The organism is Pseudoalteromonas sp. SR44-2, assembly GCF_014163745.1.
Taxonomy (GTDB): Bacteria; Pseudomonadota; Gammaproteobacteria; order Enterobacterales; family Alteromonadaceae; genus Pseudoalteromonas; species Pseudoalteromonas distincta.
Map to the genome: position 1 here is coordinate 115343 of NZ_JACJDW010000003.1, position 57671 is coordinate 173013.

The 57671-nt window shown below is 38.4% G+C and carries 47 protein-coding genes and 2 tRNA genes (1 of these 49 cut by a window edge); 39 read left to right on the plus strand and 10 right to left on the minus strand.

Features of this window, described 5'->3' with window-relative positions; genetic code table 11:
* The first annotated feature begins 34 nt into the window (after positions 1-34).
* The 21 genes from H5115_RS02940 (at position 35) to H5115_RS03040 (ending at position 29087) form a co-directional block, all read left to right on the plus strand.
* Positions 35-125, plus strand: a tRNA-Ser gene (locus tag H5115_RS02940).
* Between the two features lie 81 nt (positions 126-206).
* Positions 207-297: transfer RNA gene (locus H5115_RS02945), tRNA-Ser, on the plus strand.
* Between the two features lie 177 nt (positions 298-474).
* Complete coding sequence (locus H5115_RS02950; RefSeq protein ID WP_182671580.1) at positions 475-855, plus strand: hypothetical protein; 381 nt, start codon at positions 475-477, stop codon at positions 853-855.
* Between the two features lie 128 nt (positions 856-983).
* Complete coding sequence (locus H5115_RS02955; RefSeq protein ID WP_182753559.1) at positions 984-1442, plus strand: GAF domain-containing protein; 459 nt, start codon at positions 984-986, stop codon at positions 1440-1442.
* Complete coding sequence (locus tag H5115_RS02960) at positions 1442-1720, plus strand: hypothetical protein (protein WP_149592688.1); 279 nt, start codon at positions 1442-1444, stop codon at positions 1718-1720. The genes H5115_RS02955 and H5115_RS02960 overlap by 1 nt, the downstream gene beginning before the upstream one ends.
* Before the next feature lie 15 nt (positions 1721-1735).
* Positions 1736-2386 (plus strand): RNA chaperone ProQ, encoded by a 651-nt coding sequence (proQ, locus tag H5115_RS02965; RefSeq protein ID WP_002961909.1) that lies wholly within the window; start codon positions 1736-1738, stop codon positions 2384-2386.
* Between the two features lie 26 nt (positions 2387-2412).
* Positions 2413-4437, plus strand: a complete 2025-nt coding sequence (gene prc / locus H5115_RS02970) for a carboxy terminal-processing peptidase (protein ID WP_182753560.1) — start codon at positions 2413-2415, stop codon at positions 4435-4437.
* A 181-nt stretch (positions 4438-4618) separates the two neighbouring features.
* Positions 4619-6082: a Na+/H+ antiporter NhaC gene (gene nhaC, locus H5115_RS02975; protein ID WP_002961908.1), complete on the plus strand. Its 1464-nt coding sequence runs from the start codon at positions 4619-4621 to the stop codon at positions 6080-6082.
* Positions 6083-6129: 47 nt separating this feature from the next.
* The gene (pepN, locus tag H5115_RS02980; protein WP_182753561.1) at positions 6130-8724 is read left to right on the plus strand and encodes an aminopeptidase N; all 2595 of its coding nucleotides are present in this window, start codon (positions 6130-6132) and stop codon (positions 8722-8724) included.
* On the plus strand, positions 8725-8946 hold the full coding sequence (locus H5115_RS02985; RefSeq protein ID WP_010552655.1) for a DUF2835 family protein: 222 nt from the start codon (positions 8725-8727) through the stop codon (positions 8944-8946).
* Positions 8947-9198: 252 nt separating this feature from the next.
* Positions 9199-11298, plus strand: a complete 2100-nt coding sequence (locus H5115_RS02990; RefSeq protein WP_182753563.1) for a DUF1302 domain-containing protein — start codon at positions 9199-9201, stop codon at positions 11296-11298.
* 13 nt (positions 11299-11311) lie between these two features.
* Positions 11312-12676: a DUF1329 domain-containing protein gene (locus tag H5115_RS02995; protein WP_182753565.1), complete on the plus strand. Its 1365-nt coding sequence runs from the start codon at positions 11312-11314 to the stop codon at positions 12674-12676.
* Positions 12677-12802: 126 nt separating this feature from the next.
* Complete coding sequence (locus tag H5115_RS03000) at positions 12803-13798, plus strand: YCF48-related protein (protein ID WP_182753567.1); 996 nt, start codon at positions 12803-12805, stop codon at positions 13796-13798.
* Positions 13798-16119, plus strand: coding sequence for an RND family transporter (locus tag H5115_RS03005; protein ID WP_182753569.1), 2322 nt, complete (start codon positions 13798-13800; stop codon positions 16117-16119). The genes H5115_RS03000 and H5115_RS03005 overlap by 1 nt, the downstream gene beginning before the upstream one ends.
* A gap of 208 nt (positions 16120-16327) precedes the next feature.
* The gene (locus tag H5115_RS03010) at positions 16328-21169 is read left to right on the plus strand and encodes an NAD-glutamate dehydrogenase (protein WP_182753571.1); all 4842 of its coding nucleotides are present in this window, start codon (positions 16328-16330) and stop codon (positions 21167-21169) included.
* A 120-nt stretch (positions 21170-21289) separates the two neighbouring features.
* On the plus strand, positions 21290-22300 hold the full coding sequence (pyrD, locus tag H5115_RS03015) for a quinone-dependent dihydroorotate dehydrogenase (protein WP_002961897.1): 1011 nt from the start codon (positions 21290-21292) through the stop codon (positions 22298-22300).
* A gap of 117 nt (positions 22301-22417) precedes the next feature.
* Positions 22418-22948 (plus strand): cell division protein ZapC, encoded by a 531-nt coding sequence (locus H5115_RS03020; protein ID WP_182674343.1) that lies wholly within the window; start codon positions 22418-22420, stop codon positions 22946-22948.
* A gap of 91 nt (positions 22949-23039) precedes the next feature.
* Positions 23040-25157, plus strand: coding sequence for a bifunctional 23S rRNA (guanine(2069)-N(7))-methyltransferase RlmK/23S rRNA (guanine(2445)-N(2))-methyltransferase RlmL (rlmKL, locus tag H5115_RS03025; RefSeq protein ID WP_138489126.1), 2118 nt, complete (start codon positions 23040-23042; stop codon positions 25155-25157).
* Entirely contained in the window at positions 25150-25389 is a 240-nt protein-coding gene (locus H5115_RS03030) for a glutaredoxin family protein (RefSeq protein WP_002961779.1), read from the plus strand. Before rlmKL ends, H5115_RS03030 begins: the two co-directional genes overlap by 8 nt.
* Before the next feature lie 15 nt (positions 25390-25404).
* Positions 25405-27318, plus strand: a complete 1914-nt coding sequence (locus H5115_RS03035) for an ABC transporter ATP-binding protein (RefSeq protein WP_182753573.1) — start codon at positions 25405-25407, stop codon at positions 27316-27318.
* Positions 27319-27329: 11 nt separating this feature from the next.
* Positions 27330-29087: a DUF3466 family protein gene (locus H5115_RS03040; protein ID WP_182753575.1), complete on the plus strand. Its 1758-nt coding sequence runs from the start codon at positions 27330-27332 to the stop codon at positions 29085-29087.
* Positions 29088-29200: 113 nt separating this feature from the next.
* Here the strand turns inward: H5115_RS03040 and H5115_RS03045 are convergent, their stop codons facing one another.
* Positions 29201-29707 (minus strand): DUF2062 domain-containing protein, encoded by a 507-nt coding sequence (locus tag H5115_RS03045; RefSeq protein WP_182753577.1) that lies wholly within the window; start codon positions 29705-29707, stop codon positions 29201-29203.
* Between H5115_RS03045 and H5115_RS03050 the strand changes: the two genes are divergently transcribed.
* Genes H5115_RS03050 through tcdA form a run of 7 tightly spaced genes read left to right on the plus strand, consistent with a single transcriptional unit; the run spans position 29687 to position 37148 of the window.
* On the plus strand, positions 29687-31954 hold the full coding sequence (locus H5115_RS03050) for a DNA internalization-related competence protein ComEC/Rec2 (protein ID WP_182753579.1): 2268 nt from the start codon (positions 29687-29689) through the stop codon (positions 31952-31954). The genes H5115_RS03045 and H5115_RS03050 overlap by 21 nt on opposite strands.
* Positions 31955-32014: 60 nt before the next feature.
* Positions 32015-33760 (plus strand): lipid A export permease/ATP-binding protein MsbA, encoded by a 1746-nt coding sequence (msbA, locus tag H5115_RS03055; RefSeq protein WP_149602576.1) that lies wholly within the window; start codon positions 32015-32017, stop codon positions 33758-33760.
* Positions 33757-34737, plus strand: coding sequence for a tetraacyldisaccharide 4'-kinase (gene lpxK / locus H5115_RS03060; RefSeq protein ID WP_165743199.1), 981 nt, complete (start codon positions 33757-33759; stop codon positions 34735-34737). Before msbA ends, lpxK begins: the two co-directional genes overlap by 4 nt.
* A complete protein-coding gene (locus tag H5115_RS03065) occupies positions 34727-34924 on the plus strand; it encodes a Trm112 family protein (RefSeq protein WP_002961789.1) in 198 nt (65 codons plus the stop codon). Before lpxK ends, H5115_RS03065 begins: the two co-directional genes overlap by 11 nt.
* Positions 34912-35673 carry a 3-deoxy-manno-octulosonate cytidylyltransferase gene (kdsB, locus tag H5115_RS03070; protein WP_154903049.1) on the plus strand — a complete coding sequence of 254 codons (762 nt, stop codon included), beginning with the start codon at positions 34912-34914 and terminating at the stop codon, positions 35671-35673. The genes H5115_RS03065 and kdsB overlap by 13 nt, the downstream gene beginning before the upstream one ends.
* Positions 35670-36350, plus strand: a complete 681-nt coding sequence (locus H5115_RS03075; protein ID WP_182753580.1) for a TIGR01621 family pseudouridine synthase — start codon at positions 35670-35672, stop codon at positions 36348-36350. Before kdsB ends, H5115_RS03075 begins: the two co-directional genes overlap by 4 nt.
* Positions 36351-37148 (plus strand): tRNA cyclic N6-threonylcarbamoyladenosine(37) synthase TcdA, encoded by a 798-nt coding sequence (tcdA, locus tag H5115_RS03080; RefSeq protein WP_002961793.1) that lies wholly within the window; start codon positions 36351-36353, stop codon positions 37146-37148.
* A 6-nt stretch (positions 37149-37154) separates the two neighbouring features.
* Here tcdA and H5115_RS03085 read toward each other — a convergent pair whose 3' ends face one another.
* The 3 genes from H5115_RS03085 to H5115_RS03095 all read right to left on the minus strand — a co-directional run bounded on the left by H5115_RS03085 (position 37155) and on the right by H5115_RS03095 (position 40232).
* Positions 37155-37571 (minus strand): SufE family protein, encoded by a 417-nt coding sequence (locus H5115_RS03085; protein WP_182753582.1) that lies wholly within the window; start codon positions 37569-37571, stop codon positions 37155-37157.
* A gap of 33 nt (positions 37572-37604) precedes the next feature.
* On the minus strand, positions 37605-38831 hold the full coding sequence (locus H5115_RS03090; protein ID WP_182752034.1) for a SufS family cysteine desulfurase: 1227 nt from the start codon (positions 38829-38831) through the stop codon (positions 37605-37607).
* 114 nt (positions 38832-38945) lie between these two features.
* The gene (locus H5115_RS03095; RefSeq protein ID WP_002961796.1) at positions 38946-40232 is read right to left on the minus strand and encodes a citrate synthase; all 1287 of its coding nucleotides are present in this window, start codon (positions 40230-40232) and stop codon (positions 38946-38948) included.
* 420 nt (positions 40233-40652) lie between these two features.
* Here H5115_RS03095 and sdhC point away from each other — a divergent pair, with 420 nt between their 5' ends.
* The 8 genes from sdhC to sucD all read left to right on the plus strand — a co-directional run bounded on the left by sdhC (position 40653) and on the right by sucD (position 50516).
* The gene (gene sdhC / locus H5115_RS03100) at positions 40653-41030 is read left to right on the plus strand and encodes a succinate dehydrogenase, cytochrome b556 subunit (protein WP_076914908.1); all 378 of its coding nucleotides are present in this window, start codon (positions 40653-40655) and stop codon (positions 41028-41030) included.
* On the plus strand, positions 41021-41368 hold the full coding sequence (sdhD, locus tag H5115_RS03105; RefSeq protein ID WP_002961798.1) for a succinate dehydrogenase, hydrophobic membrane anchor protein: 348 nt from the start codon (positions 41021-41023) through the stop codon (positions 41366-41368). The genes sdhC and sdhD overlap by 10 nt, the downstream gene beginning before the upstream one ends.
* Positions 41369-43141, plus strand: a complete 1773-nt coding sequence (sdhA, locus tag H5115_RS03110) for a succinate dehydrogenase flavoprotein subunit (RefSeq protein ID WP_002961801.1) — start codon at positions 41369-41371, stop codon at positions 43139-43141.
* Positions 43142-43151: 10 nt separating this feature from the next.
* Positions 43152-43868: a succinate dehydrogenase iron-sulfur subunit gene (locus tag H5115_RS03115; protein ID WP_002961804.1), complete on the plus strand. Its 717-nt coding sequence runs from the start codon at positions 43152-43154 to the stop codon at positions 43866-43868.
* A gap of 91 nt (positions 43869-43959) precedes the next feature.
* Positions 43960-46779 (plus strand): 2-oxoglutarate dehydrogenase E1 component, encoded by a 2820-nt coding sequence (gene sucA / locus H5115_RS03120; protein ID WP_033021680.1) that lies wholly within the window; start codon positions 43960-43962, stop codon positions 46777-46779.
* Positions 46780-46782: 3 nt separating this feature from the next.
* Entirely contained in the window at positions 46783-48300 is a 1518-nt protein-coding gene (gene odhB / locus H5115_RS03125) for a 2-oxoglutarate dehydrogenase complex dihydrolipoyllysine-residue succinyltransferase (RefSeq protein ID WP_039487977.1), read from the plus strand.
* 177 nt (positions 48301-48477) lie between these two features.
* Positions 48478-49644: an ADP-forming succinate--CoA ligase subunit beta gene (gene sucC, locus H5115_RS03130; RefSeq protein ID WP_002961809.1), complete on the plus strand. Its 1167-nt coding sequence runs from the start codon at positions 48478-48480 to the stop codon at positions 49642-49644.
* Positions 49644-50516 (plus strand): succinate--CoA ligase subunit alpha, encoded by an 873-nt coding sequence (gene sucD, locus H5115_RS03135; RefSeq protein WP_182753584.1) that lies wholly within the window; start codon positions 49644-49646, stop codon positions 50514-50516. The genes sucC and sucD overlap by 1 nt, the downstream gene beginning before the upstream one ends.
* Positions 50517-50574: 58 nt before the next feature.
* Here the strand turns inward: sucD and H5115_RS03140 are convergent, their stop codons facing one another.
* Entirely contained in the window at positions 50575-51645 is a 1071-nt protein-coding gene (locus tag H5115_RS03140; protein ID WP_182753586.1) for a DUF3083 family protein, read from the minus strand.
* 218 nt (positions 51646-51863) lie between these two features.
* Between H5115_RS03140 and glnS the strand changes: the two genes are divergently transcribed.
* Positions 51864-53522, plus strand: coding sequence for a glutamine--tRNA ligase (gene glnS, locus H5115_RS03145; RefSeq protein WP_182753588.1), 1659 nt, complete (start codon positions 51864-51866; stop codon positions 53520-53522).
* A gap of 111 nt (positions 53523-53633) precedes the next feature.
* Here the strand turns inward: glnS and fur are convergent, their stop codons facing one another.
* The 5 genes from fur to H5115_RS03170 all read right to left on the minus strand — a co-directional run bounded on the left by fur (position 53634) and on the right by H5115_RS03170 (position 56171).
* Positions 53634-54077: a ferric iron uptake transcriptional regulator gene (fur, locus tag H5115_RS03150; protein WP_002962922.1), complete on the minus strand. Its 444-nt coding sequence runs from the start codon at positions 54075-54077 to the stop codon at positions 53634-53636.
* Between the two features lie 186 nt (positions 54078-54263).
* Positions 54264-54791: a flavodoxin FldA gene (fldA, locus tag H5115_RS03155; RefSeq protein ID WP_007586856.1), complete on the minus strand. Its 528-nt coding sequence runs from the start codon at positions 54789-54791 to the stop codon at positions 54264-54266.
* A gap of 14 nt (positions 54792-54805) precedes the next feature.
* Positions 54806-55084, minus strand: a complete 279-nt coding sequence (gene ybfE / locus H5115_RS03160; protein WP_002962928.1) for a LexA regulated protein — start codon at positions 55082-55084, stop codon at positions 54806-54808.
* 2 nt (positions 55085-55086) lie between these two features.
* Positions 55087-55308 carry a DUF2788 domain-containing protein gene (locus tag H5115_RS03165; RefSeq protein ID WP_002962930.1) on the minus strand — a complete coding sequence of 74 codons (222 nt, stop codon included), beginning with the start codon at positions 55306-55308 and terminating at the stop codon, positions 55087-55089.
* Between the two features lie 95 nt (positions 55309-55403).
* The gene (locus tag H5115_RS03170) at positions 55404-56171 is read right to left on the minus strand and encodes an alpha/beta fold hydrolase (RefSeq protein WP_002962931.1); all 768 of its coding nucleotides are present in this window, start codon (positions 56169-56171) and stop codon (positions 55404-55406) included.
* Between the two features lie 220 nt (positions 56172-56391).
* Between H5115_RS03170 and seqA the strand changes: the two genes are divergently transcribed.
* The gene (gene seqA, locus H5115_RS03175) at positions 56392-56988 is read left to right on the plus strand and encodes a replication initiation negative regulator SeqA (protein WP_002962932.1); all 597 of its coding nucleotides are present in this window, start codon (positions 56392-56394) and stop codon (positions 56986-56988) included.
* 9 nt (positions 56989-56997) lie between these two features.
* Positions 56998-57671, plus strand: partial view of a phosphoglucomutase (alpha-D-glucose-1,6-bisphosphate-dependent) gene (gene pgm / locus H5115_RS03180; protein ID WP_182753590.1) — the beginning only. 964 nt of this gene lie beyond the right edge of the window; the window shows 674 of its 1638 coding nt (coding positions 1-674); the start codon lies at positions 56998-57000; the stop codon falls past the right edge of the window.

Here is a 57671-nt window from a genome sequence, read left to right on the forward strand (position 1 = left end):
AAAGGGATGGGTTTCCCTATTATGCAGGCCGTGCGGAGAGATGGCAGAGTGGTCGAATGCACCGGTCTTGAAAACCGGCATGGGTTTATAGCCCATCTAGGGTTCAAATCCCTATCTCTCCACCACTTATTAATTAGTGTGTGGTAATTTATTTATCATTCATTTAAAAGTTATTAGTACACTCTTACTTTTAACTTAGCAGTATCGGAGAGATGGCAGAGTGGTCGAATGCACCGGTCTTGAAAACCGGCATGGGTTTATAGCCCATCTAGGGTTCAAATCCCTATCTCTCCACCATATAACAAAATAGCCCGCTAATTTAGCGGGCTTTTTTGTGCCTGTAAAATAAATAAGTGCAAATAGAAATTGTGCGTTTTGTCATCATAAATTACGACCATAGTCTCTGTTTCTAACCTTTAGATCTTGGTGCATGCTTTATACACAGAATTTAGATTTGTGTATTAAGGATTTTAAATGAAACATCAGCTAGCAAAAAGCGTAGGGCTTTCGTTATTATCGCCTATTATTGTAGGTAGTTTACTTGGTGTTTATTACTCTCTTACGCTTGAAGGCGAGTTTGTATCAATATTTCTTACCTTATTAATGACCGCCATATCAAATGCACACATAGTAGGCTTAACAATGGCTGCTTTTGTTGTGCCAGGGTATTTACTCATGTTTAAGTATTCTAAAGTTAATTATTCAGGGGTATTAACTCTTGGATTACTAGGCGGAGCGATATTTAGTTACTTATTAAGTGCCACAACTGGCGAGATATTTTTGATCAATAGTGTAATGTCAGCATTCGCTGCTGGGCTGTTTTTGTTTGGTCTTCGTAAAACAGCAAAAAAATAATCGCAGCATTATTAACCAAGCACACTGATAAACGGTGCGATTTCCTTTTTTTTACCTCCAAAAGGTTCCAATTTTTCACGACAAAGAGTACCTTTAGCTACTGTATGTTTAATAAGAAGTAGTTTGGTATGCAAAAGCACGATTTTTACCAGTCATTAGTTAAGCAAACGCAATCGCTGATAGCTGGTGAATCTAATGTAATTGCCAATATGGCAAATATAAGCGCGCTGTTATTTACCTCTTTAGAAGATGTAAATTGGGCGGGTTTTTACTTTATGGATTCTCCTACTGAATTAGTACTTGGCCCGTTTCAAGGCAACCCTGCATGCATCCGTATTCCAGTTGGAAAAGGGGTATGTGGAACTGCCGCTGCAAACGCAGAGACACAACTAATTGAAGATGTTCACGCTTTTGACGGGCATATAGCCTGCGATGCAGCGTCTAACTCTGAAGTGGTTGTACCTATCATGAAACATGGTAAAGTATTTGCAGTTTTAGACATTGATAGTCCAAGTATTGGCCGATTTGATGCTGACGATAAAGTGGGTCTAGAAGCATTAGTAAAATGCTTAGAGGCGAGCTTGTAATGAAAGATTTGCTAAATGTTCAAGACTACCTATTTGCTGTACAAGATGTCGGTGACTGGGAAGGCGATGAAGAACATGTAGCGGAAACGCTCAATGATTTGATTCATATTGCATGGGATCGTCTTCCAGATGATTCAGAATGTGAATTTATTGATGAAACAATTAATGGTATTTGGGAACACCTTCGAGGTGATATGGCTGTTATAGAAGCCGATTTCGAAGAGTTGGTCGACTGGGTAATACACTACGTCGATTCGTCCCTTGATGAAAAGATGTGAAAAATAGGTTCTAAAATGGAAACCACAAACAAGCTAAAAGATATTAATGAAGTGTTGGAATTTTTATATCAAGAATTTCCACAATGTTTTAAACAAAAAGATGGCATCAAGCCGCTTAAAGTCGGTATTTTTAAAGATATTGCTGAGCGTATTGAAGGGTCTGAAAAAGTAAGTAAGACTCAAGTTCGTCAAGCGCTTAGAAAATACACGTCTAACTGGCGTTATTTAGAAGCTGTGACTAAGTCAGAGTTTCGTATTGATCTTGATGGCAATCAAGGTGAAAAAGTTGAGCAAGAGCATATCGACCATGCGCAAAAAGCATTGGAAGAAAGCCGCGCTAAAATGGCTAAACGCAAAAAACAACAGCGTCCTCGCCAAGATTCTGATTCTAAATCTTTCAAGAAAAAACCAGCTCATGCTAGCAAACCAGGCGATAAAAACGCTCCTGCAGCTAACAAACCTGCTAAAGCAGCGCCGGCTAAGCGTTCAGGAAAAATTGAACCTTTGCCAGCAACTGAGGTCAAGGTTAATAATAAGGTTAAGGTTAAACTTGGCCAAGCACTTGTAAATGCAGTAATAACTGAAGTGAACAAAGATGATGTTCATGTTGAGTTAGTAACAGGTATGCAAGTTAAAACCAAAGCTGACAGCTTATACATTGTTTAAGTTGTAAATAAATTAAGGAGTTGTGTATGAGTAAAAAGTTTACGCTCATTCCGTTAGTTGCTGCCCTGTTTTCAGGTTCATTATTTGCTGCTGTAGAAGCCGTCACTATTGACGATTTACCTCAGCTCAAGCAAGAGAGTCAACATGGTACTGCTAGCAAACGAGTGGCTAGCTTATTTGCTCGTTCACACTATACACCGGTTCGATTTAACGATGAGCTTTCTAGTAAAGTGTACGATCGTTATATCGAATCCCTTGATTTTAATAAAAGCGTTTTCTTAGCCAGCGATATCGCCTCATTTGAGCAATATCGTGATGACTTTGATAACGCTATTACTACCGGTAAATTAGACTTTACGTTTGATATTTTTAACTTAAGTCTTAAACGCCGTTTTGAACGTTACGAGTATTCACTTACTCTGCTTGAAAAAGAGATGACGTTTGATAAAGAAGATGAATACTTTTTTGACCGTGTAGATTCAGCATGGCCTGCGTCACAAGCTGAGCTTGATGAAATTTGGCGTGAGCGTGTAAAGTACGACGCACTGCGTTTGAAAATGACGGGTAAAGATTGGGAAGGCATTAAAGAGGTGCTGACCAAACGCTACAAAAATGCAGAAAAACGTTTAGTACAATCAAATTCAGAAGATGCTTTTCAAATTGTTATGAATTCGCTAGCACGCAGCATTGAGGCGCATACGTCTTATTTATCGCCACGTCGTGCAGAGCAATTCAAAATGGATATGGACTTAGAGCTTGAGGGCATTGGTGCCGTATTAAGCCCTGATGAAGATTACACTGTTATTCGCAGCTTAGTGCCGGGAGGCCCTGCAGATAAAACAGATCAAATTAAAGCTGATGATCGCATTATTGGTGTTGCTCAAGATGGCGAAGAGTTTGTAGATGTAATTGGCTGGCGTTTAGATGACGTAGTTGATTTAATTAAAGGTCCTAAAGGGACTAAAGTACGTTTACAGTATTTAAAAGGTGTTGATGCTCACGGCGCTCCGAAAGTTGTAGAAATCACTCGCGATAAAATTCGACTTGAAGATAGAGCGGCTAAATCAGAAGTATTTGAAGCAAAATATTCTGATTTAACAAGTAAAATTGGGGTGATTGAAATTCCTGGCTTTTACAATAATCTTTCGAAAGATGTAAAAGTAGAACTTGCTAAGCTTAAAGAAGAAAAGGTTGATGGTATTATTATCGACTTGCGCCAAAATGGTGGTGGTTCATTATATGAAGCAACACAATTGTCAGGTTTATTTTTTGACCAAGGCCCAGTTGTTCAAATTCATACCTTAAATAACCGTATAGAAGAGCAAAAAGATCGTGATGGTATAACTTACTATGACGGCCCTTTAACTGTGTTAGTTGATCGTTACAGTGCATCTGCTTCTGAAATATTCGCAGCAGCAATGCAAGATTACGGTCGCGCTGTAATTATTGGTGAGCAAACATTTGGTAAGGGTACTGTACAGCAGCACAAAGGCTTAGGCCGTGCTTATGACCTATACGATAATGCGCTAGGCAGTGTACAGTATACTATTGCTAAGTTTTATCGTATTAACGGTGGTAGCACGCAACATAAAGGTGTTATCCCTGATATTTCGTTTCCATCAGCAATTGATCCTGCACAGTGGGGCGAAAGTAAGCAAGATAATGCACTTCCTTGGGACAGCATTGTTAAAGCGAAATATAAAAAACTAGGTAATCTAACACCTATTATTACGTACCTTGAAAAACAACACGAAGTACGAATTAAATCAGAGCCAGAATTTGGTTATGTATTTAATGACATTACCTTATACAACGAAGAGAAAGACCGTAAAACTATCTCTTTAGTTGAAGCAGACCGTATTAAAGAAAAAGATGAAGGTGAAGCACGTGCACTTGTACGTACTAACGAACGTCTTAAGCGTTTAGGTAAAGATCCGGTAGAAAACTTAGACGATATACCAGAAGTAATCGAAGAGCTTGACCCATTTTTGGAAGAGGCTGCATTAATTACTCAAGATTATATTAATTATGGTCGTATAGCTAAAAAGTAATAACTGGTTTTACCTCTGTAAAAAAGGCGCATTGGCGCCTTTTTTACTACCTAAAATTTACTAAATTGTTATAATCTTCGATAACATAAAGTTGAGCTGGATTAATGACGCTCAATTAATGCGCTTTACGTGCTAAAAATAATAATTAAACACACAGCAAGTGTGTGTAGGAGTCTCTATTTTGAAGCCATTGGAAGATAAACCAATCAAACCTGCCTCGTTTTTTGATGCATTAATTCCTATCTCTGTATTAATCTGTTTACTTGGCGCGGCTGTATACTTATTCGGTGACAACTCTTCATCCGGTCCTAACCAAATAGCACTTTTATTTGCCACTTTTGCAGCGGCTTTAATTGGTCTTAAAAACGGTTACACATGGAAAAAATTAGAACAAGCTATGATCGAAGGCATAACGCTTTCACTTGGTGCTATTTTAATTTTACTTATGGTAGGTGCATTAATTGGTACTTGGCTACTTTCTGGGACTGTACCAACTTTAATTTATTATGGCTTACAAGTTATAAATCCAAGTTGGTTTTATGCAGCGAGTTGTTTAATTTGTGGCATTGTAGCAATGAGTATTGGTAGTTCTTGGACCACGGCTGCTACGATAGGTGTTGCTTTATTAGGTGTTGCTACGGGTCTTGGACTTGAGCAAACAGTAACCGCAGGTGCAGTTATATCTGGTGCATACTTTGGTGATAAGCTAAGCCCGCTGTCAGAAACAACCAATCTGGCACCAGCAGTTGTTGGCGCTGATTTGTTTGAGCATATTCAACATATGCTGTGGACGACAGTACCAAGTTTTGTAATTGCACTGATTATATTTATATTCATGGGGTTTAATGCAACAGCTTCAAGCGAAGCAGGGCGCATTGATGAAATAACGGCTATTTTACAGCAAAACTTTAATATTGGTTTTGAAATGCTGATCCCGTTAATCGTACTGTTAGTTTTAGCTATTAAAAAAATGCCAGCATTTCCTGCTATCTCAATTGGTGCTGTTGTGGGCGCTGTTTGGGCTATGTTGTTTCAGTCTGATCTAATTGCTAGCCAAATTGATGTTTCTCAAGGACAGCTAGTTGGCTACTTTAAACTTGTTTGGACTACTTTCTTTGATGGTTTTAGCATAAGTACCGGCGATGATAAGATGGATTCGTTACTCAGCGGTGGCGGTATGGCCGGTATGCTTACAACTACATGGCTGATTATGACTGCACTGATGTTTGGTGCCATTATGGAAAAAACAGGCCTTTTGGATATTTTCGTAAAAAGCATACTTAAAATAGCTAAAAGCACGGGGTCGTTAATTGCGGCGACAATAGCTACGTGTATAGGAACTAACGTAATAGCGGCCGATCAATATATAGCGATTGTTGTACCTGGACGTATGTTTAAAGATGAATACGAAAAACGTGGTTTGAAGCCTGTTAACTTATCTCGTACATTGGAAGATGGCGGTACAATTACTAGCCCACTAATTCCATGGAATACGTGTGGCGCATACATGCAAAGCGTTTTACTTATAAACCCTTTTGATTATGCACTCTACGCTTTCTTTAACTTAATTAACCCTGTTTTAGCGGTTGTTTATGCCTACTTAGGCATTAAAATTTTACGTATTAAGCCAAAACAATCTGCCTAATTTTAAGCAGCTCCTTTTAACTTAAAAGGAGCTGCTTTGGAGTATCTATGACTGAATCAAGTAAACCTCAAGCACAATATCTTAAAGACTATAAAGCTCCTGACTTTCTAATTGACCACACAGAGCTAACATTTGACCTACAACCTTTATCAACCAAAGTAAGCTCTTTACTAACACTTACCCGTGTTGGTGATAAAAAAGCACCTTTAGTGCTTGATGGTATTGATTTGCGTTTACTGTCTTTATCTGTTGATACAGTTGATATAACGGATTATGAAATTGTTGGTGAGCAGCTAATAATCAATAACCTACCGGATAGTTGCCAATTAAGTATTGTGACCGAGATATCACCTGAGACAAATACTTCTTTAGAAGGTTTATATTTATCGGGCGGTGCGTATTGCACACAGTGCGAAGCGCAGGGATTTAGAAAAATTACTTATTACATGGATCGCCCTGACGTACTTGCCACGTTTGATGTAACTATTATTGCCGATAAAAAGTATCTACAACTTCTTTCTAATGGTAATCAAGTAGATAGCGGTGAAACATCAGATGGTCGTCATTTTGTGAAATGGCAAGACCCATTTAAAAAGCCGAGCTATTTATTTGCACTTGTAGCGGGCGATTTTGATGTTTTAAAAGATACGTACACGACTAAAAGCGGCAAAGACGTAGAGTTAGCATTATTTGTTGATAAGGGTAATTTATCTAAAACACCTCATGCTATTGCTTCACTTAAAAAAGCAATGCAATGGGATGAAGAACGCTTTAATTTAGAGTATGACCTTGATATTTATATGATTGTTGCCGTCGATTTTTTCAACATGGGCGCGATGGAAAATAAAGGGCTAAACGTTTTTAATAGTAAATGTGTATTAGCCAATCAAGAAACAGCGACAGACAAAGACTACCATACGATTGAATCCATTGTAGGGCACGAATATTTTCATAACTGGACGGGCAATCGTGTAACGTGCCGAGATTGGTTTCAGTTATCGCTAAAAGAAGGGTTAACCGTATTTAGAGACCAAGAGTTTAGTAGTGATTTAGGTTCTCGTGCACTTAACCGAATAGATGCAGTTAAAGTAATGCGTACGCATCAGTTTAGCGAAGATGCAGGCCCTATGGCGCATCCAATTCGTCCTGAAAAAGTTATTGAAATGAATAACTTTTATACTGTAACAGTATACGATAAAGGTGCTGAAGTTATCCGTATGATGCACACGTTACTAGGTGAAACTAATTTTCAAAAAGGAATGACACTTTACTTTGAGCGCCACGATGGGCAAGCAGTAACATGTGATGACTTTGTCAGTGCAATGAGCGATGCATCAGGTGTAAATTTAGAGCAATTTAAGCTGTGGTATAGTCAATCGGGTACCCCGCGCTTAAATGCAATACAACATTTTGATAGCAGTTCAAATACGTATACATTGACAATAGAACAAGCAGCACCGGACAATCAGCCAGACAATAAACCACTTCATATACCTTTTGCTATTGAACTACTTGATGCGAATGGGGAAAGTATTGCTCTGCAATACAAAGGTAAAAAACTAGATCATGTGCTTGATGTAACAAGTACGACTCAAACATTTAGCTTTGATAATATCTTAGAAAAGCCTGTTGCGGTTTTACTCGAAGATTTTTCTGCACCTTGTATTTTAAATCAGCAAACAACAGAGCCCGAACTATTACATATTATGCGTTTTGCACGCAGTGATTTTGCACGTTGGGATGCACAACAGCAGCTATTTATTAAAGCGGTTAAGTCTCAGATTACCGACACAACTAATAGCATGTTAAGCAGCGAAACTATAAATGCGCTACGTGTACTTATAAATACCAAAGAGGGCGATTTAGCCTTAATCGCAGAGCTGTTTAAACTGCCAAGTTTTGATACATTAGCCGCTGAATTTGAAGTAATACCTGTTGATGAGATTATTGAAATAACAGAAAAGTTTGAGCAACAAATTGCTGACGAACTTGCTGATGAACTGCTTGCTTGTTACGAATCTCTTGAAGATGATGGCAGTATAAGTGCAAGCTCCGTTGCTAAGCGCGCTTTAAAACAAATATGCTTGCATTATTTGGCTAAAACTCAAAAGCCAGAGGCTGTAAGCTTTATTAAAGAAGCCGCAAGTTCGACTAACATGACCAATGTACTTGGTGCACTAAGCGCAGTGGTAAAAGCATCCCACCCTATACAAGAAGAGCTTTTGAATCATTTTGATAGTCAATGGCGCCATGATGTTTTAGTGATGGATAAGTGGTTTGCACTGCAAGCTATGCAGTCAGGTAATAAAGCTATAGATAATATTAAGGCACTTTACGAACATCCGTGTTTTGATTTTTCAAACCCGAACCGTGTACGCGCACTTGTAGGAAGCTTTAGTCACTTTAATACAGCACAATTTCATCGCTCAGATGCCCAAGGCTATACGTTATTAGGTGACTTGTTAATAAAACTTAATGCAATTAATCCACAAAATGCGTCTCGTATGCTAACACCGTTCATGTCATGGAAGCGTTACGATGATGTTCGCTCTCAAGCAATGAAACTGCAATTACAACGCTTAGCTAATCTAGATGGGCTAAGTGCTGATTTGTATGAAAAGGTTGAAAAAGCGCTCGCATAAATGATTGAGTATTATTTTACCTTAAGATTGAGCTATAACGAGTGCATGGATTACTACCATGGCCGTTTTAGCTCTTTACAAGTTGTAGAAGATGGCGGTAAAACGATTCGTTTTGCTGCTACACATTTGAGGCCCTTCATCTCAAGTTTAGGTGTACGTGGTCGTTTTAGACTCTTATTAACCCCCGAAAACAAGTTTATCCGCCTAGAGCGAGTGGCCTGACACTCGGTTTTTATGTTATATATACATAAAAATATTGTATTTTTGTTAATTTCAATTTGTCCTATTGTTAAATTACGTGTATAAATTATCTGGTACGACGTCTTACCAATACGTAAGCGTCAACCAAAATATAAAGTATACGGAAGATTAGAGCGAGTATTTGTAATTTCACTGATTCGCTTCTATCGTTATGATTACACTAAAAACAATAACTTGATCACACAAAATGACCCGCGACAGGGGGGAACCAAAATGATAAGAAGATCGCTTTTTGTTAAAAATAGAATCGCTATAGGTATAGCAGCCGCTAGCTTAGGTTTATCTGCAGCAAGTACACAAGCTGTAACATTTGAAGCTGGAGGTTTTGACATTACCTTCGATTCAACCTTTTCATATGGGCAAAGTGTTCGCGTAGAAGACAGAGACTTTAGCCTAATTGGTAAAAGTAACAATCCGGCATTTGATTGGACAGGTTACAACCCTGCGCTAAACAACACTATTTACTCATCTCAAGATGTATGGGCTCAACCTGGCTCTTATTCAAATAATGGTGATGCTGGTAATTTAAATTTTGACAGTGGTGACTCATTTTCAAAACTTTTGAAGGGAACACACGACCTTTCAATAAATAAAGATAACTACGGTTTGTTCACTCGCTTCATGTATTTTTATGACTTTGCGTTGATGGATGGCTATCATGCATATTCAAATCCTACATCAGGGCAGGGGGTTGATCCGTGTGATGATAAAGACACTAAAGCGCAAAGTTGTGCAGATATTCGTTTATTAGATGCGTTTGTGTGGGCTGATTTTGATTTAAATGATGGTAATAACCCTTTATCTGTCCGTTTAGGTCAACAAGTAGTTAACTGGGGTGAGAGTACACTTATATCTCATGGTATTAACGTAAACCCAGTTGATATTGACCGATTGAAAGCGCCAGGTGCTGAGCTTAAAGAAGCATTCATACCAGTAGGCATGCTTTGGGCATCGCTTGGCATTACTGACAACATTACCCTTGAAGGTTTCTACCAATACCAATGGCAAGAAACGCGTTTACCCGCAGCTGGTACGTATTTTTCGACTAATGACTTTGCAGCAGAAAATGGTTATCAGCAGAATGTTCAATTAGGTTTTACGTCTAATCCTGATATTGATGTTGCTTTTTTAACAGATAGCTTGAATAACTTAACATCTGATTTTGCATTAGCCGCAGCAGCACAAGGTATTGATCCTTCAAGTGCAGAAGGAAGTGCTTTATTAGCTCAAATGTATCTTGCATACCCAACTAAAGTTGCTTTAAAAGGTAAAGGGAATAATGGTAAAACAGAGCCTGAAGATGGCGGTCAGTATGGTTTACGTTTAGGTGTATTTTTACCTGAATTTAATGATACTGAAATTGCACTCTATCACGTGAATTATCATAGCCGTCGTCCGCTTATATCTGGTCGCGTATCAAACTTTTCACAAGCTGCAATTGCCCAAGATTTAGCGATGATCATGACAACAGAAATCACGTCAGATAATGTTGCTGATTTAACTGCTTTTTCTAAAGCTGAAAACGAGTACCCTGAAGATATTAAGTTATATGGTTTAAGTTTTAATACGACTATCGGCGAAACAGCCTTCGCTGGTGAATTTGCTTTTCGCCAAGATGAACCGCTACAAATTGATGACGTAGAGTTACTTTACACAGCTATGCCTGAGCAATTGGCGGTCGCTGGTATTCGTCCTGATTTTGCGGGTATTTCGCAAATGAGTATAGGCGATGCGGTAAGCTCAGTTGGTGCAGGTGAAGTTGCCAAAGGCTACATTGAACGCGACACATCACAAATTCAATTTACAGCAACACATTTATTTGGCCCTTCATTAGGTGCTGATAGTTGGGCTGTAGTTGGTGAAGTGGGTGTAGTTAAAATTCACGATATGCCTGACTATGACGAAATGCGTTTAAATGTATCAGGTACTGGCCGTAGTGGCACAATAACAGGCCCAGGTACTACTGATTATTCAACATTGCAACTTGGTCTTTCAAATGGCGCTGAAGAAAAATCATTCGCTACAGCATCGTCTTGGGGTTACCGCCTAATTGCTAAAGGCGATTACTTCAACTTTTACAAAGGTATTAACTTTTCACCACGTTTTGTATTTTCTCATGACGTAAACGGTAATACACCAGATCCTATGTTCTTATTTATTGAAGATCGTAAATCTTTAGGTGCTACGATGAACTTTAACTACCAAAATGCGTGGTCACTTGATGTGAGCTATAACTCGTTTTGGGGCGGTGGCGGTGTTAATACATTCTCAGACCGCGATTACGTTTCTTTTAACTTAAAATATTCTATTTAGGGGTAACATTACTATGATTAAAAAACCTACCCTCATCGCTACAGCATTTTGTAGTTTGTTTGCAAGCAGCGCAGCTTTGGCTAAATTAAGCGCTGATGAAGTTGCTCAATTAGGTCAAAACTTAACGCCAATGGGTGCAGAAAAAGCTGCGAATGCTGATGGTTCTATTCCAGCGTGGAATAACGGAATTACAACAGCGCCTGCAGGTTATGAAGCTGGTATGCATCACCTTGATCCATTTGCGACTGACAAAGTACTTTTCACTATCGATAAAAGTAATATTGAAAAGTACAAAGCCAATTTAAGTCCGGGTCAAATTGCTTTATTTGAAGCATACCCAGATACATTTAAAATGCCAGTGTATGAAACACGCCGCTCAGCTTCTTACCCTCAGTTTGTTTATGACGCGACTAAAAAGTTTGCACCGACTGCTGAATTAATCGAAGGCGGTAACGGTATTAAAAATACCGCGATAGGTATTCCTTTCCCTATTCCTAAAACAGGTTTAGAGGCAATTTGGAATCACTTATTACGCTACCGTGGCCAGTCTATTGAGCGTTTTGGTGGTCAAGCTGCACCGACTGCATCTGGTTCTTACAACTATGTTGGTTTTGATGAGCAGCTATTAGTTAAATACTCAGACCCAAGCGCAACACCAGCAGAGCTACAAGACTCAAACATTTTGTTTAAGTTTAAACAAAGCGTTACAGAGCCTGCACGTTTAGCCGGTACTGCATTATTAGTTCATGAAACAATGGACCAAATATTAACGCCGCGCCAAGCATGGACTTATAACTCGGGACAACGTCGTGTTCGTCGTGCACCTAATGTTGCATATGATGCACCAGGCACAGCTGCAGATAGCCTGCGCACTACCGATGATTTTGATATGTTTAATGGCTCACCAAATCGTTACAACTGGACGCTGAAAGGTAAGCAAGAGTTATATATACCTTACAACAGCTATAAACTTCATAGCGACAAGCTAGAGTACGATGATATTTTAATGCCTGGCCATATTAACCCAGAACATACACGTTACGAAAAACATCGTGTTTGGGTTGTTGAAGCTAACTTAAAAGATGATACACGCCATATCTATAAAAAACGTGTGTTTTACATTGATGAAGATAGCTGGCAAGTACAGGTAACTGATATTTATGATAACCGCGACCAACTTTACCGTGTAGCCATGGCTTATGGCCTTAACTATTACGAAGTTCCTACACAGTGGAGTACGCTTGAGGTTTATCATGATTTGAATTCTCGTCGTTATTTAGCAATTGGTTTAGATAACCAAGAAAAAATGTACGATTTTTCACAGTCGTTTAACGATAACGAATTTACTTCAAGCGCTTTACGTCGCGCAGGTAGATAGTATTAAACTAGGCACTTAACAATATGTTAAGTGCCTTTTCCTTTCTCATCGCGTTTGTCTTACAGCGCGCAACGCACTCCCTAGTAAAAAGACAAACAACTCTCTCGTACAAGGCGATTAAAATTTATGAAGTATTTGGTATATGCCAGCCTGATAATAAGCGGTGCGAGTGTTGCACAAGAAGCCCCTAACTATGCAATCAGTGCAACAAATGCAGCTAAAACCTTACTCACCGATATAACTAACACGGGTAATGGCTTAATTGCTGTTGGTAAACACGGTACTGTTATTAAAAGTACATCGGGTGATTCATGGCAACAAGCTGAGCTAGTTCCAACTCAAGTGCTCTTAACTGCCGTTGATTTTAGTAACGAAAATAGTGGATGGGCGTGTGGCCACGATGCAACAATCATAAATACTACTGACGGTGGCGTTAATTGGCAGCTACAACAAGCATTACCTGAATTAGACAAACCATGTTTAGATATTTTATTTGAAGATGACTTAAAAGGTTTTGCAGTGGGCGCATATGGCATGTTTTATCAAACTACAGACGGTGGTCAACATTGGCAAAAACGCTTTTTAGATTCGCTACTTTTTAGTGATGATCGTGATTACTTAAACGATTTAAAAGAAAATGACCCACAAGGATACGAAGCGGAAACTGCTTCTATTTTACCGCACTTTAATCGCATAGAAAAAACAGACAATGGATTAATGCTCGTTGGTGAAATGGGTTTAATGGCCAGAAGCATTGACGATGGTCAAACTTGGCAAAGAATAGAAGAAGTTTATCCCGGTTCATTCTTTGCAGTTGCCTCTGATAGCACACAAGAAATTGTGGCAGGGCTTCGAGGTAATGTTTTTGCAAAGCAAAGTGGCGCAAAGCAGTGGCAGCATTTTGAAAATGTTAAAACAGCGACGATTAACAACATCATTAATTATAATAACAAACAATGGCTCATGCTCGCTAATAGTGGCGTTATTTTTCATCTTCAAGATGGGTTACTCACCCATGAGCAGCTTGCTGACGGTAAAGCGATTCTTGATGGTGTAATTTTAGATAACAGATTGATCATGGCTACAGAAGATGGCATTAAAGTGAAGGAGTTAACCCCTTAATGCATAAGTTACTCGATTTTATTGAAAAGGCGATTTTTAGACATCGCTTAATTATGCTTATAAGTTTTGCACTTATAACCTGTTTACTTGTATTTAAAGCGACTCAAATTCAACTTGATGCATCGTTTAATAAAAATATCCCGTTAAATCACGATTACATGAAGGTATACACTAAACATGAAAAACAGTTTGGTGGTGCAAACAGTATTTTAATTTCAGTATGTGACGACAGCGGAGATATATTTAATCCAGAATTTTTTACTCAATTAAAAGCGGTTCACGATCAGCTTTATTTTATTCCTGGTGTAAATCGTCCTTTAGTGAATTCTATATTTTCACCTAGTGCTCGCTTTGTAGAAGTAGTAGAGGATGGCTTTGCCGGTGGTCCAATTATTCCTGCAAACTTTAAAGCAGATACGCGTGGATTAGGTGTAGTAAAGGAAAACATTGAAAAAGCAAAAGTTGTAGGGCGTATGATTGCCAGCGATTACTCTTGTGCAATGGTAACGGCTCAACTTTTAGAAACAGATCCTCAAACACAACAAAAATTAGACACATTAGCTTTTGCACAAAAGCTAGAAAGTGATTTAAGAGAGCCTTTAAGTACAGACAAAGTAAGTATTCATATTATTGGCTTTGCAAAAATGGCTGGTGATATAGCCGAAGGCGCAAAAGGGGTAGTCGTATTTTTTGCCATTGCTATCGCCTTTACCTTTATTATGGTTTGGCTATTTTGTGGCAGTTTAAAGCTAACTATTTTGCCAATCGCGTGTTCTATTATTGCTGTTATTTGGCAATTAGGCCTGCTTTCAAGTTTAGGTTTTGGCCTTGACCCTATGTCTATTTTGGTGCCGTTTTTAGTGTTTGCTATTGGTGTAAGCCATGGTGTGCAGATGATCAATGCGATTGGCAAAAAAGTAGGTGAAGGAAAAAGTACGCGAATTTGTTGTCAGTCAAGTTTCAGGGCTTTATTAATACCTGGTGGTATTGCACTGCTTTCAGATACCGTAGGCTTTTTAACATTACTTACTATTGATATTGGTATTATCCGCGAACTTGCTATTACAGCGAGTTTAGGTGTGGCAGTAATTATATTTACAAATTTAATTTTGCTGCCAGTTTGGGCGTCGTACATGAACTTTGAAAACAGTGTACATATTCAATCTGGCGATGCTGAGAAGCCTAATATACTTGATAAGATCAGAGACATTTTAGTAAAAGCAACCGATCCTAAAATCGCTAAAATGATTATCGGTTTTACCCTTGTTTTATTTGCTCTAGGCTACTGGCAAGCAGATAAAATGCGTATAGGTGACTTACACGCAGGCGCGCCATCTCTGCATCAAGATGCCCGTTATAACCAAGACACGTTTTTAATATCAGATAAGTACACTATCTCATCTGATATTTTAAAAGTAATTGTAGAGGCGTATCCTGCAGCATGTACTGAGCATGATGTGATGGAGCGTATAAGCCGTTTTCAATACAAAGTTGAGAATGTGGCCGGTGTGCAGTCTGCTGTAAGTTTGAGCTCTGTAGCTCAATCGGTTAACGCGGGCTACAACGAAGGCAATTTAAAATGGCAGAGTTTGCCAAGAAATTCAGCAAGCTTAGTACAGTCAACGTCTCGAGTTGAAACTAGTACAGGTTTACTTAACGGTGATTGTTCTGTTATGCCAGTGATTATATTCTTAGATGATCATAAAGCACAAACTATCGATACCGTAATTAAGAGTGTTAAGCAATTTGCACAAGAAGAGGGCACTGATAAATTAGCATTTAAATTAGCGTCAGGACCTGTGGGCGTAATGGCCGCGACTAATGAGTCTGTATCAGAAGCACAAATACCAATGATGCTTTACGTTTATGGTGCCGTTATTATTTTATGTTTAATGAGCTTTAGAAGCGTAAAAGCAACAGTAGCCGTGGTATTACCGCTTTATATTGTATCAACCCTTGCCCAAGCACTTATGGTACAGCTGGAAATAGGCTTAACAGTTTCTACTTTACCTGTAATTGCATTAGGTGTAGGTATTGGTGTTGATTACGGTATTTATATACTGTCGTCGATGATGGGGCAGCTTAAGCAAAACGTACCGCTTAGTGTTGCTTATCGTAATGCGCTTGTTGAGCGTGGCAGCGCGGTTCTATTTACTGGTATTACATTAGCTATTGGTGTGAGCACTTGGATATTCTCAGATCTTAAATTCCAAGTTGATATGGGTATACTATTAACCTTCATGTTTTTAGTGAATATGTTAGGTGCAGTGTTGTTATTACCCGCAATTGGCAGCCTCATCTGGACTGACCAGAAAAAATAATGTGAATACTTTTGCTCCTAAATGGCCAGTAATGGCCATTTATATCTATATTTTGTGAATAGATGACCAAATAGCTGAAATGCTTAAAATGTTTTCATCGAAAAGGCTGTTTATTAGCTGTAAAAGGGTTAGAATTTAACTGACTCCACGCTAATAATACGCTGTACAAATATTCTGCTTTTAGCAGTAATAGATTAAGGAACATACAATGACACGAAATGAAGGCCAAGCCTCGGTTATCCTAGATAATGTCTGTAAGCTGATCCAGAAAAAAGTTCGCGCTGATAATGTGTTACTCGTTGAGAAATTCGCCAAAGCCTTGTACAGCAATATGTCTAAAGAGGATTTGGCAAACCGCAACGATAGTGACCTATATGGCGCAGCATTAAGCCTTTGGAACTCGCTAGAAAAAAATACTACTGACGACGCAGTTATCCGCGTTTTCAATCCAGAAGTGGCAAAAGATGGCTGGCAGTCATCACATACAATCGTTGAAATTATCACTAAAGATATGCCGTTCTTAGTTGATTCTGTTCGTATGGCCATGACTCGTGAAAATATCGCCTCTCACTTATTACTTCACTGCCCATTAAAAATTAAGCGTGATGAAAACGCTAAAATTTCTGGATTATCAAATTTAAAAGCAGAGCAAGAATCTTCATCTACTAAAACAGTTTTTTTTATTGAAATTGACCGTCAAACAGATTCTTCTGTGATTGAGTCTTTCAAAAAAGAATTAGAGTCTGTGCTAGTTGATGTATCAGTTGCTGTTGATGATTGGCAACCAATCCGTAAAAAATTGATTGCAGTGACTAAAGAGTTACCTAAACGTCATCATAATAAAAGTAAAGATGAAGTTTCAGAAACAACTGAGTTTTTAGATTGGTTAGCTAAAGATAATTTTACCCTAATGGGTTACCGTGAATATGAGTTAAGCCCAGTTCAAGGTGATTACCAACTAAAAGGTAAAATGGATACAAGCCTAGGCTTGATGAAAAACTCGACTGAAGAACACACTCGCTTATTATCAGAATTACCTGAAGTTGCACGTCAAGAAGCTCGTAGCAGCAACCTACTGATCTTAACAAAAACTAACTCTGTTTCTCGTGTTCATCGTCCTGCTTATATCGATTATGTAGGTATTAAGCGTTTTGACGATGAAGGCAATGTAATTGGTGAAGACCGTTTTATCGGTTTATTCTCATCAAGCTTTTACAACAACAGCGCTACAGATGTGCCTGTGTTAAAAAGTAAAATTAATCGCATTATGGAAATGTGTGATTTTGCTAAAGGTACTCACGCTTACAAAGCTGTTTTAAATATTTTAGAAACCTACCCACGTGATGAGCTAGTTCAAGCACGCGAAGGTGAGCTACTTGAAGTTGCTATGGGTGTGTTACAAGTACAAGAGCGCGATATGTGTCGCTTGTTTGTACGTAAAGATGCGTATGGTCGTTTTTTATCTTGTATGGTTTATGTACCTCGCGAGCGTTATAACACGGCTCTTCGTCGTGAAACGCAAGATATATTAGCTAATGCATTTAATTCTGACGATAAAGTCGAATTTACTACTTATTTCTCTGAGTCAACACTGGCGCGTACTCATTACACCGTCCGTGTGACCGACAACAAGATCGAATATAACGTGAAAGACATCGAAAACAATTTAGTAGAAGCAGCACGTACGTGGGAAGATAAACTTCAATCTGCTCTTTTAGAGTCTGCGGGTGAAGCGCGTGGTAACGATTTAAATCGTAAATACTGTAATGCGTTTGCACGCTCATACAAAGATGAAGTGCTTCCAAGTGCTGCGGTTGTTGATATTGAGAAGTTAGAACTACTTAGCGATGAAAACAAACTAGAAATGCTGTTTTACCGTCCTCAAGAAGAAGCAAACAGCAATATTGTACGATTAAGCTTATTCCATAAAGATGAGCCGATCCACTTATCTGATGTTATGCCAATGCTTGAAAACTTTGGCCTTCGCGTTGTGGGTGAAACACCGTATTCAGTTAAAACTAGCGATGGTCGTATCAACTGGATCATGGACTTCTCGATGCTTATTGACAGTAAAGGGATGGCAGATTTTGATAAAATTTCAGCACGTTTTCGCGCTGCATTAACAAATGTTTGGGGCAACCGCCTTGAAAACGATGGTTTTAACCGTTTAGTGTTAATGGGTGGCCTAACAGGCCGCGAAGCCTCTATTTTACGTGCATACGCTAAATATATGCGTCAAATTGGTGTAACGTTCTCACAAAGTTACATAGAAAGTACATTTGCAAATTATCCAAATATCGCAGCGCAAATTGTTAACTTGTTTGCTAAAAAATTCTCAGTTAAAAGCCCTGCAAGTGCCAAAACAATTGAAAAGCTAAGCACGCAAATTTATTTAGAGCTTGAAAATGTAGCAAACCTTGATGATGACCGTATTATACGTTTATACGTAGATATGATTGCTGCGACGCTGCGTACTAACTATTTCCAAAAAGACGATGCCGGACAGTTTAAGTCTTATGTGTCGTTTAAAATACAACCTAGCTTAATTCCTGATGTACCACTTCCTTTACCTGCGTTTGAAATTTTTGTTTATTCTCCGCGTGTAGAAGGGGTGCATTTACGTTACGGTAAAGTAGCGCGTGGTGGTCTGCGTTGGTCTGACCGTCGTGAAGATTTCCGTACTGAAGTACTTGGCTTAGTTAAAGCACAACAAGTTAAAAATACAGTAATCGTACCTGTTGGTTCTAAAGGTGGCTTTGTATGTAAACAACTACCGACTGAGCGCGAAGCGTTTATAAAAGAAGGCCAAGAGTGTTACAAAATCTTTATCCGTGGTCTTTTAGATATTACTGATAATATTGAGCGTGGTGAAATAGTACCAGCGCGCGATGTTGTTCGTCACGATGAAGATGATGCTTACCTAGTAGTTGCAGCCGATAAAGGAACCGCTACTTTCTCTGATATCGCAAATGGCATTGCTAACGAATACAATTTCTGGCTAGGTGATGCATTTGCATCTGGTGGCTCGGTTGGTTATGACCATAAGAAAATGGGTATCACAGCAAAAGGCGCATGGGAGTCAGTTAAACGACATTTCCGTGAAATGGATATTGATTGTCAAACTACCGACTTTACAGTAGTAGCAATTGGCGATATGGCAGGCGATGTATTTGGTAATGGTATGCTGTTATCTAAGCATATTCGTCTACAAGTTGCCTTTAACCATATGCACATTTTTGTTGACCCTAATCCAGATGCTGCTACATCTTACCCTGAGCGCGAACGTTTATTTAATATGCCGCGTTCATCTTGGGAAGATTACAATAAAGAGCTAATTTCTGCCGGTGGCGGTGTGTTCTCTCGTGCAGCTAAATCGATTACGCTTAGCCCAGAAATGAAAAAAATGTTGGGCACTAAAAAAGCTAGTATGACACCAAATGAGTTAATGAAAGCCTCATTAATGATGGAGTTTGATTTACTGTGGAATGGCGGTATTGGTACATACATTAAACACTCTAAAGAAACTGATGCCGATGTAGGGGATCGTGCAAACGATGCACTACGTATCAATGGTAGAGATTTAGGCGCTAAAATAATAGGTGAGGGCGGTAACTTAGGTGCAACGCAATTAGGTCGTGTTGAATTTGCAGCTAAAGGTGGTCGTGTTAATACTGACTTCATTGATAACGTAGGGGGTGTTGCCTGTTCAGATAACGAAGTAAACATTAAGATTTTACTTAATGGCTTAGTCGCTGAAGGTGACCTGACACGTAAACAACGTGATGAGCTACTTTATTCTATGACAGATGAAGTATCTGAATTAGTATTAAAAGACTGTTACCGTCAAACACATACTATTTCAATTACGCAGTCTAAAGGAACTTCAACGCTCAAAGAAAAAATTCGCTTTATTCATGCGCTTGAAAAAGAAGGCAAGTTAAACCGTGCTATCGAATTTATTCCAAGTGATGAAGAATTGGCAGAACGCGCCGCTGCAGGTAAAGACTTAACTCGTCCTGAGCTTTCAGTGCTAGTGTCTTACGCAAAAATGGTATTAAAAGAGTCTTTAGTAAGTGATGAAATTACTGAAAACCCTTACTATCGCCAATTGCTTGTTAAGTCATTCCCACGTCCATTGCGTGAGAAGTTTAACGATGCCATGAACAACCACCCACTTCGCAAAGAAATTATTGCAACTAAACTTGCTAACAGTATCGTTAACGATATGGGTTTAAACTTCATGGTACGTATGCATGAAGAAACTGGTGCTAATGAAGCTGAAATAGCAATGTGTTACTCAATTGCTAGCGAAATATTTGAAATGCGTGAAACATGGTCTTCTATTAGTGCACTTGATAATAAAATACCAGCAGCAGTTCAAACTGAAATGCTTTACCAACTTCGTCGTACTGTGCGCCGAGCAACGCGCTGGTTCTTACGTCATCGTAATAAGTCACAAACGATTGAACAAGGAATTGAATTCTTTGCGCCAACCTTTAAAGATTTAAGCGATAACTTAAATACGTATATGATTGAAAAAGAAAATGATCGTATTGTAATTGAGGCCAATAAGTTAATTGACGCGGGCGTTCCAACAGATATAGCTAATCGTATTGTTTCTTTATCAAGCTTATTCTCTGTGATGGATTTAGCAGAAGTTGCGAATAGATCAGGTAAGAGCATTTCGATGGTGTCCAATACTTACTTTAAACTAGGTGCAAGAATGGGTCTGCATTGGTTCTTAGAGCAAATAACTAAGCAACCAGTAGCGAATCATTGGCAAGCACTTGCTCGCTCGTCTTATCGAGAAGAGCTTGATTGGCAGCAACGTACGTTATCTGAAGTTGTATTAAATAGCTTTGAAGGTGATGAGAGCGATGTTGATAGTCAAATAGACGAGTGGATGGATAGCCAAGATTTATTACTTCAACGCTGGAAACAAATGCTGGCTGAGTTTAAAACATCACAAAGCCACGACTTTGCTAAGTTCTCGGTAGCACTTCGTGAACTTATGTTGTTAAGCCACAATTGTGATACATCAGGAAAATAATTTAGCTTTAATCAGTTAATTGTTTAGTAAATAAATAACTGATTGTTAAAATTGTTATACAATACCTCAGCCTTGTCTGAGGTATTTTTTTGTCTAAAATTTAAAAAGAGGATTATATTGATGTTTTATGATTTAGCTCGCCGTTTTATGTTTACCCGTGATGCGGAGTGGGCGCATGAGTTTGCACTTAATAATCTTCGTCGTTTTACCAATACACCTTTAAATTTAGCTTGGTCGCAAAACATTTCTGATAAGCCAGTCGATTTTTTGGGTCTGAAATTTAAAAACCCTGTAGGGCTAGCAGCTGGCCTTGATAAAAATGCGGAATGTATTGATGCATTTAGCCAAATGGGCTTTGGTTTTATTGAAGTTGGCACTATTACGCCGCGTGCTCAAGCGGGTAATGATAAACCTCGTATTTTTAGGTTGCCAGAATCAAACGCTATTATTAACCGCATGGGTTTTAATAATAAAGGCGTTGATAACTTAGTCGCAAATGTAAAAGCAGCAAAATACAGTGGCATACTCGGTATTAATATTGGTAAAAATAAAGATACGCCAAATGAACAAGGTAAAGATGACTATATTCATTGTATGCGTAAAGTATTTGAACATGCCTCATATATTACGGTAAATATTTCATCACCAAATACACCTGGCTTGCGTGATTTGCAATACGGCGCTGCACTTGATGATTTACTGCAAAGTCTTAAAAACGAACAGTTAGATTTAGTTGCAAAGCACAATAAACAGGTGCCTATGCTTGTAAAAATTGCACCGGATCTAGATCAAATTCAAATAGAGCAAGTAAGTGAATCACTTTTAAATAATAAAATTGATGGTGTAATTGCCACCAATACCACGCTTGAGCGAGCTGCAGTTATGGGCCAGCAATATGCAGAAGAAGCCGGCGGTTTATCAGGTCACCCTGTTAGAATGCGTTCTACAGAGGTAGTGAGTGAGTTGAAACGCTTAACACAAGGTAAATTACCAATCATCGGAGTAGGCGGAATAGATGATGCGCAATCAGCAAAAGAAAAGTTCGATGCAGGCGCAAATTTAGTCCAGGTTTATACTGGGTTCATCTACAAAGGTCCACAATTGGTAAAGTCGATCGTTAACGGCTTATAAGGATCAGTTATCTAAGCTTTTGATCGTTCGATAAATGTTCTAAGCAAGCATTTTAAAAGTGGTCAAAAGCGGTTATACTGTGAGCAATAATTATTCAACATACCCAAGGAGGAGTAAATGTTACAAGCATCAAAGCAATGGCAGTGGATTACTTGTCCTAATAAAAATCGTTTGTTACTTGATTTAAATGATGACATGCAATTATGTACGCCCTATAAGTTAAGACAACTCACCGATTCTGTTTTTAAAAATCCACGTTTTAGTTTAGAAGATGCTGCATTTTATGAACAAGTTTATAACTATTTAGATGGGTTTGAATTGTGGACTGCTGCTCAAATTTGTCAAATATCGCTAAATGCAACCGCTGTTAAGTATCACTTAAAACCCGTTTTATCAAAAAGCTGGTTTTTTGAAGAATACACTGGAACAGAGCCAAGTGTAGAAGCAATAGTTAAATTAATATCTAAAGCGCAGACTGGCGATTTTTTAATTGTAGAGCATTGCCCTGATGCATCTATTTGCTTAAATTTAAGCGAAACCTTTAAATTAGACGAAAATTTATCTTTAGCACAATTTGAAGTAATCCGTATTTTGAATAATCGAGTACACCCCATTCTAAATCAGCAATATCAAAGTCAAACCGCCTAACCAAATTTAAGTCTTAAGCGTGTCTTTATGGCGTGTTTGTCGCCCAACCTATGTTATAATCCTGCGCAATTAGCTATTAAGGGTTATTACTTTGCAATTTATCGCACTTACTTCTATCGGAATCGAAAATTTATTGGTTGATGAACTAACAGAACTTGGCGCAACTGTGTCTAAGCAAACTGTTGGTTCTGTTCGTTTTGAGGCTGACTCATTACTGGCGCAAAAGGTTTGTTTATCAAGTCGTTTTGCAACGCGTGTGCTTATGCTTATTGAAGAAAAAGAAGGCGTAGATGACAAGAATAGCCTGTATAATTTTGCTCGCTCGCAACCTTGGCAAGAGTGGTTTGGACCAACTCAAACATTCGCTGTCGACTTCAACGGTACCAATGACTCATTAAAAAACACACAATTTTCGGGTCTTGTAATAAAAGATGCGATTGTTGACTACTTTAATGATTTATACGAGCAGCGTCCTAACGTTGATAAGCAAGATGCAAATGTGCGTGTTGTTGCACGATTAAATCGTTACGGCGTTTCTATGTATATTGATTATTCGGGCCCTCGTTTGTCTGAACGTGGTTACCGTCAAGGTCAAGGTAAAGCACCAATTAAAGAACATTTAGCTGCTGCATTAATTAAACGAAGTGGTTGGCTTGATAATGTAAAACAACCTTTATTCGATCCATGTTGTGGTGCAGGTACTATTTTAATCGAAGCGGCTGGCATGGCGCGAAACGAAGCGCCGGGATTATTTCGTGAAGGCTTTGCTTTTGAGCGTTTACCCAGTTTTAGAGCCGCTAAGTTTAAAGAACTTAAAGAAGAGTTACTTGCTAACATTACCGATCCTAAATTGTGGTTAATTGGCCACGATTACGATGAACAAGTTTTAAATAAAGCGATTGATAATGCCAAACGTGCTGAGCTTGACGATGTTATTAAGTTTAAGCAAAGTGATGCCACTAAACTTACTGCTGTTGCAAAATTACCGGGTGTTGTAATTTCAAACTTACCTTATGGTGAACGTATTGGTTCTATGGCTGAGCTTGTTGATTTACACCGTAATTTAGGTGTTGGCTTTAAAAAGCACTTTAATCATTGGAAACTTGCCTTACTAGGTATGGACGAGAGCTTATTTAAACTTTTAAAACTTGTGCGCCTTAAGCGTTATAAGTTTAAAAATGGCCCACTTGATGTTGAACTTAACTTATATCAATTAGATGATAAGCAAGTAAGTTTGACTACCGATGATAAAAAAGCGCTTAATTTTGAGGGCTCTACGTCATTCGCAAATCGATTGAAAAAGAATAAGCAAGGCTTAAAAAACTGGCTTAAACAAAATAAAGTAGACGCTTATCGTGTTTATGAAGCGGATATCCCTGAGTACAATGTTGCTGTAGATATTTACGGTGATTCTGCGGTTATTTTTGAATATGCAGCGCCTAAAGAAATTGATGAAAAAACATCAGAGAAACGCCTGCAAGACGTAATAACATTGACTTCGCAACAACTTGATATCTCACCTGAAAATATTGCTGTAAAAGTGCGTAAAAAGCAAAAGGGCGAAGAGCAGTATACGGCCATGTCTAAACAAAACCGAACTATGGTAGTTGAAGAGTTTGGTGCTAAGTTTAAAGTTAATTTATTTGACTACTTAGACACAGGTTTGTTTTTAGATCACCGTTTAATGCGTCGTTATATTCAAGAAAATGCGAAAGATAAGCGCTTTTTAAACTTGTTTGCATACACAGGTACTGCCTCTGTGCATGCCGCACTTGGTGGCGCTAAAGCAATTACAACAGTTGATTTATCTAAAACCTATTTGAAATGGGGCCAAGATAACTTCGATTTAAACAATATCAGTAATACACGTTACCGTTTTGAACAAGCAGATTGTTTAAAATGGTTAGAGCATGCGACAGCACAATATGATTTGATATTTTTAGACCCTCCAACGTTCTCAAACTCAAAACGTATGAAAGACGCGTTTGATGTGCAAAGTGATCACATTAAATTATTAACGTGGGTAAAAAAGATCTTAAGTCCATCAGGTACTTTGATTTTCTCTAATAACAAACGTGGTTTTGTAATGGATGAAGTTGGCCTGATTGGTTTAGGTTTAAAAGCCGTTAATATCTCAGATAAAACGCTATCACCAGACTTCAAACGTAATAAAAAAATCCATAATAGCTGGCTAATTACGCATGGCTAAATGGATTTTATATCATACTGATGGTTGCCACTTGTGCGAACAGGCTGAGCAACTTATCACTGATGTACTAAATGACAACAGTGAGTTATTACTAATCGATATTATGACTGATGAGCAGCTTATTGCTGAGTATCAAATTACTATTCCTGTATTAAAAAGTGAAAAAGGCGAGAAATTATATTGGCCTTTTACTTTACACTCTGTGCGCGAATTTTTAGCACAAGCAGAATAAGAGCAAATAAGAACTATGGATTTAATAAGAATTTTAAAAGCACAACTTGCTTTTGGTACACATGCTTTGCTTAACAAAGCAGACGCCGTTATAGAAAGTGGAGAAAGAGTGTGTGTAGTTGGTCGAAATGGCGCGGGCAAGTCAACGTTATTAAAAGTACTCGATGGACAAGTTGTTTTAGATGATGGTGAAATAAATCAGCTTGGTGGTATTCGAATTTCTCGTTTAGAGCAAGATCCACCAAAAGGTGCAAGCGGAACTGTATTTGATTACGTGGCACAGGGTATGCCAGAAATCGCTAACCTACTCATTGATTTTCATCATGTTAGCAACGAACTGCAAACACAATGTACTGATAAGTTATTAAATAAACTTGAACGTTTATCAAACCAACTTGAAGCCGCTGATGGTTGGCGTTTTGATAGCCGAATTCAATTAGTTTTGACACAATTAGAATTAACACCAGAGGCTAAGCTTGAGTCTCTTTCTGGTGGCTGGTTACGTAAAGTAGCACTTGCGCGTGCACTTGTAAGTGAGCCTGACTTATTATTACTAGATGAGCCAACAAACCATTTAGATATGGCAAGTGTAATCTGGCTTGAACAGTTTTTAAAAGAATTTAAAGGCGGCATTGTATTTATATCGCATGACCGTGCGTTTATTCGCGCTGTCGCTACGCGTATTTTAGATTTAGATCGCGGTAAACTTATTTCGTACCCAGGTGATTACGCGACTTATCTAGAGCAAAAAGCGCATGATTTAAAAGTAGAAGAAGCGCAAAATGCATTGTTTGATAAGCGTTTAGCTGAAGAAGAAACGTGGATTCGCCAAGGTGTTAAAGCGCGAAGAACGCGTAACGAAGGGCGTGTTCGAGAGCTAAAACAGCTACGTAATGAGCGCAAGCAACGTGTTGATCAAGTTGGAAAAACTGACTTTAATATTGAAACAGCTGATCGCTCAGGTAAGTTGGTATTTGAAGCTACGAACCTTTGCCATGCATTTAAAGACAAAGTTATTGCTGATGATTTTTCGACACTTGTAATGCGTGGCGACAGAATTGGCTTAGTAGGCCCAAATGGTATTGGTAAAACAACACTATTAAAACTAATGTTTGGTGATTTAGAACCAGATAGTGGTATTACTAAGCAAGGTGTTAATTTAGAGTTTGCTTACTTTGACCAATACCGTGAAAAACTTGACGAAGAAGCAACTGTTCAAGATAACGTTGCCGAAGGTAAACAAGAAGTGATGATGGGCGGTCGTTCACGCCATGTTTTAGGTTACCTGCAAGACTTTTTATTCCCTCCAGCACGCGCTCGAACCCCGGTTAAAGCACTCTCTGGTGGTGAAAAAAATAGACTGCTATTAGCTAAACTGTTTTTAAAACCATCTAATATACTTGTTCTCGATGAGCCAACGAATGACTTGGACATTGAAACGTTAGAGTTACTAGAGGACATTATTAATCAATATCAAGGTACAGTGCTGATTGTAAGCCATGACCGAGAATTTATTGATAATACATGTTCTAGTGTATGGGCATTTGAAGGCAATGGTAAAGTAACAGATATCGTCGGTGGTTATAGCGACTATGAAGCTTATGTAGGTTACTTAGCTGAACAAGAAAAAAAAATTCAGCAACAACCAGTAAAAAAAGTTGAAAAAGTAGCCGCTCCAGCCGCAAAACCAGCAGCTAAGACAAATAAACTCTCTTACAAATTAAAACTTGAATTAGAGCAACTACCGAATAAAATGGAAAAACTAGAAGCTGAAATTGAAGCTCAACAAGCTGTAGTAAGTGACGCAAACTTTTTTAAACAAGAGAGTGATGTAACAACTAAAGCATTGAACCATTTAGCACAACTTGAGTCTGACCTTGAAGCTGCCCTTGAGCGCTGGGAAGAACTTGAAGAATTACAGAATCAGTAGTAAGGACTAAAATGAAATATAAATTACTCGCTGCCAGTATTTTAGCGACATTAAGCACTTCAGCAACAAGTGCGACGTACCAGTTAAGTGAATTAGGGACTCTTGAAGACGCTAAATATTCTTATGTAACAGATGTAAGCGAAAGCGGGCATATTATTGGTTTCGCAAATGGTTTATACAATTTACCTATTGATACCAGCTATATAGATTTTACTGAAAATGTTATTGAAAGTGCTTACGACAGCACAGAAGCAGCATATGAATTAAGTGATAAAGAAATTACTTTCACACTTGATGACATTGAAAATAATGATGCCGTAAGCACTAATCCTGATGCTCATGCTTTTATGGTTAGTTTTTTGGCAAATTCGAATTTAGGAATTCCGTCTAACTTTGAATATCAAAAAATGAGTTCTTTAGTTGGGATTAAATTTAACGAATCAGAGATTACTGAACAACCGATTTTTGATATAGCTTCTGTTGATTATGATGGATTAACTCGTTCTACTGTCAATCTTTTAAATGCAGTAAGTGAAGATGGCGTTACAGTCGGTTGGGGAAGCGCTCCGTACGATAAAGTATCTTTTACACCTGATGGTGAAGATGATGCAGAAACGTGGTTTACTCATGAATTTATAGAACGTGGAATTGTAATAAGCGCTGATGGCAGTGTAAGTGTAGAGTTAGAGCCTGAGTTTAATGAATACGGTGGCACAAGCCGCGCTAACGATATTGTTAAAACTAACAGTGGTTATACCGTTGTAGGTAATATGTCTACAAGCATTCCAGCTGACAGACAAGATAATATTGACGATAACTGTGATAATGAAGACGAACCTACGTCAGTATGTATCAACTTGTTAAATTCAAATATTACACGAGGCTTATTTAATAAGCGCGCTGTTAAATGGGAACTTGATGAATCACTTAATATCACGTCTGTTGAAGAGCTTGGTATGGCACTGACACCTGACGAAGGTGAAGCGGAAGATGACGCATTTACAAGTACTGCTTTAGCAGTGAACAGCAATGGGACAATTGTAGGTTCATCGAATACACGTTATTACAAAAATGACGATACAATTCTTACAATGCCAGTTTATTTTAAAGACGGTGCGGTTGTTGATTTTATTAATCAAGAAGATGACTGGCAGTCTGGTAAATCAATTGCTATTAATGATAACGATGTAATTACAGGTTATGCAACTAAACGTATTGAAGGTACTCTTCGTAATAAATTCTTTTACCATGATATAGCAACGGGTAGTACGGTTTTCCCTAATGATTACTTTTCAAGCTCAAGTTCTTACGGTAACGATATAAACAACCAAGGTTATATTGTAGGTGAAGGGGAAGTGGGTGTTTCTGATAGCTCGCGACTCAAAGAGGCCTTTATTTACAAAATTGGTGAAGACAAAATCACTAATCTAAACGATTTACTGCCTTGTTATGACACCGACGGTGAAACTGATTACGCTTATACTATGGTTGAAGCGACTGCTATCAACGAAAATAATGAAATATTTGGTACTGCGACTAAAACAGTTGAAAAGCTAGATTCATTAGGCGGTGTAGTAACTGATATTAATGGTGAAATTGAATATGAGAGTATTGCAATAGCAGTTAAACTAACGCCAATTGCAAATGGTGAAGTAGAAAGCTGTGCTCCAGTAGAAGCTGAAGTTTATGAGCGTAACTCTGCTAGCTTCCCTTGGTATACATTATTGTTATTACCACTGGTTGGCTTAAGGCGTGTATTTCGCTTTTAAAGTTTATTGATTAAAAAAAACCAACTTGATAAAGTTGGTTTTTTTTCGTCTATAATATTTTATTAGATTAGGATTGCCGTGAATCTTATAATTATTATTTAGCTTTAACGCCACTAATTATTTCGTGATAACCATGCTTTTTTCACAGAGCGGCGCCAAATAATATCGATACCAAAGTATCCTATAACTGATGCAATAGAAGCACATACTAATGAACCTAATAAAAATGCAGGACCAATTGTTTCTATACTTTCTAAAAACCAAGACCAACTGGCTTCAAATACAAAGTGTTGTTCTGGCTGATTAAGTATTAACGTACCCACTAAGTATGAGCCATAAAAGATAGGTGGCATGGTTAATGGATTCGTAAGCCATACTAAAGCAACTGATATGGGTAAATTAACCCTAAATAATATAGCACCTGCTGCGGCTAAAACCATTTGAAAAGGAACAGGGATGAAAGCAAAAAATAACCCGACCGCGAAGGCCCCTCGAGCTGAACGTCTATTTAAATGCCAAAGATTTGCGTCTTGCAAAAGTCGTCCAAATATTTTTAGTGATTTATGATGTCTAATTTTATTTGGATCAGGTAAAAATCTTTGGATCGTTTTTTTAGCCATTTAAAGCAACCATTTACATCAGTGTGGATAAGTCTTGGGTTTGTAATTGGCTGTGTAGCAACCGTGTTTTATTATCAAACTCTCGAATTTACAGTCTTCACAATTTTCATTGTAATAGTGAGCGCTTATTTTAAGCCGTTTTTAAACGTATTGTTAGGCTTTATTTGTGCAATTTGCTTTGTTGGTATGCATTTCTACCTTTTTTATAGTTTTGAAATACCAAAATCGAACGAAAAGTATGCACTTGATTCTACATTAGTTGTTGAAGAGGTTATTTCTGATAAAAAACCTCAGTATATCAAAGCCAAAATAGTGGCATTAGACGGGAGTAGTTTTTCGAGTTTTAGAGCACCCAAAGCAATGCTCAGTGTTAATTCTGCACAGCCTTTTACAGTCGGGGATGAATTCTCTGCATTAATCCATTTAAAATATTTTCGCAGTAATAAAAATTTTAATGTGTTTGATAATGAACGTTATGCATTTATAAATAGGATATTATTTAAAGGTAAAGTGCTCAATAAAGAGCTTAATATAATACACAGCGATAAACAAAGCATCGTACTAGATTATCAAAACTTCATTAAAAATACCTATACAAATACAAGATTGCAGTGGCTTTATTATGCATTACTCAGTGGTGATAAATCGTTGATGAGCTATACAGATAAACAATTAATGCAATCACTTGGGTTAAGTCACTTACTGGCTATATCGGGTTTACATATTGGTTTGATTTTTAGCTTTGGTTATTTATTCATTCGATTTATCTGTACGAAAATAAACTTTTCAATTGGTCAATCATTTAACCTTACACTTTACTACAGTTCGTTCGGTTTTATAGCTGCATTAGTTTACGTATATTTAAGTGACTTTTTAGTATCAGCAACGCGAGCGCTAATTATGCTGGGTTGTTATTTGTTACTTTATTTTCTTGCTAAGCAGCCGCTGCGATGGCGTAGTATTTTATTTGCCTTGGTAATAGTGCTTGCTGTTAACCCATTCAATTTACTTAATCCAGGTCTGTATTTTTCATTTTTAGCTGTCGCTATAATTTTTACTGTTATTAATAAATTACCAATATTAAAAACACGAATAAAAAACAAAATTATTGCGTTATTTGTTATTCAAGTAGCATTGTTTATCGGTTTATTACCACTTTCACTTTATTTTTTTAATGGCGTAAGTATTGCGGGACTAGTGATTAACTTAATTGCGATACCGTTTCTTTCCATCATTATTTTGCCATTTTTGATTGTTTTTACATTACTGAGTACTTTTATAGATATAGGTAATTTAATACATTTGTTTGATACAGGGTTATATGCGTTATTTAAATTACTTTATGAAATACCCGAGCCGTTAAGATGGCTGACAACAGGACGAATCGAGTCAATATTCGTCATTTTTACCTATATTACTATGTTGATGATTTACTTCCTCCCCTATAAGTTGCTTTCTTTCATTCCTTTAACAGTACTTTTATTGAATAACCTTCTAAAAGAAAAGCCCAACTGGCAACTTCATGTGTTTGATGTTGGGCATGGTCTCATGGCATTAATTGAAAAAGATAATCAAGTGCTTATCTATGATTTTGGTCCAAGTTATTTTAATCGTTTTAGTCGTACGCGAAGTATTTTATTGCCTTATATAAAAGCAAATAATTTCACAGTAAAAACAGCGATTCTAAGTCATAAAGACAGCGATCACGCTGGAGGAATACAGCATTTTATTGAAGCTGGGTTTGGGGAAACACTAAAGCAATTTCATCCTGAAAATACACTTAATGTGTGTGAAGTTCAAAATGTTGATTTTGTTGGTTTAAGAGTAGAAAGCTTTAGCACTAGAGGGTATGGGAATGAAAACGACGATTCATGCGTTGTTAGAGTATCGAGTAATACTCATAGTGTGTTATTTACAGGTGATATATCAAAATCCCGTGAAGCCTCTTTATTAGCGAATAATACACCGTTGAAAAGTACAGTCATGTTAAGCCCGCATCATGGCAGTGATACATCCTCAAGTGTTAATTTTATTAGCTATGTAGCCCCTAAAGTTGTGATTCATTCAAGTGCTTATAAAGGACAGTGGGAATTTCCCAAGCCCGTTGTTGTCGAGCGTTACAAAGCAATAAGCGCCGAGCAATTTACAACAGGCGTTGAAGGACAAATTAGTATTAAATTCTACTCAAACAATTTGGTCATAGAAACAGCAAGAGGGCAGGAAAGTTATTGGTTTATCAAAGATTGACGTTTAGTTTTATCTCATCGAAGGATACAATACAGGCAGTTACTGTATTTAGAGAGTGTTATGGATCAAAGTACTGCACAAATTTATAAACGTCTTGTCTCGTATGTTGGCGCATACAAAAGCGTCGCTTTTATCGCAATTGTTGGGATGATAGGCTATTCAGCAATGGATGCTTTATTCATTCAATTAATGAAGCCGTTTATTGATCAAGGTTTAAACCAGCGAAATACAGAAGTTTTAAAGTACGCTCCTTTTGTAGTTATCGCGTTAGTACTGGGGCGTGGTGTTTTTAACTTTATGTCTTCGTACTGTTTAAGTTATGTGGGCTCTCAAGTTGTACGCTCTTTACGCCAAGAGTTATTTGAGCACATATTGCATTTACCCGTTTCTTTTCATGACAAAAACTCTACAGGCGATTTAATTTCAAAAATCACTTTTGATACAGAGCAAGTTCAACAAGCAATTACTAAAGCGTTACTTATTGTTGTACGTGAAGGGGCCTTTGTTGTCTTTTTACTTGGTGTAATGTTTTATACCAGTTGGAAGCTCTCACTTATATTTTTAGTCATCATCCCTCTCGTTGCCATTATTGTAGCGGTTGTATCGAAACGTTTTCGCCATATTTCTAAAAGCATTCAATCAGCTATGGGGCAGGTTACACGTAGCTCTGAACAAATGCTTAGCGGACATAAAGTTATTCATGGATTTGGCGGACAAGACCAAGAAATAAACCATTTCTCAAAGATTAATAATCATAATCGCCAGCAGCGCATTAAAATGGATGCGACAAAAGCTTTAAGTGTATCAATTATTCAAATATTAGCAGCAAGTGCTATGGCTGTTATTTTATGGGCTGTATCTCTTCCATCAATGATTGATACGATTACCTCAGGTGACTTCATGGCATTAATTGCCTCAATGATGATGTTATTGCGACCGCTAAAACAACTCGCCAATGTTAATAGTGATATGCAGCGTGGTATATCTGCCGCGCAAAGTATTTTTTTAGTTTTAGATGAAGAAATGGAAAAAGATACTGGCACCGTTTCAGTCGATAAAGTTAAAGGGTTAATTGAAGTTAAAAATGTAACCTTTAAGTACCCAACAAAAGATGAAGCCGTATTAAATGATTTGTCGCTAACGATTAAAGCGGGTGAAAGTATTGCCTTAGTAGGGCGCTCAGGCTCGGGTAAATCAACAATTTCTAATTTATTACCACGCTACTATGACTTAGAGTTACCGAGTGAAATATTACTTGATGGTATAGCCCTGCAGGATTATAAATTAACAGATTTGCGTCGCCAATTTGCTTTAGTGTCTCAACAAGTCGTGTTATTTAACGATACGATTGCTAATAATATTTGTTATGGCATAAAGCATGATGTGTCTGAGGAAGAATTAGAGCAAGTTGCTAAACAAGCGCATGTTTGGGAGTTTGTTAAAGACTTGCCAGAGCAATTAAACACCATGGTAGGTGAAAATGGCGTAATGCTCTCCGGCGGTCAACGCCAGCGTATAGCGATAGCACGTGCAATATTAAAAGACGCACCTATTTTGATTTTAGACGAAGCAACATCAGCACTTGATACCGAATCTGAAAAGCTTATTCAGCAAGCATTAGAAACGCTAATGAAAGATAAAACCTCAATTGTTATTGCGCATCGCTTATCTACTATCGAAAACAGTGACCGAATCTATGTTATTGATAACGGTCGTGTAATAGAAAGTGGCGATCACAATAGCTTATTAGCAAATGACGGTACTTATTCAGCCCTTTGCAAAATGCAGTTTGGTGATCAGGCGTGAGTAAAATAGAACAAAGCTGGTATAAACCATTTGGTCTAATTACTTTGCTGTTATTACCATTAAGTGCTTTGTTTTGGGTTGTATCTTCATTTCGAAAATACTTATACAGCGCTAAAATACTTAAACCTTTTGAGTGCAAAACGCCTGTAATTGTAGTTGGCAATATAAGTGTTGGCGGTAATGGTAAAACGCCTTTTGTTTTGTGGCTGTATGGTCATTTAACACAGCAAGGTTTATCAGTGGGAATTATTAGTAGAGGATATGGTGGGCAATCAGAAAATTACCCGCTGTTAGTTACTGAGCTTGTAGACGCTCAGCAGGCTGGAGATGAGCCCGTACTTTTATACCATCGTTTAAAGTGCCCAATAGCGGTTGGGCCTAATAGACAACACAATATCGATTTATTAGAAAATAATTATACACTCGATGTTATTATTTCTGATGATGGAATGCAGCATTATAAAATGCCTCGTAGCATTGAGTGTTGTATTGTTGATAGTGAGCGTCGTTTTGGTAATGGCTTTGTTATGCCAGCAGGGCCACTTCGTGAAACAACTAAACGTTTGCAAAGTGTCGATATAGTAATTGAAAATGGTGGTGAGGCTAATAATAGCTACACATTACAAGTAAGTAATCTTCGCTTGGTTAATTCAAGCGATTATGCAAAAAGTAACGTAAGTGAAGCACATGCAATAAGTGCAATTGGGAACCCTAAACGGTTTGAAAACTCATTAGAAGCACAAGATATTACGTTATTATCGACTCATCATTTTAGAGATCATTATGCTTATACAGTAGATGATTTTGCACAATTTGGTGATGATTGCATTATAATGACCGAAAAAGATGCCGTTAAATGTAAGTCCTTTGCAAAACCTAATTGGTATTATTTACCAGTAGATGCACAACCTACCGATAGCGTAATAAACAAATTAAATTCAATATTAAAAGAAAAAGGAATACTCAATGGCCTTTGATACAAAATTACTCGAGATAATTGCGTGCCCTGTTTGTAAGGGAAAATTACGCTTTGACAGAGAAAACAACGAACTAATTAGCACAGCAGCTAAGCTTGCTTATCCTGTTCAAGATGATATTCCAGTATTACTTGAAAATGAAGCACGAGAACTATCTCTAGAAGAGGTTGAAAAGTGGAATTCGTAGTTGTAATTCCTGCTCGTTTTGCATCGACCCGACTACCAGGTAAACCGCTTGCTGATATTTGTGGCAAGCCAATGGTTCAACACGTTTACGAAAAAGCATGTTTATCAGGTGCTAGTAAAGTAGTTATAGCAACCGATCATCAAAAAGTATTTGATGCAGTAAGTATGTTTACTAATGATGTTGTAATGACGCGTGAAGATCACCAGTCGGGTACTGAACGATTAGCTGAAGTGGTTGATTTGCTTAAACTTGATAGCAATACAATTGTGGTTAATGTACAAGGCGATGAGCCATTACTTGCACCAGAAAACGTATCTCAAGTTGCTGCACTATTAAGTGATTCAACAGCACCAATGGCAACGTTAAGTGTTGCTATTGAAGAACGTGATGAAGTATTTAATCCTAATGCCGTTAAAGTGGTTAGCGATATAAATAAAAATGCCCTGTATTTCTCTCGTGCAAGTATACCGTTTGATAGAAATACGATGATGGATGATAGCACTGCCCTTAATTTAGCACCATTTCAACGCCATGTAGGTATTTATGCGTACAGAGCGGGTTTTATTAAACAATACATAGAGCTGAGTGTATCACCATTAGAATTACTTGAATCACTTGAGCAGTTACGTGTTTTGTATCACGGTTATAAAATTAAAATAGAACAAGCTCAAATAGCCCCTCATGCAGGTGTAGATACGCCTGATGACTTAGCTAAAGTGATAGCGCATATTAAAAGTAAAAACGTGTGAGTGAGCAATTAAGTAAGATAATAAAAGTTGTTTATACACATAACGACTTTTATATTTTAGAAAAGCCAGCGGGTCTTAATTTTCATTCTGAAGAGGGACCCGGCTTTGTTGTTTTAGCCGAACAACAATTATCGCAAAAGCTTTATGCCGTTCACCGTTTAGATAAAGTGACATCAGGGCTTATTATTTTAGCAAGAAACAAAGCCGCTGCAGCCGCCTTTACTGTTATGTTTACTGAGCATGCGATTGCTAAATTTTATTTAGCGATTAGTGATGCTAAACCAAAAAAGAAGCAGGGGTGGATAAAAGGCGATATGGCTAAGTCTCGCCGTGGCTCGTTTAAGTTACTAACGAGTACACTTAACCCTGCAATCACCCGATTCTATTCTCTGAGTTATAAGCCAGGATTTAGAGGGTATATTTTAAAACCTTACTCTGGCAAAACACATCAACTAAGAGTGGCACTAAAAAGTGTGGGCGCAGCTATTTTAGGCGATGCAATGTATTCAGGCACGCCTTCTAATCGTACCTATTTACATGCATATGCGTTAAGCTTTTTATGGCAAGGTGAACAAATACAGCTAACTTTATTACCTGATAGTGGTGATGAGTATTTGGCGTTAATTAAACATCAAGATTTTCAAGCATGGCAATCGCCATGGCAACTGGATTGGTAAATGAGCGAAAAAGTTACAGATATACGTTTTGGTGGTATTAAACGTTTATATGGTCATCAACAGTTTGATTGGCTTCAAGAGGCACATTTTTGTGTAGTAGGTATTGGTGGTGTAGGAAGCTGGACAGCAGAAGCACTTGCGCGTACTGGTGTTGGTAAAATAACACTTATAGATTTGGATGATATTTGCGCCACTAACGTAAATAGGCAAATTCATGCGTTAACGGGCACTATTGGTCAAGCTAAAGTCGATGCAATGAAAGCGCGCTGCGAGCTTATTAACCCAGAATGCCAAATTAGTGTAATAGATGACTTTATTACGCTTGATAATATTCAAGAGCATATTCAAGGTTTTGATTATGTAATTGATTGTATTGATGCAGTTAAAGAAAAAGCAGCATTAATTGCTCACTGTAAACGTAATAAACTACCTATAATTACAACTGGTGGTGCTGGCGGGCAAACAGATCCTAGCCAAATAACTTTTGGTGATGTAGCTAAAACTACGCAAGACCCATTACTTGCAAAGGTGCGCTATATTTTGCGCAAGCAATATAATTTTAGTAATAATCCTAAACGTAAGTTTAATATTGATTGTGTTTACTCAACAGAGCAATTGGTTTACCCAGGAAGCGATGGCAGCGTATGTCATGCTAAGCAAAGTGCTGATGGCACAATGAATATGGACTGTAATAATGGTTTTGGCTCTGTGACTATGATCACAGGAAGCTTTGGTTTTTTTGTTGCTGCAAAAGCGGTGCGTAAATATCTAGATAAAAAACAACGCTCACAGGCTTAGTTTTCGTTAACTAAGCTTGTGTTGTGCCATGGTTTGTATCTTATCAACCATGGCTTTAATACCATTACCACGTGATGTGCTTAAGTGGCTTATAAGGCCGAGCTTTTCAAATTCTTCATACGCATTTTTATTCACTACCTGTTCTGGTGTAAGCCCGTTGTAAAGCGCTAAAATAATGGCTAATAATCCTTTTACTATACGAGTATCAGAGTCACCTATTACAACAAGTGTATTTTCGGTTAAGTCAAATTCAACGAACATCCATACTTTGCTTTCACAGCCTGGTACAAGTGCGTCATCAGTTTTTAAAACATCAGCTAAAGCTGGCAACGTTTTTCCTAAAAGCATTATTTCACGATATTTTTGCTGCCAAGCAGGTGCATTTTTTATAGATTCTGTGACTTTGTTAAACGTATTTGTCATGAGTTATCCTAATTAATTCTATTAAACTGGCGTTCAATCTAATAAAGCGATACATTTTTTAAGTGAATCAATGAATATATCTACATCTTTGTAGGTATTATAAAAAGAAAAACTTGCTCTTAACGTTCCATTAAGCCCTAAATGTGTCATTAATGGTTGTGTACAATGGTGTCCACTTCTGACTGCAACCCCATATCCGTCAAGTAAAGTTGCCAAATCATAAGGATGTTCATCTTTAAAATTAAAACAGAGTGTACCAATATTGTCAGATAGGTTGCTGAATATGGTAATGCCATCCACCTTTACCAATTTTTGTGCCGCGTAACTAAACAATTCTTGTTCATATTGCTGTATTTGCACGTGATCCAATTCATTTAAATAGTCTAAAGCGGCACCAAAGCCTAAAACTCCAGAAATATTTGGTGTGCCAGTTTCAAATTTTGCAGGCGCAGGGCGATAAGTGCTATGAGTTAAGTAAACTTTATCAATCATTTCACCGCCGGATTGGTAAATATCTAGTGTATTTAGCTCTTCATATTGGCCATAAAGTACACCTAAGCCTGTTGGACCGAGCATTTTATGGCTTGAGCAAACATAAAAGTCACAGTTTAATTCACGTAAATCGGGTTTTAAATGCAGTGCACCTTGGGCTCCGTCCACTAAAACAAGCGAATTCACCTCTTTTGCAGCTACAATTAGTGGCTTTAAATCAGTGATATTACCCAGTGTGTTCGATGCTTGTGTAATAGCTAATAAGGCAGGTTTTGTTTCTTTTATAAATTCACAGCATTGTTGGGTGTTTAGCGTGCCGTTATTATTTAGCGGCAGAGAGACTAATTTAGCTCCCGTCTGTTGGCTTACTAGTTGCCAAGGCACTATGTTTGCGTGATGCTCAAGCGGAGATATTATTATGGTATGACTTTCATCTAAACGCTTTTTTAAGCCGTTAGCGACCAAATTTATGGCTTCTGTAGCACCTTTAGTCCATACAATCTCTTTACTTAAGACATTAAAAAACCTTGCAGTTTTATCCCGGACTTGTTCATAAGAATAAGTGGCCTGTTCGCTAAGTGTATGGCGTCCACGGTGTACATTTGCATTTTGAGACGTATAAAACTCAGTAATTGTATCTATAACTGATTGAGGCTTTTGTGAGGTTGCTGCTGAGTCTAAATAAACAAGCGGACAGCCGTTTATTGTTTGATTTAATGTCGGGAAGTCTTTTCTAATTTTATTTATATCAAACTTTAAAGTAGGCATAGCTCATCTACATAGTGTTTTTAAGGCAGGGATTGTAATCGGTTTATGATAATTCTCAAGTGCTGTTAATAAAAAAGGCCGCAAAATGCGGCCTTTTAAACTAACCAGCGTCAATTAACGCTTGTCAGTTGATACGTAATCACGTTGAGTGTAACCAGTATACATTTGGCGAGGACGGCTGATCTTATGACCAGGTTGAGATAGCATCTCATCCCAGTGAGTGATCCAACCAACAGTACGTGCCATTGCAAAAATTACAGTGAACATGCTTGTTGGAATACCAATCGCTTTTAAGATAATACCAGAGTAGAAATCTACGTTAGGGTATAGTTTCTTCTCTACAAAGTACGGGTCTTCAAGGGCAATTTGCTCAAGCTTCATAGCAATATCAAGAAGTGGATCTTGGATATTTAGCTCAGCTAAAACTTCATGACACGTTTGACGCATTACTGTAGCACGTGGGTCGAAGTTTTTGTAAACGCGGTGACCAAAGCCCATAAGGCGGAATGGGTCAGCTTTGTCTTTAGCTTTAGCAACGTATTCATCAATACGGTCCACAGAGCCAATCTCTTCTAACATGTTTAAACATGCTTCGTTAGCGCCGCCGTGAGCAGGTCCCCATAAAGAAGCAATACCAGCTGCAATACATGCATACGGGTTAGCACCTGATGAACCAGCAAGACGAACTGTTGAAGTCGATGCATTTTGCTCATGATCTGCATGAAGCATAAAGATTTTATCCATAGCTTTAGCAGTTACAGGGTTAACTTTATATTCTTCAGCAGGTACAGAGAACATCATGTGTAAGAAGTTTTCTGCGTAGCTTAAATCGTTACGTGGGTATACAAACGGTTGGCCGATGTTTGTTTTATAAGCCATTGCAGCAATAGTTGGTAACTTAGCAACTAGCTTAACTGCGCTTGTTTTACGTTGTTCTGCATCAGTAATATCAAGGTCTTCATGATAAAAAGATGATAACGCACCCACTACGCCACAAAGCATTGCCATTGGGTGAGCGTCAAAGCGGAAACCTTGGAAAAAGTTAGCAATCTTCTCGTCAAGCATAGTGCTTGTAGTGATTTCATTCTTAAAAACTTCATATTGTTCTTTAGAAGGTAACTCACCATTTAAAAGTAAGTAGCAAAGCTCAATATAGTTAGAATCTTCAGCTAATTGCTCAATTGGGTAACCACGGTGAAGTAGTACACCTTTACCACCATCAATATAGGTGATTGCAGATTCACAAGAACCAGTCGACATGAAACCTGGGTCATAAGTAAAGTGACCATGTGAACCTAACGTACGTACGTCGATTACATCTTGGCCAGCAGTGCCTTGATAAATTGGAAGTTCGATTGGATCTAGTCCATCAATATGGACTGTGGCTTTTTTATCTGCCATCGCTATGTATCTCCTATTAAGATATCTATTCTGATTTTTAGATTTTAAAGTTCTGAAATCTGTTTTAAGCACATCTTCGCATTTTAACGTGAAAGAGGGGGTTAAAGTCAATTTTTATAAACATTATGCATATATGTATAATAAATATTCGGTATTAATTAAATATAATACTATTGGCTAATTCGCAAACATCTCTAAATAAACAAGAATTGTAAAAAGTCCTGTGGGTATATATACTAATGGTGGTTTTAAACCGTATTGTATTTGGGTAAACATATTCTTAACAGCTTAAAATTTACTGTTTTGTGAACTTTAACTATTTTGATACGTTTATTCTGATAGTTCCATCAGTAATATTTGGTGGGTTTTTAGAAAAACAAGTAGATGAGCTCCACTGTGAGCAAAGATGGGCAAGTAACTGTGAAAAAGCAAAGACCTGTAAATCTAGATCTAACAACTATATCTATGCCGGCAACGGCTAAAGCTTCAATTTTTCACCGCGTCACCGGTGTTGCATTGTTTTTTGCTTTAACGTTTGTCATTTGGGCTTGGTCTGAGTCTCTCTCTTCAGCTGAAAGTTTTGAATTCGTCAAGGGTCTGTTTAACGGATTCATTGCCAAATTTATAGCTTGGGGCACTGTTTCTGTATTAGGTTATCACCTTATTGGTGGCATCCGTCATATGATTATGGATATGGGACATTGGGAAGAACTTGAATCAGGTAACCTCAGCGCTAAAGTATCAATGGCTCTTGGTGTTGTGTTTGCCGTATTGGCAGGGGTGTGGATATGGTTTTAAATCAAGCAACTCTAAAACGTGATGGTGTACAAGATTTCGTATCTTTACGTACCACGGCATTAATAATCAGCGCGTACGCGATTTTTATTATCGGCTATTTTTTAGCGACGCCAGAAGTCACTTTCGAAGCCTGGACAGGCCTCTTCTCTAACCTAGCAATGAAAGGGTTTACTTTAATTACCCTTATTTGCATTATGGTTCATACCCGCATTGGCCTTTGGCAAGTTCTTACAGACTATGTTAAGTGTTCGAAGTTGCGTGCTGTTTTAGGTTTTGTTTTAAACCTAATGGCCGTTGCTTACGTAGCTATTGGTCTAATCGTATTATGGGGTGTTTAAGTGAAATATTCTGTTCGTGAATTTGACGCCGTAGTAATTGGTGCAGGTGGTGCTGGTATGCGCGCTGCTTTAGCAATTACAGAATCTGGCAAAACGTGTGCATTAATATCTAAAGTATTTCCAACGCGCTCACACACTGTATCTGCTCAAGGTGGTATTACAGTAGCGCTTGGTAATTCACACGAAGACAACTGGGAATGGCATATGTACGATACCGTTAAGGGTTCCGATTTTATCGGTGACCAAGACGCTATTGAATATATGTGTCAAACTGGCCCAGAAGCTATTACTGAATTAGAAAACATGGGACTACCATTTTCTCGTTTTGAAAATGGCCGTGTTTACCAACGTCCTTTCGGTGGTCAATCGAAAAACTTTGGTGGTGAACAAGCCGCACGTACTGCTGCTGCAGCTGACCGTACTGGTCATGCTTTACTTCATCTTCTATATCAACAAAACGTTAAAAACAAAACAAATGTATTCTCTGAGTGGTATGCACTTGACTTAGTTAAAAACGACAATGGCGATGTAGTAGGGTGTACAGCAATTGAGATTGAAACAGGTGAAATCACTTTCTTCAAATCTAAAGCAGTTGTATTAGCCACTGGTGGTGCAGGTCGTATATTCGCATCAACAACAAATGCTCATATTAACACCGGTGACGGTGTTGGTATGGCAACACGCGCTGGTATTTCTATGCAAGACATGGAAATGTGGCAGTTCCACCCAACGGGTATTGCAGGTGCTGGTACGCTAGTAACTGAAGGTTGTCGTGGTGAAGGCGGTTATCTTTTAAATAAAGATGGCGAGCGCTTCATGGAACGTTACGCACCAAATGCAAAAGACTTAGCGTCTCGCGATGTTGTTGCGCGTTCAATGATGACTGAAATCCGTGAAGGTCGTGGTTGTGATGGTCCTTGGGGTCCTCATATCAAGCTGAAACTTGACCATTTAGGTGAAGAAACGCTTAACCTACGTCTTCCTGGCGTATGTGACCTAGCTAAAACTTTCGCTCACGTTGATCCAGCTAAAGAGCCAATTCCAGTAATTCCTACTTGTCATTATATGATGGGTGGTGTTCCTACTAACGTAAATGGTCAAGCGCTACAAATCGATGCTCAAGGCAACGAAAAAGTAGTTGAAGGTTTATTTGCTGTTGGTGAGATTGCATGTGTATCTGTACACGGTGCAAACCGCCTAGGTGGTAACTCATTACTAGATTTAGTTGTATTTGGCCGTGCTGCTGGTAACTTCTTAGGTAAATACCTTAAAGATGTTGAAGTATCAAAAGCGGCTTCAGAGTCAGATTTAGAAGCGTCTCTTGCACGTTACAACCGTTGGGAAAATTCAACGGCTGGCCAAGGTGAAGATCCAGTTCAAATCAAAAAAGACCTACAGCAATGTATGCAGCTTAACTTCTCGGTATTCCGTGAAGGCGATTCAATGGCTTCAGGTCTTCAAGAACTTAAAGAAATTCGTGAACGTCTGCAACATGCTCGTCTTGATGATAAATCATCAGACTTCAATACGCAGCGTATCGAATGTCTTGAACTAGATAACTTAATGGAAACAGCTTACTCAACTGCAGTAGCTGCAAACTTCCGTACAGAAAGCCGTGGTGCACATTCTCGCTTTGACTACCCAGATCGTGATGACGAAAACTGGTTATGTCACTCAGTATTCAATCCTGTAACGGATGAAATGAGTAAGCGTGATGTAAACTATGCGCCTAAAACGCGTGAAGCTTTCCCACCTAAAGCACGTGTTTACTAGGAGATAGACGATGGCACAAGTACAATTTTCAGTTTATCGTTATAATCCAGATGTTGACAACGCTCCTCGTATGCAAGAATACACCTTGCAAACAGAGGAAGGTCACGACATGATGGTGTTAGATGCACTTATTCTTTTAAAAGAACAAGATCCTACACTATCTTTTCGTCGTTCATGCCGTGAAGGTGTGTGTGGATCTGATGGTGTTAACATGAATGGTAAAAATGGTTTAGCATGTATTACTCCTTTATCTACGCTACAAAAAAATGGCAAAGGTAAAATTGTAGTACGTCCGTTACCAGGCTTACCTGTGGTTCGTGACCTTGTTATTGACATGAGTCAGTTCTACACTCAGTACGAAAAAGTTAAACCTTATTTAATTAATGATCAGCCTGCAGCAGGAGAGCGTCTTCAATCTATTGAAGAACGTGATAAATTAGATGGGCTATATGAGTGTATTTTGTGTGCATGTTGTTCGACATCGTGTCCTTCGTTCTGGTGGAACCCAGACAAGTTCATTGGTCCAGCAGGCCTTCTTCACGCTTACCGTTTCTTAGCTGATAGCCGAGATACAGCAACTGAAGAACGTTTAGCGGATTTAGACGATGCGTTCAGTGTGTTCCGTTGCCACAGTATCATGAACTGTGTTAGCGTTTGTCCTAAGGGTCTTAACCCGACTAAAGCAATTGGGCAAATCAAATCTATGTTATTAAACCGAGCGGTTTGATTACTTAGTAAACGTAAGATGGCTAATACAGATTATTAGCCATCTTGTTATGATAACTATTAATTTCTGCGCTAAAGAAAAGGGCTTATAAATGCACGAAGGTGTGATGAAGGCATGGCTAGAATCTTCACATTTAAACGGCGGCAACGTTGCTTATGTAGAAGAGCTTTATGAAGCGTATTTAGACGATGCGACTTCTGTGCCAGATGAATGGCGAGAAGTGTTCGAACAATTACCTAAAGTTGATGGTGTGGATGTTGAAGTAAAACATTCAGAAGTTCGAACGCAGTTTGCACAGCTTGCAAAAAACAAGCATAGAGAAGTAGTGGTAGCAGAGGGTAGTGGCGGAGACCTTAAACAGGTTAAAGTTCTACAACTTATTAATGCTTTCCGTTTTCGTGGACACCAAAATGCAAACCTAGATCCATTAGGTATTTGGCAACGAGAGCGTGTACGAGATTTAGAGCTAGAGTACCACGACTTATCTTCAAGTGATTTTGACCGCGAGTTTAACGTAGGATCGTTTGCCGTAGGCCGCGATACTATGCCTTTAGGTGAACTATACCAAGCACTAAAAACTACATATTGTGGTTCAATTGGCGCTGAGTATATGCACATCACATCAACAGAGGAAAAGCGTTGGTTACAACAGCGTTTAGAATCTGTCCAGTCTAGGCCAAAATTCGAAAAAGACGAAAAGCTGCGTATCCTAAAAGGATTAACTGCTGCTGACGGACTTGAAAAATATTTAGGGGCTAAGTTCCCAGGTGCTAAGCGTTTCTCACTTGAAGGTGGCGATGCGTTAGTTCCAATGTTAAAAGAGCTTATTCACCGCGCAGGTGAAAGCGGCCAACAAGAAGCTGTTATTGGTATGGCTCACCGTGGTCGTTTAAATGTTCTTGTAAATGTACTTGGTAAAAATCCATCAGAATTATTTGATGAGTTTGCTGGTAAACATAAAGAAACATTAAGTTCTGGCGATGTTAAATACCACATGGGTTATTCATCTGACTTTGCTACTAAAGGTGGCAATGTTCATATGGCGCTTGCGTTTAACCCGTCTCATCTTGAAATTGTAAACCCAGTTGTTATGGGCTCAGTACGTGCTCGTCTTGACCGCTTAGGTGACAGTTCTGGTATTAAAGCTTTACCAATTACAATTCATGGTGATTCTGCGGTTACAGGCCAAGGTGTTGTACAAGAAACGTTTAACTTATCACAAACTAACGCGTTTAGTTGTGGTGGTAGTATTCGTATTGTTGTAAATAACCAAGTTGGTTTTACTACATCTAAACAAGACGATGTACGCTCTACAGATTACTGTACTGACATTGCTAAAATGGTTCAGTCACCTATCTTCCATGTTAACTCTGATGACCCTGAAGCAGTTGCATTTGTTACTCAAATTGCACTTGATTTCAGAAACCAGTTTAAACGTGACGTAGTAATCGATTTAGTATGTTACCGTCGCCATGGTCACAATGAAGCTGATGAGCCTAATGCAACTCAGCCTGTTATGTACCAAAAAATTAAAAAGCACCCAGTTCCACGTTTAATTTACGCAGATCAACTTATAGCTGAAGGCTCTTTTTCTGAACAAGAAATAAAAGCACTTGCTGATGAGTACCGTAATGCATTAGACGAAGGCAACTGTGTTGTTTCAGAAATACAACCAGAGACATCGCATTCTTCAGATTGGGCAAAGTATGTTGGCCATGAATGGGATGTTGATTACGATGCCAGCGTGCCTGTTGAAGAGCTCAAAGCACTCGGTGAGAAAATCGCTTCTTACCCAGAGCAATATAAAGCACAGTCACGCGTTAAAAAGATTTACGATGATCGTAAATTAATGGCTTCTGGTGAGAAACCTCTAGATTGGGGTATGGCAGAAACACTTGCTTATGCAACAATCGCAACTGAAGGCACTGACATTCGTTTAACTGGTCAGGATTCAGGGCGTGGCACATTCTTCCATCGTCATGCTGTTGTTCACAGTCAATCAGACGGCGCTACTTATACACCTCTACAGCACTTAAGCGAAGATCAAGGTACTTTTGAAGTATTTGACTCTGTTTTATCTGAAGAAGCTGTTGTTGCTTTTGAATACGGTTATGCAACTGCAGAGCCTACTTCATTAGTGCTTTGGGAAGCACAGTTTGGTGATTTCGCCAACGGTGCCCAAGTTGTATTTGACCAATTCTTAAGTTCTGGTGAGCAAAAATGGGGCCGTTTATGTGGTCTTACAATTTTGTTACCACATGGCTACGAAGGACAAGGTCCAGAACATAGTTCAGCTCGTTTAGAGCGTTTCCTACAACTATGTGCTGATCACAACATGCAAGTATGTGTTCCATCTACTCCTGCACAAGTTTACGCTATGCTTCGTCGTCAATCAGTTCGACCACTACGTCGTCCGTTGATTGTTATGACGCCTAAGTCGTTGCTTCGCCATCCTCTTGCAACTTCATCGCTTGAAGAGCTATCGCATGGTGTTTTCCATAATATGATCGACGAAGTTGATGATATTAACCCTGAGAAAGTTGAACGCGTTGTATTTTGTAGTGGTAAAGTTTATTACGAACTATTACAAGAGCGTCGTAAGCTAGAGCAAGATAATATTGCTATTGTTCGTGTTGAGCAGTTATATCCGTTCCCACATGACGAAATGCAAACAATTATGGAGCGTTACCAACACGTAACTGATTTTGTATGGTGTCAAGAAGAGCCACAAAACCAAGGTGCATGGTACTGTTCACAACATCACTTTATTGATGCAATCCCACAAGGTGCTAAATTAAAATATGCAGGACGTAAAGCGTCTGCATCACCAGCGTGTGGTTACATGTCAGTACATACTAAAGAACAACAAGCGCTCGTTGCCGACGCGCTTACTATAGAAAATAAAGGATAAGCAATGAGCACAGAAATTAAAGTTCCTGTTCTTCCTGAGTCGGTTGCAGATGCTACCGTTGCTACATGGCATGTAAGTGTTGGCGACAAAGTAACTCGCGATCAAAACTTAGTAGACATTGAAACAGATAAAGTGGTTTTAGAAGTTGTTGCACAGCATGACGGTGTAATTACAGAAATATCACAAGAAGAAGGTGCAACCGTACTTGGCGATCAAGTTATGGGTTTACTTGGTGATGCTGATGCAGCGCCAGCAAGTGAAGGTTCATCTAAAGAAGAATCAGCACCAGCTAAATCAGAAGACGCGCCTGCGGCGCAATCAGCACCAGCATCAGAAGGTAAAGAAGTGGACATTAAAGTACCTGTACTTCCAGAATCAGTTGCAGACGCAACAATTGCTACATGGCATGTACAACCAGGTGACGCAGTAACACGCGACCAAAACTTGGTAGATATTGAAACAGATAAAGTTGTTCTTGAAGTAGTCGCTCAAGAAGATGGCATCATGGGTGATATCATTCACAACGAAGGCGATACTGTACTAGGCGAGCAAGTAATTGGTTCGGTTAAAGCAGGCGGTGCACCAGCGGCTCCAGCTGCAAAAGCAGACGAAACGCCAGCAGCAGATTCTAGCGAAAGTTCAGATGTGTTAACACCATCAGTTCGTCGTTTAATTGCTGAGAAAGGCTTAGACGCTTCTAAAATTAACGGCACGGGTAAAAATGGCCGCGTAACTAAAGAAGACGTTGATACGTTCTTAAAAGCACCAGCGCCAGCGGCTAAAAAAGCAGAAGCTTCTGCTCCTGCAGCACCGATGGGCGATCGTACTCAAAAACGTGTTCCTATGACTCGTTTACGTAAAACGATTGCTACACGTCTTCTTGAAGCTAAAAATTCAACTGCAATGTTAACAACATTCAACGAAGTGAACATGGAACCAATCATGAGCCTTCGTAAGCAGTACCAAGAAGTATTTGAAAAGCGTCATGGTATTCGTTTAGGCTTCATGTCTTTCTACGTGAAAGCGGTAACTGAAGCACTTAAACGCTTCCCAGATGTTAATGCATCAATTGATGGTGACGATATTGTTTACCATAACTATTTTGATATCAGCATTGCAGTATCTACTCCACGTGGTTTAGTTACTCCAGTACTTAAAGATTGTGACAAACTATCTGTTGCTGAAATCGAAAAGGGTATTCGTGAATTAGCACTTAAAGGTCGTGATGGTAAGCTAACGCTTGCAGATATGACCGGTGGTAATTTCACCATCACTAATGGCGGCGTATTTGGTTCATTACTATCTACACCTATCATTAACTTGCCACAGTCTTCAATTTTGGGTATGCATAAAATCCAAGACCGTCCGATGGCCGTAAATGGTAAAGTAGAAATACTTCCTATGATGTATTTAGCACTTTCTTATGACCACCGTATCATTGATGGTAAAGAATCTGTTGGTTTCTTAGTGACTATTAAAGAGTTACTTGAAGATCCAACTCGCTTATTGCTAGATGTTTAATCTAGTTGTATGAAATGTAAGCTGTGAATGAACATTCACAGCTTTTTTTTTGCGCCTTTGGTCTTACTGGGGTTTTCATGTTAAGCCTTGGGATCTATACTAGGTGCGCAATTTGGGATAGTTGTTTATTTGAAAAAATATTCAGCTCTTTTAGTATAAAAAATTGGATAAAGCATCATGAATTTGCATGAGTATCAGGCAAAACAACTTTTTGCCGAATATGGTTTACCAGTTTCTCAGGGTTTCGCTTGCGATACACCTGAAGAAGCTGCAGCAGCTGCTGAAAAAATCGGCGGTGATATGTGGGTTGTTAAAACTCAGGTTCACGCAGGTGGACGTGGTAAAGCTGGCGGTGTAAAGCTAGTAAAAACTATCGACGAAGTAAAAGCGTTTGCAGCTAACTGGTTGGGTAAAAACCTAGTTACTTACCAAACAGACGAGAAAGGCCAGCCAGTAGCTAAAATTTTAGTTGAAAGCTGTACTGACATTGCTAACGAATTGTACCTAGGTGCAGTAGTTGACCGTGCATCTCGCAAAGTAGTTTTCATGGCGTCTACTGAAGGCGGCGTTGAAATTGAAACTGTTGCAGAAGAAACACCAGAGCTTATCCACAAAGCTGAAATTGATCCATTAGTGGGTCCTCAAGCTTACCAAGCACGTGAACTAGGCTTCAAATTGGGTCTTAACCCAGTACAAATGAAGCAGTTTGTTAAGATCTTTATGGGTCTTGGTAACATGTTTACTGATTTTGATTTCGCACTACTTGAAATCAACCCGTTAGTAATTACAGACGAAGGTAACCTTCACTGTCTTGACGGAAAAATCGGTATTGATGGTAATGCACTTTACCGTCAGCCTAAAATTCGTGAGTTCCACGATCCATCTCAAGAAGATGCACGTGAAGCACACGCAGCAAGCTTCGAGCTTAACTACGTTGCTCTAGATGGCAATGTTGGTTGTATGGTTAACGGTGCAGGCCTAGCAATGGGTACTATGGACATCGTAAACCTACACGGCGGCAAACCGGCTAACTTCCTAGATGTTGGCGGCGGCGCGACTAAAGAACGTGTTTCTGAAGCATTCAAAATCATCCTTTCTGACGATAATGTTAAAGCTGTTTTAGTAAACATCTTTGGCGGTATCGTACGTTGTGACATGATTGCTGAAGGTATCATTGGCGCAGTTAAAGAAGTTGGCGTAAATGTACCTGTAGTTGTACGTTTAGAAGGTACTAATGCTGAATTAGGTCGTGAAGTTCTTAAGAACTCAGGTCTAGATATCATTGCTGCTGAATCACTAACAGACGCTGCTGAGAAAGTTGTTGCTGCTGCGGAGGGCAAATAATGTCTGTATTAATCAATAAAGATACAAAAGTTATCTGTCAAGGTTTCACTGGAGGCCAAGGTACTTTCCACTCAGAGCAAGCGCTTGAGTACGGTACACAAATGGTTGGTGGTGTAAGCCCAGGTAAAGGCGGTCAAACGCACCTTGGTCTTCCTGTATTCAACACAGTTCGTGATGCTGTTCAAGAAACTGGCGCAACTGCTTCAGTTATCTACGTACCAGCTCCTTTCTGTAAAGATGCAATCTTAGAAGCTATCGATGCTGGCATCGAGCTGATTGTTTGTATCACTGAAGGTATCCCTACGCTTGATATGGTTGACGTAAAAGTTAAACTAGATCAAACAGGTACTCGTATGATCGGTCCTAACTGTCCAGGTGTTATTACTCCTGGTGAGACTAAGATTGGTATCATGCCTGGTCACATCCACAAACCTGGTAAAGTAGGTATTGTTTCTCGCTCTGGTACTTTAACGTACGAAGCGGTTAAGCAAACTACTGATGCTGGTTTTGGTCAGTCTACGTGTGTTGGTATTGGTGGTGATCCAATCCCAGGTACTAACTTTATCGACGTTTTAGAAATGTTCGAAAAAGATCCACAAACTGAAGCAATCGTAATGATTGGTGAAATTGGTGGTACTGCAGAAGAAGAAGCTGCAGATTACATCAAAGCTAACGTAACTAAACCTGTAGTATCTTACATTGCTGGTGTTACTGCACCAGAAGGTAAGCGTATGGGTCACGCTGGCGCAATCATCGCAGGCGGTAAAGGTACTGCTGATGAAAAATTTGCTGCATTAGAAGCTGCGGGCGTAAAAACTGTACGTTCACTTGCTGAAATCGGTAAAGCACTTAAAGAGAAAACAGGCTGGTAATTGCTTGTTTCCTCTGAAAAGGCCCGCTTATGCGGGCCTTTTTGTTATTGAGGTAAATTTAGAACGGATAACTAATATGCTGAAAAAAGCGTACAGACAAATCTTGTCGTTGTTTATTTATAGCCAGCTCGTTACATAATGCATGAATTGTTTTCTCTACTTGGTTCATAAAGCGGCCATAACCAATTTCATGTTTATCCTGCTGAGTTGCGACAATAACAAAATGTAGTGTTTCTACTAATTTTGTTGCTTCATAAAAATACTTAATTTGATTTTCATTTGATTCAACATCAAAACTCAACTTTTGTAACTCTGTATTACCTTCATTTTTATCTATTTTACTGTTTCGGACAATGGGTATTGCGCCATTAGCTACCATTGCACCGTGTGTTAGTTTGTTTTTTTCACATGCGCGTTTAAAACTATCTGCAAAGTAATCATAAAACTTTTCCACATCGTTATTGTTCACCATTGTTTGAAACTGTGTTTTGATGGCTCGAGAAACCGCAATGGTAAATGTTGCGTAAGTCATTTCAGCATAGTCACTAGGGATATTACATTGCCTTGATTGATAACGAGGGTAGAGGCTTCTGAGTTTATATCCATAACTCTCTTTATTTCCCTTATCTTTAGCAAATAAATCGTAAGTTAGATGTTGGTGATCGCGAAGTTTAAATTGGGGCTGATTTATAAATAACTGTTCTTGGAGTAAGTTTAATACTTTTTGTACTCTATTGTGAAACAAAGCTGAGTTTGCACGTAAGTCTTCACCCGTGGCTAAAAACAAGAAACGTATTTTCTTACTTTTTATATCTGGTGAGTAATAAATTTTATGTGCCTCGTGATAACGAGGGTTATAAAAAAACAACATCTGCTTGTCGGTTTCTAATTGATATGACTCATCATGAAAGCGTACAACCGGTAGTTTATCGTTTGCTAATAAATGTACATTATGCAGTTCATACTCATCACAACATGCAAATAATTGACGCGCAATACGCTCATAGCAACAGTTTATAGTGCTAAAGCTATTATAAAATGCTTCATTAGGTATTATTTCAGCCAATAAATAGTGGTTAGCGCGTGCATTAGTTGGAATATATACACGGTGTTGATTAAGTGTCGCCATCTTAGAATCCTTATAAAGTAGGTTATTTAGCTACTATAATTGGCTTTGATGACTTAAATGTTGCGTTAAAACAAATTTTATTCATAAACAATTGAACAAGTGGATTAAAGTTAATCAATATCTAAAATAAACCTTAATCTATTGCTGTATGTTAGTGTATGTTTTTGTAATAATGCATTAGTTTTGTTATTACGTAATATTTAGAGGATCACACTCCTATGGCGGAAATTGAGAATCGCCCAAGTAACTTTATTAGAACCCGAATTGATGAAGACTTAGCAAGTGGCAAACATGCGACAACGCATACACGTTTTCCACCTGAACCAAATGGTTTTTTACATATTGGCCATGCCAAATCAATTTGTTTGAATTTTGGTATCGCAAAAGACTACAACGGTTTATGTAACCTACGTTTTGACGATACAAACCCTGAAAAAGAAGACATTAACTACGTTAACTCTATTAAAGAGGATGTACAGTGGTTAGGCTTTAATTGGGATGGCGACATAAAGTATTCTTCTAACTATTTTGATACTTTATATGGTTACGCAGTAGAGCTTATTGAAAAAGGCTTAGCGTACGTTTGTTTTTTAACTGCAGACGAAGCACGACAGTACCGCGGTACATTAAAAGAGCCAGGTAAAAACAGTCCTTATAGAGATACTTCAGTTGAAGAAAACCTAGCGTTATTTGAAAAAATGCGCGCTGGCGAATTCAAAGAAGGTGAATGTGTACTGCGTGCTAAAATTGATATGGCAAGCTCATTTATGGTGCTTCGCGATCCAATTATTTACCGTGTACGTTTTGCTCATCATCATCAAACAGGTGATAAGTGGTGCATTTACCCAATGTATGATTTCACTCACTGTATTTCTGATGCGCTTGAAGGTATTACACATTCATTATGTACATTAGAGTTCCAAGATAACCGTCGTTTATACGACTGGGTACTTGATAACATTAGTTTAGAGTGTCACCCGCAACAAATTGAGTTTTCGCGCTTAAATCTTGAATACACTATTATGTCAAAGCGTAAGCTAAATGATTTAGTAGTAAATAACTATGTAGAAGGGTGGGATGACCCTCGCATGCCTACTATTGCAGGTTTACGTCGTCGTGGTTATACACCAGGTTCAATTCGTGAATTTTGTTTGCGTATAGGTGTAACAAAACAAGAGAATATGGTTGAAATGGGCATGCTTGAAGCCTGTATCCGTGAAGACTTAAACGAAAATGCACCACGTGCAATGGCTGTGCTCGATCCTGTTAAAGTTGTTATTGAAAACTACGATGCAGATAAAGTTGAAACTTTATCAGTGGCTAATCACCCAAATAAAGAAGAAATGGGGCGTCGTGATGTTCCATTTACTCGTGAAATCTATATTGAACGAGAAGACTTTAAAGAAGAAGCGAATAACAAATTCAAACGTTTAGTACTTGATAAAGAAGTACGCTTACGTGGTGCTTATGTTATTAAAGCGCAGCGTGTTGAAAAAGACGAAAATGGCGAAATTACAACTATCTTCTGTACTTACGACAGTGAAACACTTGGTAAAAACCCAAGTGATGGTCGTAAAGTAAAAGGTGTTATTCATTGGGTTTCAGCACCAGAGTCTATTACTGCAGAAGTTCGTTTATACGACCGTTTGTTTAGCGTACCAAATCCAGCAGCTGCAGAGGAATTTGAAACTACGCTAAACCCAGAGTCACTGGTTGTTTTACCTAATGCTAAATTAGAACCATCGCTTGCTAATTCACAAGCAGAGCAGGGCTTTCAGTTTGAGCGTACAGGTTATTTCTCTCGTGATTCTAAATCAGAGAACGTTGTATTTAATCAAACCGTGGGTCTTCGCGATTCATGGTCTAAAACTCAATAAGTAATACTTAAAATATACCCAGGATTTACTGGGTATATTCAATATTATTGTTTTTTAGGCACAAAAAAACCTGCACTTAGCAGGTTTTTTTTATTGCTTTTAAAAGCGGTATTAGCTATTAGCGTCGCTAAATTCTTTACACGCTGCTTTATCATTACACTCACCGTATAAATACAAAGAATGGTTTGTAAGAGTAATACCATTTTCTTCAGCAATTTCTAGTTGACGACGCTCAATCATGTCATCTTCAAACTCTACCACTTTGCCACATTTCAAACATACTAAATGATCGTGGTGAGTGCTTCCTGAAAGTTCAAATACTGATTTTCCGCCTTCAAAGTGATGACGGCTTACAATACCCGCATCATCAAATTGGTTAAGTACGCGGTATACAGTTGCAAGACCAATTTCTTCACCTAGATCCAAAAGAATTTTGTAAACATCTTCAGCACTGATGTGTTGGTTATCTGGAGATTGTAAAATCTCTAATATTTTAATACGCGGTAAAGTTACTTTTAAACCGGCTTTTTTAAGTTCCAAGTTATGATCAGTCATTAAATCTGTCTCAATTTTATTTGGTTATACTAGACATCTTGCAAAGATGTACACGACACATTAGCAACAAACAGGATAACGTGCCTAAGCGTTAAGTGCAAAGAACAATTGATTTATATTGCCTCTAAAGCTTAAAACGCTAACTGTTTGATAATTATTTAAACAGCTAGCGATATATGCAGTAAATTAGTCAGCTAATTCACTTAAACACATTTCTTCATATACTTGAGCAGACCATGCTTTAACACGTTGTTCTGTAAGCTCTGGTTGACGGTCTTCGTCGATACCCAAACCTACAAAGTGCTTATCATCAGCCATTCCTTTAGATGCTTCAAAGTCATAGCTTTCACTTGGCCAATGGCCCACAACAATAGCGCCACGTTCAGTAACAATATCGTTGATCATGCCCATTGCATCTAAAAAGTACTCAGCGTAATCTTCTTGGTCACCACAACCAAAAATAGCAACAAGTTTACCTTCAAAGTCTACTTCCTCAAGTTCTGGGAAAAAGTCATCCCAGTCACATTGAGCTTCACCGTAGTACCAAGTAGGGATACCGAATAAGATTAAATCAAATTCAGCAATCTCTTCTTTAGAGCTTTTTGCAATATCATGAACAGCCACTAGCTTTTTACCCAATTCTTTTTGGATCATTTTTGCTACGTGTTCTGTGTTACCTGTGTCACTTCCGAAAAAAATGCCTACACTTGCCATGGATTTAAAACCTTTTATGTATCAATAGCCAATCTTTCTTGTAAAATCGTTTCAATCAGCGCACTACGGCTAATATTTTGTGCATCTGCCATATCACTCAATGCTTGATATAACTGCGATGAAACTTTAAATTCAACACGCTTTAAACCGCGTGCTTTATCTCTTTTTATTTGATTACGTTTATTTACCTTTAACTGCATATCCCGAGAAAGGGGATTGGTTTTAGGTCTGCCTGGGCGTTTTTCGTATTCAAATAAATCGAGTGTAGTTCTATCTGTTTCTGACTTCGCCATGCTTAACCTACACCTGCGCCTTGCCAAAATACTTGAATAAGCCCTTTAGCAATAAAGCCTGAACAACCTAAAAAGAGCACGCCCCAAACAATGTATTGCCCGAACTTTGGCACATTGCCACTTTTTAGTACGTCTTTAATTGCCATGCCGATGAATATGAAAATACCGGCTAAGCCAAAATACAACCCTAGGGTATCAAATTCGTTAATTAACTGACTGACCATCAACGTATAACCTTTAAATTAAACGGCGCGTACTATAGCATATAAATATTCATATATTTAGTGCGCTGAATCAAAAACACGCGATTAAAATTGCTTTAAACCGCAGTTAAAAAGTCATTTATCGCTTTATTAACAGCAAGAGGCTTTTGAGCATGAAGCCAATGACCTGCGCCATGAATAATTTTAGCCTTGGTGTTTTTAAAGCGTGCTGTAATGGCAGTACGATGCTCGGGCAATATATAGTCAGAATCATTACCTTTAATGAAAAGAGTATCACATAAACAAGAATTGTTTTCATTAACATTGGACGTAATTGTCGAATATTTTTCATCAAGCACATTTAGGTTAAATCGCCATGCAAAATGACCTTCTTCATTTTTAGCGAGGCTTTTAAGTAAAAACTGTCGAACCCCCAGCTCTTCAATATAAGGCTGCATAATTGCATCAGCTTGCTTTCTATCGTCTATTGACTGCGTTGAAACTGCTTTTAATGCTTGTAATATTTTTGTGTGGCGAGCAGGGTAACTAACAGGTGCGATATCAAGTACAACCAATTTATTTACCAGTTCAGGGTGTGTTAGTGCTAATTCCATTGCGACTTTCCCACCCATAGAATGTCCAACTAAATGAGCTTTATCTATGTTTAAATGTGCTAATAACTCGACAATATCTTGAGCCATTGCAGGGTAGTTCATTTCATCACTATGAGGAGAAAGCCCGTGGTTGCGTAAATCAACGTTAATAACATTAAAGTGTTCACTTAATGGTTTTGCGATTACATTTAGGTTTTCTAATGATCCAAAAAGTCCGTGGATCAAGATAACATTAGGGCCTTGCCCTTGTTGCTTGTAATTTAACTGCATACACGCCTCCTGAAAATTTCGCCATAGTTTGCCGAGCATTGCTCTAAAAAGCAAAAAATACAGCGACTATTTATTAAATTGGGCTTTTGTTTGTTAAATCAACAACAATCAAGTAAATATTAATATGTTTACGGGAGTGCTTGTTGTAACTCGCATTTCTGATTGGTTTGGGTATAATCACACGGGAGAAAAAAATGTGACCCGTAATGACAGGAAGAACATGAAACAAATCGACATAGACGACGAGTTATATCAGTATATTGCAAGCAATACGCAAAGTATTGGTGAAAGTGCATCCACTATTTTACGTCGTTTATTAAATCTGAGCGGCGAAAAAATTCAAACCGCAAACGTAGAACTAACTCAAAATAATCAAACTGCGACTACGTCTACCGCCACATTAAAAAGCTCAGAGCTACCTGCTGCTGAGACTTCAAAAAAACAAACGCCTGTAGCTCACGCACCCGTGAAGCAAAAAAGCGATAATGTTTTTAATGTATTAAATAAAGAAGAGCTGGCAATGCAAAAGGGTGTTGTTGGGCGCTTTTTGTTTATTTTAAGTGCATTTTACCGCACACATAAAACTGATTTTTCGGCTGTGCTAGATATAAAAGGGCGTGACCGTGTTTACTTTGCTACTAGTAAAGAAGCCTTAGTAAATAGCGGTAGTAGTATGAACCCTAAAAACATAACTGATAGTGAATATTGGGTTATGACAAATTCTAATACAACGCGTAAAAAAATGATGCTTCATGAAGTTGCTCTTTGCCTTGGATATAGTGCAGAGCAAGCTGAAAAAATTCGCGATTACCTGTAAGGAAATATAATGGCTATTCACTCAGGCGCAGGCAAAACTGCTCCACAATCAGCACTGGTTAACGTACCTAAATTAGTATCTGCGTATTACTTAAACGAACCTGATCTTGAACAAAATCCAGAGCATTGTGTTGCTTTTGGTACATCAGGCCACCGTGGTTGTTCTTACGATGTTAAATTTAACGAGTCACACATTTTAGCAATTACTCAGGCTATTTGTGATTATAGAAAACAAAATGATATTTTTGGTCCGTTATTTTTAGGTAAAGACACACACGCACTGAGTGAGGCTGCATTTAATTCAGCTATTGAAGTTTTAGTTGCTAACGAAGTGCAAGTGATAACGCAAGAAAACGGTGACTTTACACCAACGCCAGTTATCAGCCACGCCATAGTTAGCCATAACAAGCTACACCCAAATGAGCTTGCAGACGGTATTGTTGTTACGCCTTCACATAACCCTCCTGAAGATGGTGGCTTTAAATACAACCCACCTAATGGCGGACCTGCTGATACCGACGTCACTAAGTGGATTGAAGACAGAGCAAATCAACTTTTATTAGAAGACTTGGTTGAAGTTGAGTTATTCCCATTCGCTAAAGCTTCACGTTCAGGCTTCATTCGCTACAAAGATTTAATGACTCCTTATATTGATGATTTAGCAAATATCGTTAATTTCAAAGC

Coding starts and splice junctions, on each gene's coding strand:
- sucA (WP_033021680.1), top strand. CDS start 43,960: ATGCACGAAGGTGTGATGAAGGCATGGCTAGAATCTTCACATTTAAAC.
- H5115_RS03170 (WP_002962931.1), bottom strand. CDS start 56,171: ATGCAGTTAAATTACAAGCAACAAGGGCAAGGCCCTAATGTTATCTTG.
- sucD (WP_182753584.1), top strand. CDS start 49,644: ATGTCTGTATTAATCAATAAAGATACAAAAGTTATCTGTCAAGGTTTC.
- H5115_RS03000 (WP_182753567.1), top strand. CDS start 12,803: ATGAAGTATTTGGTATATGCCAGCCTGATAATAAGCGGTGCGAGTGTT.
- H5115_RS03010 (WP_182753571.1), top strand. CDS start 16,328: ATGACACGAAATGAAGGCCAAGCCTCGGTTATCCTAGATAATGTCTGT.
- H5115_RS02990 (WP_182753563.1), top strand. CDS start 9,199: ATGATAAGAAGATCGCTTTTTGTTAAAAATAGAATCGCTATAGGTATA.
- H5115_RS02950 (WP_182671580.1), top strand. CDS start 475: ATGAAACATCAGCTAGCAAAAAGCGTAGGGCTTTCGTTATTATCGCCT.
- H5115_RS03040 (WP_182753575.1), top strand. CDS start 27,330: ATGAAATATAAATTACTCGCTGCCAGTATTTTAGCGACATTAAGCACT.
- H5115_RS03005 (WP_182753569.1), top strand. CDS start 13,798: ATGCATAAGTTACTCGATTTTATTGAAAAGGCGATTTTTAGACATCGC.
- H5115_RS03020 (WP_182674343.1), top strand. CDS start 22,418: ATGTTACAAGCATCAAAGCAATGGCAGTGGATTACTTGTCCTAATAAA.
- prc (WP_182753560.1), top strand. CDS start 2,413: ATGAGTAAAAAGTTTACGCTCATTCCGTTAGTTGCTGCCCTGTTTTCA.
- H5115_RS02955 (WP_182753559.1), top strand. CDS start 984: ATGCAAAAGCACGATTTTTACCAGTCATTAGTTAAGCAAACGCAATCG.
- H5115_RS02995 (WP_182753565.1), top strand. CDS start 11,312: ATGATTAAAAAACCTACCCTCATCGCTACAGCATTTTGTAGTTTGTTT.
- fldA (WP_007586856.1), bottom strand. CDS start 54,791: ATGGCAAGTGTAGGCATTTTTTTCGGAAGTGACACAGGTAACACAGAA.
- pepN (WP_182753561.1), top strand. CDS start 6,130: ATGACTGAATCAAGTAAACCTCAAGCACAATATCTTAAAGACTATAAA.
- ybfE (WP_002962928.1), bottom strand. CDS start 55,084: ATGGCGAAGTCAGAAACAGATAGAACTACACTCGATTTATTTGAATAC.
- H5115_RS03085 (WP_182753582.1), bottom strand. CDS start 37,571: ATGACAAATACGTTTAACAAAGTCACAGAATCTATAAAAAATGCACCT.
- H5115_RS03035 (WP_182753573.1), top strand. CDS start 25,405: ATGGATTTAATAAGAATTTTAAAAGCACAACTTGCTTTTGGTACACAT.
- H5115_RS03045 (WP_182753577.1), bottom strand. CDS start 29,707: ATGGCTAAAAAAACGATCCAAAGATTTTTACCTGATCCAAATAAAATT.
- sucC (WP_002961809.1), top strand. CDS start 48,478: ATGAATTTGCATGAGTATCAGGCAAAACAACTTTTTGCCGAATATGGT.
- H5115_RS02985 (WP_010552655.1), top strand. CDS start 8,725: ATGATTGAGTATTATTTTACCTTAAGATTGAGCTATAACGAGTGCATG.
- odhB (WP_039487977.1), top strand. CDS start 46,783: ATGAGCACAGAAATTAAAGTTCCTGTTCTTCCTGAGTCGGTTGCAGAT.
- H5115_RS03165 (WP_002962930.1), bottom strand. CDS start 55,308: ATGGTCAGTCAGTTAATTAACGAATTTGATACCCTAGGGTTGTATTTT.
- fur (WP_002962922.1), bottom strand. CDS start 54,077: ATGACTGATCATAACTTGGAACTTAAAAAAGCCGGTTTAAAAGTAACT.
- H5115_RS03090 (WP_182752034.1), bottom strand. CDS start 38,831: ATGCCTACTTTAAAGTTTGATATAAATAAAATTAGAAAAGACTTCCCG.
- H5115_RS03095 (WP_002961796.1), bottom strand. CDS start 40,232: ATGGCAGATAAAAAAGCCACAGTCCATATTGATGGACTAGATCCAATC.
- pyrD (WP_002961897.1), top strand. CDS start 21,290: ATGTTTTATGATTTAGCTCGCCGTTTTATGTTTACCCGTGATGCGGAG.
- H5115_RS03030 (WP_002961779.1), top strand. CDS start 25,150: ATGGCTAAATGGATTTTATATCATACTGATGGTTGCCACTTGTGCGAA.
- proQ (WP_002961909.1), top strand. CDS start 1,736: ATGGAAACCACAAACAAGCTAAAAGATATTAATGAAGTGTTGGAATTT.
- seqA (WP_002962932.1), top strand. CDS start 56,392: ATGAAACAAATCGACATAGACGACGAGTTATATCAGTATATTGCAAGC.
- sdhD (WP_002961798.1), top strand. CDS start 41,021: ATGGTTTTAAATCAAGCAACTCTAAAACGTGATGGTGTACAAGATTTC.
- H5115_RS03140 (WP_182753586.1), bottom strand. CDS start 51,645: ATGGCGACACTTAATCAACACCGTGTATATATTCCAACTAATGCACGC.
- H5115_RS03115 (WP_002961804.1), top strand. CDS start 43,152: ATGGCACAAGTACAATTTTCAGTTTATCGTTATAATCCAGATGTTGAC.
- msbA (WP_149602576.1), top strand. CDS start 32,015: ATGGATCAAAGTACTGCACAAATTTATAAACGTCTTGTCTCGTATGTT.
- tcdA (WP_002961793.1), top strand. CDS start 36,351: ATGAGCGAAAAAGTTACAGATATACGTTTTGGTGGTATTAAACGTTTA.
- H5115_RS02960 (WP_149592688.1), top strand. CDS start 1,442: ATGAAAGATTTGCTAAATGTTCAAGACTACCTATTTGCTGTACAAGAT.
- glnS (WP_182753588.1), top strand. CDS start 51,864: ATGGCGGAAATTGAGAATCGCCCAAGTAACTTTATTAGAACCCGAATT.
- H5115_RS03065 (WP_002961789.1), top strand. CDS start 34,727: ATGGCCTTTGATACAAAATTACTCGAGATAATTGCGTGCCCTGTTTGT.